The 54,505-nt window shown below is 68.1% G+C and carries 56 protein-coding genes and 1 riboswitch; of the genes, 37 read left to right on the top strand and 19 right to left on the bottom strand.

Features of this window, described 5'->3' with window-relative positions; all coding sequences use genetic code 11:
* Positions 1-187: 187 nt before the first annotated feature.
* The 4 genes from lptB to V2S85_RS19175 all read left to right on the top strand — a co-directional run bounded on the left by lptB (position 188) and on the right by V2S85_RS19175 (position 4,963).
* Positions 188-985 carry an LPS export ABC transporter ATP-binding protein gene (gene lptB, locus V2S85_RS19190; protein ID WP_330704427.1) on the top strand — a complete coding sequence of 266 codons (798 nt, stop codon included), beginning with the start codon at positions 188-190 and terminating at the stop codon, positions 983-985.
* A 26-nt stretch (positions 986-1,011) separates the two neighbouring features.
* Complete coding sequence (gene rpoN / locus V2S85_RS19185) at positions 1,012-2,535, top strand: RNA polymerase factor sigma-54 (RefSeq protein WP_330704426.1); 1,524 nt, start codon at positions 1,012-1,014, stop codon at positions 2,533-2,535.
* 348 nt (positions 2,536-2,883) lie between these two features.
* The gene (locus V2S85_RS19180) at positions 2,884-3,399 is read left to right on the top strand and encodes a TonB family protein (RefSeq protein WP_330704425.1); all 516 of its coding nucleotides are present in this window, start codon (positions 2,884-2,886) and stop codon (positions 3,397-3,399) included.
* Positions 3,400-3,676: 277 nt separating this feature from the next.
* A complete protein-coding gene (locus V2S85_RS19175; protein ID WP_330704424.1) occupies positions 3,677-4,963 on the top strand; it encodes a glycosyltransferase in 1,287 nt (428 codons plus the stop codon).
* Positions 4,964-5,080: 117 nt separating this feature from the next.
* Here the strand turns inward: V2S85_RS19175 and V2S85_RS19170 are convergent, their stop codons facing one another.
* On the bottom strand, positions 5,081-5,707 hold the full coding sequence (locus V2S85_RS19170) for an SOS response-associated peptidase family protein (protein WP_330704423.1): 627 nt from the start codon (positions 5,705-5,707) through the stop codon (positions 5,081-5,083).
* Positions 5,708-5,866: 159 nt separating this feature from the next.
* Positions 5,867-5,977, top strand: a riboswitch (TPP riboswitch).
* 64 nt (positions 5,978-6,041) lie between these two features.
* Between V2S85_RS19170 and thiC the strand changes: the two genes are divergently transcribed.
* On the top strand, positions 6,042-7,901 hold the full coding sequence (thiC, locus tag V2S85_RS19165) for a phosphomethylpyrimidine synthase ThiC (RefSeq protein WP_330704422.1): 1,860 nt from the start codon (positions 6,042-6,044) through the stop codon (positions 7,899-7,901).
* 161 nt (positions 7,902-8,062) lie between these two features.
* Here thiC and V2S85_RS19160 read toward each other — a convergent pair whose 3' ends face one another.
* The gene (locus V2S85_RS19160; RefSeq protein WP_330704421.1) at positions 8,063-8,371 is read right to left on the bottom strand and encodes an alkylphosphonate utilization protein; all 309 of its coding nucleotides are present in this window, start codon (positions 8,369-8,371) and stop codon (positions 8,063-8,065) included.
* Positions 8,372-8,490: 119 nt separating this feature from the next.
* Here V2S85_RS19160 and V2S85_RS19155 point away from each other — a divergent pair, with 119 nt between their 5' ends.
* The 10 genes from V2S85_RS19155 (at position 8,491) to V2S85_RS19110 (ending at position 15,026) form a co-directional block, all read left to right on the top strand.
* On the top strand, positions 8,491-8,775 hold the full coding sequence (locus tag V2S85_RS19155) for a hypothetical protein (protein WP_330704420.1): 285 nt from the start codon (positions 8,491-8,493) through the stop codon (positions 8,773-8,775).
* Entirely contained in the window at positions 8,772-9,515 is a 744-nt protein-coding gene (locus tag V2S85_RS19150) for a DUF72 domain-containing protein (RefSeq protein WP_330704419.1), read from the top strand. The genes V2S85_RS19155 and V2S85_RS19150 overlap by 4 nt, the downstream gene beginning before the upstream one ends.
* A 99-nt stretch (positions 9,516-9,614) precedes the next feature.
* The gene (thrC, locus tag V2S85_RS19145; RefSeq protein ID WP_330704418.1) at positions 9,615-11,018 is read left to right on the top strand and encodes a threonine synthase; all 1,404 of its coding nucleotides are present in this window, start codon (positions 9,615-9,617) and stop codon (positions 11,016-11,018) included.
* Positions 11,018-11,929 carry a class I SAM-dependent methyltransferase gene (locus V2S85_RS19140; protein WP_330704417.1) on the top strand — a complete coding sequence of 304 codons (912 nt, stop codon included), beginning with the start codon at positions 11,018-11,020 and terminating at the stop codon, positions 11,927-11,929. Before thrC ends, V2S85_RS19140 begins: the two co-directional genes overlap by 1 nt.
* A gap of 134 nt (positions 11,930-12,063) precedes the next feature.
* On the top strand, positions 12,064-12,435 hold the full coding sequence (locus tag V2S85_RS19135) for a dihydroneopterin aldolase (RefSeq protein ID WP_330704416.1): 372 nt from the start codon (positions 12,064-12,066) through the stop codon (positions 12,433-12,435).
* Positions 12,432-12,791 carry a Rossmann fold domain-containing protein gene (locus V2S85_RS19130; RefSeq protein WP_330704415.1) on the top strand — a complete coding sequence of 120 codons (360 nt, stop codon included), beginning with the start codon at positions 12,432-12,434 and terminating at the stop codon, positions 12,789-12,791. Before V2S85_RS19135 ends, V2S85_RS19130 begins: the two co-directional genes overlap by 4 nt.
* Complete coding sequence (gene moaA / locus V2S85_RS19125) at positions 12,788-13,807, top strand: GTP 3',8-cyclase MoaA (RefSeq protein ID WP_330704414.1); 1,020 nt, start codon at positions 12,788-12,790, stop codon at positions 13,805-13,807. The genes V2S85_RS19130 and moaA overlap by 4 nt, the downstream gene beginning before the upstream one ends.
* Position 13,808: 1 nt before the next feature.
* Positions 13,809-14,069, top strand: a complete 261-nt coding sequence (locus V2S85_RS19120) for a MoaD/ThiS family protein (RefSeq protein WP_330704413.1) — start codon at positions 13,809-13,811, stop codon at positions 14,067-14,069.
* A 1-nt stretch (position 14,070) separates the two neighbouring features.
* Positions 14,071-14,514 carry a molybdenum cofactor biosynthesis protein MoaE gene (locus tag V2S85_RS19115; RefSeq protein ID WP_330704412.1) on the top strand — a complete coding sequence of 148 codons (444 nt, stop codon included), beginning with the start codon at positions 14,071-14,073 and terminating at the stop codon, positions 14,512-14,514.
* An 80-nt stretch (positions 14,515-14,594) separates the two neighbouring features.
* Entirely contained in the window at positions 14,595-15,026 is a 432-nt protein-coding gene (locus V2S85_RS19110; protein WP_330704411.1) for a hypothetical protein, read from the top strand.
* 109 nt (positions 15,027-15,135) lie between these two features.
* On the opposite strand, the gene V2S85_RS19105 is transcribed toward V2S85_RS19110, so the two are convergent.
* Positions 15,136-15,663: a hypothetical protein gene (locus tag V2S85_RS19105; protein ID WP_330704410.1), complete on the bottom strand. Its 528-nt coding sequence runs from the start codon at positions 15,661-15,663 to the stop codon at positions 15,136-15,138.
* 253 nt (positions 15,664-15,916) lie between these two features.
* Between V2S85_RS19105 and rplU the strand changes: the two genes are divergently transcribed.
* The 4 genes from rplU to V2S85_RS19085 all read left to right on the top strand — a co-directional run bounded on the left by rplU (position 15,917) and on the right by V2S85_RS19085 (position 18,131).
* Entirely contained in the window at positions 15,917-16,213 is a 297-nt protein-coding gene (rplU, locus tag V2S85_RS19100; RefSeq protein ID WP_330704409.1) for a 50S ribosomal protein L21, read from the top strand.
* Between the two features lie 24 nt (positions 16,214-16,237).
* A complete protein-coding gene (rpmA, locus tag V2S85_RS19095; protein ID WP_008828936.1) occupies positions 16,238-16,507 on the top strand; it encodes a 50S ribosomal protein L27 in 270 nt (89 codons plus the stop codon).
* A gap of 294 nt (positions 16,508-16,801) precedes the next feature.
* A complete protein-coding gene (locus V2S85_RS19090; protein WP_330704408.1) occupies positions 16,802-17,362 on the top strand; it encodes a GNAT family N-acetyltransferase in 561 nt (186 codons plus the stop codon).
* Positions 17,363-17,582: 220 nt separating this feature from the next.
* Positions 17,583-18,131 carry a GNAT family N-acetyltransferase gene (locus tag V2S85_RS19085; RefSeq protein WP_330704407.1) on the top strand — a complete coding sequence of 183 codons (549 nt, stop codon included), beginning with the start codon at positions 17,583-17,585 and terminating at the stop codon, positions 18,129-18,131.
* 10 nt (positions 18,132-18,141) lie between these two features.
* Here V2S85_RS19085 and V2S85_RS19080 read toward each other — a convergent pair whose 3' ends face one another.
* On the bottom strand, positions 18,142-18,891 hold the full coding sequence (locus V2S85_RS19080) for a folate-binding protein (RefSeq protein WP_330704406.1): 750 nt from the start codon (positions 18,889-18,891) through the stop codon (positions 18,142-18,144).
* Positions 18,892-18,931: 40 nt separating this feature from the next.
* Positions 18,932-19,846: a LysR family transcriptional regulator gene (locus V2S85_RS19075; RefSeq protein ID WP_330704405.1), complete on the bottom strand. Its 915-nt coding sequence runs from the start codon at positions 19,844-19,846 to the stop codon at positions 18,932-18,934.
* Positions 19,847-19,966: 120 nt separating this feature from the next.
* On the opposite strand from V2S85_RS19075, the gene V2S85_RS19070 reads away from it, so the two are divergent.
* The 5 genes from V2S85_RS19070 to V2S85_RS19050 all read left to right on the top strand — a co-directional run bounded on the left by V2S85_RS19070 (position 19,967) and on the right by V2S85_RS19050 (position 23,993).
* Positions 19,967-20,665, top strand: a complete 699-nt coding sequence (locus tag V2S85_RS19070) for a pirin family protein (RefSeq protein ID WP_330704404.1) — start codon at positions 19,967-19,969, stop codon at positions 20,663-20,665.
* 83 nt (positions 20,666-20,748) lie between these two features.
* Positions 20,749-21,327 carry a nitroreductase family protein gene (locus V2S85_RS19065; RefSeq protein WP_330704403.1) on the top strand — a complete coding sequence of 193 codons (579 nt, stop codon included), beginning with the start codon at positions 20,749-20,751 and terminating at the stop codon, positions 21,325-21,327.
* An 88-nt stretch (positions 21,328-21,415) separates the two neighbouring features.
* On the top strand, positions 21,416-21,748 hold the full coding sequence (locus V2S85_RS19060) for a hypothetical protein (protein ID WP_330704402.1): 333 nt from the start codon (positions 21,416-21,418) through the stop codon (positions 21,746-21,748).
* A gap of 41 nt (positions 21,749-21,789) precedes the next feature.
* Entirely contained in the window at positions 21,790-22,578 is a 789-nt protein-coding gene (locus V2S85_RS19055; protein ID WP_330704401.1) for an HPP family protein, read from the top strand.
* 89 nt (positions 22,579-22,667) lie between these two features.
* On the top strand, positions 22,668-23,993 hold the full coding sequence (locus tag V2S85_RS19050; protein ID WP_330704400.1) for a dihydroorotase: 1,326 nt from the start codon (positions 22,668-22,670) through the stop codon (positions 23,991-23,993).
* A 40-nt stretch (positions 23,994-24,033) separates the two neighbouring features.
* Here V2S85_RS19050 and rarD read toward each other — a convergent pair whose 3' ends face one another.
* On the bottom strand, positions 24,034-24,951 hold the full coding sequence (rarD, locus tag V2S85_RS19045) for an EamA family transporter RarD (RefSeq protein WP_330704399.1): 918 nt from the start codon (positions 24,949-24,951) through the stop codon (positions 24,034-24,036).
* A 231-nt stretch (positions 24,952-25,182) separates the two neighbouring features.
* Here rarD and V2S85_RS19040 point away from each other — a divergent pair, with 231 nt between their 5' ends.
* Positions 25,183-25,635: a glycine zipper 2TM domain-containing protein gene (locus V2S85_RS19040; RefSeq protein ID WP_330704398.1), complete on the top strand. Its 453-nt coding sequence runs from the start codon at positions 25,183-25,185 to the stop codon at positions 25,633-25,635.
* 259 nt (positions 25,636-25,894) lie between these two features.
* Positions 25,895-26,623, top strand: a complete 729-nt coding sequence (locus V2S85_RS19035; protein ID WP_330704397.1) for a hypothetical protein — start codon at positions 25,895-25,897, stop codon at positions 26,621-26,623.
* 27 nt (positions 26,624-26,650) lie between these two features.
* Here V2S85_RS19035 and V2S85_RS19030 read toward each other — a convergent pair whose 3' ends face one another.
* Both V2S85_RS19030 and V2S85_RS19025 read right to left on the bottom strand, forming a co-directional pair.
* Entirely contained in the window at positions 26,651-28,096 is a 1,446-nt protein-coding gene (locus tag V2S85_RS19030) for a succinylglutamate-semialdehyde dehydrogenase (protein ID WP_330704396.1), read from the bottom strand.
* Positions 28,097-28,325: 229 nt separating this feature from the next.
* Positions 28,326-29,702: a protein adenylyltransferase SelO gene (locus V2S85_RS19025; protein WP_330704395.1), complete on the bottom strand. Its 1,377-nt coding sequence runs from the start codon at positions 29,700-29,702 to the stop codon at positions 28,326-28,328.
* Between the two features lie 67 nt (positions 29,703-29,769).
* On the opposite strand from V2S85_RS19025, the gene V2S85_RS19020 reads away from it, so the two are divergent.
* From V2S85_RS19020 to V2S85_RS19000, 5 genes are all read left to right on the top strand, one after another.
* Positions 29,770-30,636, top strand: coding sequence for an alpha/beta hydrolase (locus tag V2S85_RS19020; protein ID WP_330704394.1), 867 nt, complete (start codon positions 29,770-29,772; stop codon positions 30,634-30,636).
* Positions 30,637-30,640: 4 nt separating this feature from the next.
* The gene (locus V2S85_RS19015; protein ID WP_330704393.1) at positions 30,641-31,768 is read left to right on the top strand and encodes a glycosyltransferase; all 1,128 of its coding nucleotides are present in this window, start codon (positions 30,641-30,643) and stop codon (positions 31,766-31,768) included.
* A 146-nt stretch (positions 31,769-31,914) separates the two neighbouring features.
* Complete coding sequence (locus tag V2S85_RS19010; RefSeq protein WP_330704392.1) at positions 31,915-32,688, top strand: tetratricopeptide repeat protein; 774 nt, start codon at positions 31,915-31,917, stop codon at positions 32,686-32,688.
* A 53-nt stretch (positions 32,689-32,741) separates the two neighbouring features.
* A complete protein-coding gene (locus V2S85_RS19005) occupies positions 32,742-34,103 on the top strand; it encodes a PQQ-binding-like beta-propeller repeat protein (protein ID WP_330704391.1) in 1,362 nt (453 codons plus the stop codon).
* Positions 34,104-34,264: 161 nt separating this feature from the next.
* Positions 34,265-35,584, top strand: coding sequence for a methyltransferase family protein (locus V2S85_RS19000; RefSeq protein ID WP_330704390.1), 1,320 nt, complete (start codon positions 34,265-34,267; stop codon positions 35,582-35,584).
* 179 nt (positions 35,585-35,763) lie between these two features.
* Here V2S85_RS19000 and V2S85_RS18995 read toward each other — a convergent pair whose 3' ends face one another.
* Positions 35,764-37,137 (bottom strand): glutamate--cysteine ligase, encoded by a 1,374-nt coding sequence (locus tag V2S85_RS18995; RefSeq protein ID WP_330704389.1) that lies wholly within the window; start codon positions 37,135-37,137, stop codon positions 35,764-35,766.
* A gap of 69 nt (positions 37,138-37,206) precedes the next feature.
* Positions 37,207-37,953 carry a 16S rRNA (uracil(1498)-N(3))-methyltransferase gene (locus V2S85_RS18990; RefSeq protein WP_330704388.1) on the bottom strand — a complete coding sequence of 249 codons (747 nt, stop codon included), beginning with the start codon at positions 37,951-37,953 and terminating at the stop codon, positions 37,207-37,209.
* A 130-nt stretch (positions 37,954-38,083) separates the two neighbouring features.
* Between V2S85_RS18990 and ubiA the strand changes: the two genes are divergently transcribed.
* Positions 38,084-38,998, top strand: coding sequence for a 4-hydroxybenzoate octaprenyltransferase (gene ubiA, locus V2S85_RS18985; RefSeq protein WP_008828920.1), 915 nt, complete (start codon positions 38,084-38,086; stop codon positions 38,996-38,998).
* A 4-nt stretch (positions 38,999-39,002) separates the two neighbouring features.
* On the opposite strand, the gene V2S85_RS18980 is transcribed toward ubiA, so the two are convergent.
* A complete protein-coding gene (locus tag V2S85_RS18980) occupies positions 39,003-39,374 on the bottom strand; it encodes a VOC family protein (RefSeq protein WP_036525922.1) in 372 nt (123 codons plus the stop codon).
* Positions 39,375-39,487: 113 nt separating this feature from the next.
* Here V2S85_RS18980 and soxR point away from each other — a divergent pair, with 113 nt between their 5' ends.
* Complete coding sequence (gene soxR / locus V2S85_RS18975; protein ID WP_370424440.1) at positions 39,488-39,910, top strand: redox-sensitive transcriptional activator SoxR; 423 nt, start codon at positions 39,488-39,490, stop codon at positions 39,908-39,910.
* Here soxR and V2S85_RS18970 read toward each other — a convergent pair.
* The 6 genes from V2S85_RS18970 to V2S85_RS18945 form a co-directional block, all read right to left on the bottom strand.
* Complete coding sequence (locus V2S85_RS18970; protein WP_285016848.1) at positions 39,907-40,188, bottom strand: BrnA antitoxin family protein; 282 nt, start codon at positions 40,186-40,188, stop codon at positions 39,907-39,909. The two genes, soxR and V2S85_RS18970, sit on opposite strands and share 4 nt — an antisense overlap.
* Complete coding sequence (locus tag V2S85_RS18965) at positions 40,151-40,423, bottom strand: BrnT family toxin (protein ID WP_419198218.1); 273 nt, start codon at positions 40,421-40,423, stop codon at positions 40,151-40,153. The genes V2S85_RS18970 and V2S85_RS18965 overlap by 38 nt, the downstream gene beginning before the upstream one ends.
* 95 nt (positions 40,424-40,518) lie before the next feature.
* The gene (gene smc / locus V2S85_RS18960) at positions 40,519-43,959 is read right to left on the bottom strand and encodes a chromosome segregation protein SMC (protein ID WP_330704386.1); all 3,441 of its coding nucleotides are present in this window, start codon (positions 43,957-43,959) and stop codon (positions 40,519-40,521) included.
* A 27-nt stretch (positions 43,960-43,986) separates the two neighbouring features.
* The gene (locus V2S85_RS18955; protein ID WP_330704385.1) at positions 43,987-44,739 is read right to left on the bottom strand and encodes a thioredoxin domain-containing protein; all 753 of its coding nucleotides are present in this window, start codon (positions 44,737-44,739) and stop codon (positions 43,987-43,989) included.
* 205 nt (positions 44,740-44,944) lie between these two features.
* Complete coding sequence (locus tag V2S85_RS18950) at positions 44,945-45,682, bottom strand: DsbA family protein (protein ID WP_330704384.1); 738 nt, start codon at positions 45,680-45,682, stop codon at positions 44,945-44,947.
* Positions 45,682-46,266, bottom strand: coding sequence for a DUF721 domain-containing protein (locus V2S85_RS18945; protein ID WP_330704383.1), 585 nt, complete (start codon positions 46,264-46,266; stop codon positions 45,682-45,684). The genes V2S85_RS18950 and V2S85_RS18945 overlap by 1 nt, the downstream gene beginning before the upstream one ends.
* Positions 46,267-46,295: 29 nt before the next feature.
* On the opposite strand from V2S85_RS18945, the gene V2S85_RS18940 reads away from it, so the two are divergent.
* Genes V2S85_RS18940 through V2S85_RS18925 form a run of 4 tightly spaced genes read left to right on the top strand, consistent with a single transcriptional unit; the run spans position 46,296 to position 50,074 of the window.
* A complete protein-coding gene (locus V2S85_RS18940; RefSeq protein WP_330704382.1) occupies positions 46,296-47,363 on the top strand; it encodes an A/G-specific adenine glycosylase in 1,068 nt (355 codons plus the stop codon).
* A complete protein-coding gene (locus V2S85_RS18935; protein ID WP_330704381.1) occupies positions 47,360-48,670 on the top strand; it encodes a serine hydrolase domain-containing protein in 1,311 nt (436 codons plus the stop codon). Before V2S85_RS18940 ends, V2S85_RS18935 begins: the two co-directional genes overlap by 4 nt.
* 1 nt (position 48,671) lies before the next feature.
* Positions 48,672-49,568, top strand: coding sequence for an NAD(+) diphosphatase (gene nudC, locus V2S85_RS18930; RefSeq protein WP_330704380.1), 897 nt, complete (start codon positions 48,672-48,674; stop codon positions 49,566-49,568).
* Entirely contained in the window at positions 49,568-50,074 is a 507-nt protein-coding gene (locus V2S85_RS18925; protein WP_330704379.1) for an STM3941 family protein, read from the top strand. The genes nudC and V2S85_RS18925 overlap by 1 nt, the downstream gene beginning before the upstream one ends.
* Before the next feature lie 331 nt (positions 50,075-50,405).
* Here V2S85_RS18925 and V2S85_RS18920 read toward each other — a convergent pair whose 3' ends face one another.
* Together V2S85_RS18920 and V2S85_RS18915 are read right to left on the bottom strand one after the other, a co-directional pair.
* Positions 50,406-51,914 (bottom strand): Ppx/GppA family phosphatase, encoded by a 1,509-nt coding sequence (locus V2S85_RS18920; RefSeq protein ID WP_330704378.1) that lies wholly within the window; start codon positions 51,912-51,914, stop codon positions 50,406-50,408.
* A gap of 231 nt (positions 51,915-52,145) precedes the next feature.
* Positions 52,146-54,317 carry an RNA degradosome polyphosphate kinase gene (locus V2S85_RS18915; RefSeq protein ID WP_008831082.1) on the bottom strand — a complete coding sequence of 724 codons (2,172 nt, stop codon included), beginning with the start codon at positions 54,315-54,317 and terminating at the stop codon, positions 52,146-52,148.
* Between the last annotated feature and the right edge of the window lie 188 nt (positions 54,318-54,505).

Raw genomic sequence — 54,505 nt, 5'->3', positions numbered from 1 at the left:
CTCGACCCTGTCTGTAGCGACTACATCATCGAAAGACGTTCATGACAAGTTCAGTTTCATTTTCCGCAAGTGCGAAGGCGATCGGCCGATCCCTCGGCGCGAGTCATGCACGAATCCTGCCAATTGCATCGACTAGGCGAAAATGCCGTCTTGCGGCGTCATGCCCGCCTGCGGTAAGCCCCGCGCGATGACTGTCGACCAAACGCAGGACCACGGCACCGAACACGGGCCTACCGCCACCGATTCCGCGCTTCTGGCGCAGAACGGCGGGCTGGAGGTCATCTCGATCGCCAAGAGCTACGACAAGCGCGCGGTGCTCACCGACATCTCGCTGTCGGTCGCCAAGGGCGAGGTGCTGGGCCTGCTGGGCCCCAACGGCGCCGGCAAGACGACGTGCTTCTATTCGATCATGGGGCTGGTGCGGCCGGACTCCGGACGCATCCTGATGGACGGCGTCGATGTCACGCGCCTGCCGATGTACCGCCGCGCGATCCTGGGCCTGGGCTACCTGCCGCAGGAGACCTCGATCTTTCGCGGCATGACGGTGGAGCAGAACATCGGCGCGGTGCTCGAACTGAACGAGCCCGACCGGGACGTGCGCCAGGCCGAGCTGGACCGCCTGCTTGACGAATTCGGCCTGACGCGGCTGCGCTCGAGCCCGGCGATGGCGCTTTCAGGCGGTGAGCGCCGTCGCTGCGAAATCGCCCGCGCGCTCGCCGCCAAACCTTCGATCATGCTGCTGGACGAGCCCTTCGCGGGGATCGACCCGCTGTCGATCTCGGACATCCGCGACCTCGTGCGCGATCTCAAGACGCGCGGCATCGGCGTGCTCATCACCGATCACAACGTGCGCGAGACGCTGGATATCGTCGATCGCGCCTGCATCATCTACGGCGGCCAGGTGCTCTTCGCGGGCAGCCCCGAGGCGCTGGTGGCGGACGAGAACGTGCGGCGGCTCTACCTGGGCGAAGGTTTCACGCTGTGAGGCCTTGCCTCTCGGACCTCTGATCCATGGCGCTGGGGCCGCGCCTCGATCTACGGCAGAGCCAGTCGCTGGTGATGACGCCGCAGCTGCAGCAGGCGATCAAGCTGCTGGCGCTGTCGAACCTCGAGATCGAGACTTTCATCGGTGAGGCGCTCGACGCCAATCCGCTGCTCGACGCCACTTCGGCGCCGGGGACGACGGGCGCTGCCGTCGAGACGGTGGAGGCCCCCGCCGATGCGCGCAGCACCGCGCTGGAAACCTCGGGCGTCGATCGCCTGATCGGCGAGGGCCGGGCCGCCGACGACCGCCCGCTCGACATCGATGCCGGCGCGCTGGACCGTGACCGGGACACCGGCGACGGTACGCTTCGCGACGAGGCCGGGTGGGGCGCGGACTTGCGGCTGAGCGGGCCGGGCGGCGGCGAGGAAGGCCCAGGGATCGACGACCGCGCGGCGCCCGGCGGCACCTTGTCCGAGCATCTCGAGGCGCAGGTCGGCGCGGCGGCGCGCGATACGTTCACCGAAGGCGTGGCGCGCTACATCATCGGCCAGCTCGACGAGGCCGGCTACCTGCCTGTCGGCTTGTCCGAACTGGCCGGGGATCTCGGCGTCGAGATGGCCGGGATGGAGGCGGGACTGGCGCTCGTGCAGTCGCTCGACCCCACCGGCGTGGGGGCGCGCAGCCTGTCCGAATGCATCGCCCTGCAGGCGCGTGAGGCGGATCGCTACGATCCGCTGATGGCCAGGATGATCGACAACCTCGATCTCCTCGCCAAAGGCGAACTGCCGCGCCTGAAGCGCATCTGCGGGGTCGACGACGAGGACTTCGCCGACATGCTGGCGGAACTGCGCGGCTACGATCCCAAGCCCGGCCTGCGCTATGGCGGCGAGCCGAGCGGCGCGGTGACGCCCGATATCCTGGTGACGCCGCGTGCGGATGGCGGCTGGGACATCGCGCTGAACCAGGCGACGCTGCCGCGGCTGATCGTCAATCGCGGCTACTACGTCGAACTCAAGGGCGAGTGCGGGGACAAGGCCGCGCGCGCCTGGTTGTCGGACAAGCTGGCCGATGCCAACTGGCTCATCAAGGCGCTCGACCAGCGGCAGAAGACGATCCTCAAGGTCGCTGCCGAACTCGTGAAGCAGCAGAGCGGCTTTTTCCGGGGCGGCGTTTCGCACTTGCGGCCGCTCACGCTGCGGGCGGTGGCGGAGGCGATCGGCATGCACGAATCGACCGTCAGCCGCGTCACCTCGAACAAGTTCCTCAATTGCCCGCGCGGCACGTATGAGCTGAAGTACTTCTTCAGTTCCGGCGTCGCCTCGGCCGACGGAGAGGGCGGGGCCTCGGCCGAGGCCGTCAAAGCCGCGATCCGCCAGCTCATCGATGCCGAGGATGCCAAGGCGATCCTCTCCGACGACGCGCTGGTGGACCTGCTCAAGAGCAAGGGTTTCGAACTCGCGCGGCGCACCGTGGCGAAGTATCGCGAGGCGATCGGGCTGGGCAGTTCGGTGCAGCGGCGAAGGCAGAAGGCACTCGCGGCGGCGCGCTGAATGGTGCGGTGCACTATAAGCTAAGCATGGTGATACTATCCATGCTAAGTTAAACGCTTGGTATACTTGGCGAAAATCTGTTTCCAAGTAAAACGGTTATGATATCGTCGTCTCCGTGACCGGTGCCGTTTCTGCGGTAAGTCGCAGGCAAACGGGCCCGCACATAGGAGAAGCCCATGTCTTACGCCGACGGGAGTTCCGGAAGTAAACGCAAGGCCCTGACGGGCGGGGTGGTCGTGCTGATCCAGGGCGGCCTTGCGCTGGCGCTGGTGAACGGCCTGGCCGTCAACTTCTTCGAAAAGGAAAAGCCCCCGCGCCTCGCCAGCGAGTTCTTCCCCCACCGCGCCGGTGACGCCCGACCCGGTCGATCCGCCCAAGGCGCAGCCCGAGCAGCCGCTGGTGCGCGATACCCCGATCACCGCGCCCAAGCCGAAGATCGATTTCGAACCGCGCGCGCCCATCACCGGCGTCACGGTCGATCCGCTGCCCGCCGCCGGCAGTTCCGACCTCGCGCTCGACTTCGGATTGCCGACCACGAAGCCGGCCGATCCGCCGGCCCGCTTCGCGCCGAAGTCGGCGAAGCCGCGCGGCAATGTCGCGGGCTGGGTCACCACTGACGACTATCCGACCGCAGACGTGCGCGCCGGCCATACCGGGACGGTACGCTTCCGCCTCGCCATCGATGCGGGCGGGCGGGTCACCGGCTGCACCGTCACCCAGTCCAGCGGCTTCCCGGGGCTCGACGAAGCGACCTGCCGTAACGTCACCAGGCGGGCGCGCTTCGATGCCGCGAGCGATGCCATGGGCGAGAAGGCGACAGGCTCCTACGACGGGACGATCCGCTGGGTGATCCCCAACGACTGACGATACGCGACAAGCCTTTGGCGGTCTTCGGGCCGCCCGGTCGGAGTATGGCCCGTTCCGCCATCCACCAGGGCCTGCTCCGGCCGTCAGGATGAAAAGTCGCCGTTCGCGCTCCCTCCCCCGGGGCGCACTGAACCCTTCCGGCCGCGATCCCCAATTCGCGTTCGGGAGGGTTTCTTTCGGTTTGCACTTAGGCCCCGCGCTGCAGACGATTTACCATGCCGGCCTAGGTTCGGGCTCGAGAAGGCCGCATCCGGCGGCCGGTCGGGGCCAGGCGATGATACCCAGGAGCTTTCACTTCATCTGGATCGGGGACGAGGACAAGCGCCCCGACAATTGCATCGAAAGCTGGCGCCGCGCGCACCCCGACTGGGAGCTGCGCCTCTGGGGCAATGCCGAACTGGAGGCGGGCGGCTGGATCAACGCGCATCACATGGCCGAGATGCGGGCGCGCGAACTCAACGGCGTCGCCGACATGATGCGCTGGGAAATCCTCCACAAGCACGGCGGGCTGGTGTTCGACGCGGATTCGGTCTGCACCCGCCCGCTCGACGCATGGCTGCTCGATTGCGAGGCCTTCGCCTGCTGGGAAAGCGAGATCGCGCGGCCCGGCCTGATCGCGGCGGGCTATTTCGGCTGCGCGGCGGGGAACACGTTCGTGCAGCGGATCATCGAGGACATCGCCGCCTCGCCCACCGTGGTCGATGCGATGGCCTGGCAGACGGTGGGGCCGCAGCGGCTGACCGACTGCTACCGCAAGTTCGCCTATAGCCCGCTGCGCATCTACCCCAGCCACTATTTCATCCCGCGCCACTTTACCGGTGTGACGTATGAGGGCGGCGATCCGGTCTATGCCCACCAGCTCTGGGGCTCGACCCTCAGCGCTTACGAGACGATGCATGCGGTGGACATTTCCGCCGTCGCCGCACCGGCACCCGATCCCTCGCCGCTGGAGCGCATCCATGCGCCGTACTTCCTCCAGCGCGTGCCGGTGAGCACCGAACTGGCGGGGCTCGGGCGGTTGGAGGTGCTCGCCAGCCTCTGCGCCGAGCAGCGCGTGCTGCATCTGGGCTGCGCGGACTGGCCGATCACCGACCCGGCGACCTCGCTCCACGTCGCGCTGGAGCCGCACTGCGCGGCGCTCGACGGTCTCGATCCGCACGGCGAGGCGCTGGCGGCGCTGCGTCCGCACGTCTCGGGCGCGCTGTTCACCGATATCGCGCAAGTGACCGGCAGCTACGACCTGGTGCTGGTGCCCGAAGTGCTGGAGCATGTCCCCGACGTGGCGGGTTTCCTGGCCGAGGTGGAGGCGATCGATGCGCCGCTGTTCCTGATCTCGGTGCCCGATGCCTACCAGTGCCGCCAGCGCCACTTCGACTTCGAGGCGGAGACCGAGACGTTCCTCGAAGGCGTCCATCCGGATCACAATCACTGGTATTCGCCCTATACTTTCGCGAACACCTTGCGGAAGTACAGCGGACTGCAACTGGAGCGGCTGTGGTTCTTCAACCGCATCTCGCTGCTGGCCCTGTTGAGCAAGCCGGAACCTTTCGGCGCGAGCTGAGTTATGAAGCTGTGTACCCCGGTCAAGGGCGGTCCTCAGGGGCCGCCCTTCCTCGTTTCAGGCCCCCGTTTGTTCAACTGGCGCCTGTTCAACTGGCGCCTGTTCACTGGCGTCCGTTCAGCCGGGCTCCCGCACCAGCATCAGTGACGAGGAATAGGGCGCTACCAGTCCCTTCGCCCGGTCCCAGCCGCCGCGCAGCCACACGTCCTGCACCGCAGGGTCGGGCGGCAGGATCACCGGCATCGTCTCGCGCCCCTCGGCTTTCAGCGCCGCATTGGCCTCGCAGGCGAGGAGCGCGAAGGAGGGGATCTCACTGTCTTTCCACACTGCTGCCATGGCGAAGACCGGCTGGTCGGCGCAGGCGAACCAGCACTGGCGGCGCTTGCCGTCGGTGGGAGAGGGGCGGCCCCATTCCATGAAGGCGGTGGCGGGGATCAGGCAGCGGAACTCGCTGTTGCGCAAGTTGCCGATCCAGAACGGACTGTCGAGGTTGCGCACCGTCAGGATGCCGCGCTGCTCGTGGACGGAGGGCGGCGGCGGCACGCCCCATAGGCGCGGGATCATCCGGCGCGGAGTGCGATATTGTGGCCTCGGCCCGGCGATCGCTTCTCGGCCAGCAGTGATGACCGGCGCGAACTGGCCGGGCGCGACGTGGCCGCCGTCCCACGGGTCATTGCCGGATTCGGCCCCGAAGGAGCGCGCGACATGCGGCGCGGGCGCGTCGAGGCGATAGAGCATCGGCATGGGCGGTGCCTTAGCTGACGATCCTGCCGAATTGAACGATTCGTCATTGCGAGCGCAGCGAAGCAATCCAGGGCAGTCTTGAGCCGCCCTGGATTGCTTCGCTGCGCTCGCAATGACGAAGTGTTGGTCTGGACCTCTTCTCAATCGCCGGTTATCACTGCGCCGTCCCCGGGGAGCCAGCAAGTGGCTGAGAGTTGTGGGTATGCTCCACAAGACCCGTCGAACCTGAACCCGTTAGTACGGGCGGAGGAAGTGGAGCGTCGGGTTTTGAGCATGTTTCAACGCCCGCAATGCGTCTCTTTTTTCGTCCCATGGAGAAAAAGAGAGGCAATCCATGGCAGACATCAATTCCAAGCTCGAGATCGGCGTGACCACCGGCCCCATTCGCGGATCGAGGAAGATCCACGTCGGCCCGCTGGGCGTGGCGATGCGCGAAATCCACCTCGAACCCGGCAGCGGCGAGGCCCCGGTGCGGGTCTACGACACCTCCGGCCCCTACACCGACCCGAACGTTGTGATCGACATTTCGGCGGGCCTCGCCCCCAAGCGGCGCGAATGGATCACGGCGCGCGGCGACGTGGAGGATTACGCCGCGCGCGAGGTGAAGCCCGAGGACAACGGCCTCAAGGGGCCTGACCGATCGGCAGGGGTTCCGGCCTTTCCCAATGTCGTCAGGCGGCCCTTGCGCGCGAAGGCGGGCATGAACGTCAGCCAGATGCACTATGCCCGGCGCGGCATCATCACGCCGGAGATGGAATATGTGGCGGAGCGCGAGAACCTTGGCCGCGCGATGCTCAAGGAATACGTGCGCGATGGGCAGGACTGGGGGGCGTCCATCCCCGATTACGTGACGCCCGAATTCGTGCGCGAGGAAGTCGCGCGCGGCCGCGCCATCATTCCCTCCAACATCAATCACCCCGAAAGCGAGCCGATGGCGATCGGGCGCAACTTCCTGGTCAAGATCAACGCCAACATCGGCAACTCGGCCGTCGCGTCGGACGTGGCGAACGAGGTCGACAAGATGGTCTGGTCGATCCGCTGGGGCGCCGACACCGTCATGGACCTCTCCACCGGGCGCAACATCCACGACACGCGCGAATGGATCATCCGCAACAGCCCCGTGCCCATCGGCACCGTGCCCATCTACCAGGCGCTCGAGAAGGTCGGCGGCATTGCCGAGGAGCTGACCTGGGAAGTCTTCCGCGACACCCTGATCGAACAGGCCGAGCAGGGCGTCGATTACTTCACCATCCACGCCGGAGTTCGCCTGCCCTTCGTGCCGCTGGCGGCGAAGCGCGTCACCGGCATCGTCAGCCGCGGCGGCTCGATCATGGCCAAGTGGTGCCTGGCGCATCACAAGGAATCGTTCCTCTACGAACGCTTCGACGAAATCACCGAGATCATGAAGGCCTACGACGTCGCCTACTCGCTGGGTGACGGCCTGCGCCCCGGCTCGATCGCGGATGCCAACGACGAGGCGCAGTTCGCCGAACTCTACACGCTGGGCGAACTCACCAAGCGCGCCTGGGAGCAGGACGTGCAGGTCATGATCGAGGGGCCGGGCCATGTGCCGATGCACAAGGTCAAGGAGAACATGGAAAAGCAGCTGGCCGCCTGCGGCGAGGCGCCGTTCTATACCCTCGGCCCGCTCGTCACCGATATCGCCCCGGGCTACGACCACATCACCAGCGGCATCGGTGCGGCGATGATCGGCTGGTACGGCACCGCGATGCTCTGCTACGTGACGCCCAAGGAGCACCTGGGCCTGCCCGACCGCGACGACGTGAAGGTCGGCGTGGTCACTTACAAGCTGGCCGCCCATGCCGCCGATCTGGCGAAGGGCCACCCGGCAGCCAAGGTCCGCGACGATGCGCTGTCCCGTGCGCGCTTCGAGTTCCGCTGGCGCGACCAGTTCAACCTGTCGCTCGATCCCGACACGGCGGAGCAATACCACGACCAGACGCTGCCGGCCGAGGGCGCCAAGTCCGCGCATTTCTGCTCGATGTGCGGGCCCAAGTTCTGCTCGATGAAGATCAGCCAGGAAGTGCGCGAGTTCGCCGCGAAGCAGAACCAGCCGGTCGAAACCTTCGTCGCCGCGGCAGAGGCCGAGGCGGGCATGGCCGAGATGAGCAAGGTGTTCCGCGAAACCGGCAGCGAACTCTACATGGGTTCAGGCGGGCGCGAGCACGACTGAGCCTGCGGGCGGGCTGGGCTTGGCGATGGGGCTTCGACAAGCTCAGCCTGAGCGGGTTTGGGAGGGTTTCACACCAACCCCGCTCATCCTGAGCTTGTCGAAGGATCATCCTCAGCCTGTCGAAGGGTCAGGCACCGCCTGCCGAAGCCCGTCGGCCCGGCTCACCGCTTGCGCACGAACTCCGCGCGCAGGACCAGGCCCTTGATGCCGGGATAGCGGCAATCGATCTCCTGCGCGTCGCCGGTCAGGCGAATCGCGGGGATCACCGTTCCGCGCTTTAGCGTCTGGCCGGCGCCCTTCACGTCCAGATCCTTGATAAGCGTCACCGAATCGCCGTCCGCCAGCAGGTTGCCGACTGCATCACGCACTTCCACGGCATCGGCCGCCGCGCGCTTGGCCGCCAGTTGCGAGGCGGGCAGCCATTCGCCGCTCTCCTCGTCGTAGACGTAGTCCTCGTCGTCGCCTGCCATCGCAATTCTCCTGATAGGCCGCGTCCTTGGCAGCGCGGCGTGCGTTTGACCAGCAGGATGCCGCACTTCGCAGCATCGCAGGCGGGTGCTACGGTGCCCGTTCCCAAGGAGGGCCACGCATGCGCAACCCGACGACCGACTGGATGAGCCTTGCCCACGACAGCTACTGGCTCTGGGCGGAATCGCTCATGGTCATGGGCATGCGCACCACCGACATGATGACCGGCCGGGGCAGCGATCGCGAGAATGCGCTGATGGTCTCCGAAAAGGTGAAGGCCGCCGCCGAGGTGGGGATGATGCTGGCGACCTCCGGCGCCTCGCCGAAGAGCGCGGGCAAGGCCGTGCGCCACTATCGCCGCAAGGTCACCGCCAACCGCAAGCGCCTCGCGAGGAAAAAGTCGTGAGCGCCCGCATCGGCATCGGCGGCTGGACGTACGAGCCCTGGCGCGGCCTGTTCTATCCCGAGGGCCTCGTCCAGTCGCGCGAACTGGCCTATGTCGGCGAGCACCTCACCGGGACCGAGATCAACGCCACCTTCTATCGCGGCCAGAGCGCCGCCAGTTTCGCCAAGTGGCGCGACGCGGTGCCGGAGGGGTTCCGCTTCGCGCTCAAGGGCAGTCGTTACTGCACCAACCGCAAGAACCTCGCCGAAGCGGGAGAGAGCGTCGAAAAGTTCATGGCGCAGGGCCTCGTCGAACTCGGCGACAGGCTGGGCCCGATCAACTGGCAACTCGCCGCCACCAAGCGCTTCGACGCCGCCGAGATCGCCGCCTTCCTGGCCCTGTTGCCGGCGCGGCACGAGGGCCTGCCGCTGCGCCATGCGCTGGAGGCGCGGCACGAGAGTTTCGACGATCCGGCCTTCTTCGACCTGTGCCGCAAGGCAGGGGTCGCCGTGGTTCTCGCCGATTCCCCCAAGTATGCGGTGCTCGACGCGCCCGACTGCGCGCCGTTCGTCTACGTCCGCCTCCAGGCCGCTCAGGCGGATCTGGAACAGGGCTATCCCGATGCGGAACTGGACGCATGGGCCGGCCGGGTGCGTGGCTGGACCGGTGAGGGGCGCGAGGTTTTCGCCTTCTTCATCAACGGCGCCAAGGAGCGCGCACCGGCTGCGGCGATGGAACTGATCCGGCGGGTGAAGGGCTGAGGCGAGGGCGCCGACAGTCGCGACCGGAGCATTTCTTTCGTGTTTCACCCGCAGCACGGTCTTTTCATTTCGCGCCTTCACCGCTAACCGCGCTTTCCCATGGACTATATCAGCACTCGCGGCAGCGCGCCCGCGCTCGACTTCGAAGGCGCGACGCTTGCCGGCCTCGCATCGGACGGTGGCCTCTACGTGCCGCGCGAATGGCCGCGCTTCTCGGCGGACGAGATCGCGACCTGGGCGGGCCTGCCTTATGCCGAGCTGGCCGCCAAGGTCATGGCGCCGTTCGTCAAGGGCAGCCTTACCGAGGAGCGCCTGCTGGAGCTGACCACAGAGGCTTACGGCCGCTTCGCGCACGAAGGCGTGACGCCGCTCAAGCAGCTCGATTCGCAGCAGTGGCTGCTCGAACTGTTCCACGGCCCCACGCTGGCGTTCAAGGACGTGGCGCTGCAACTGCTCGGCCTGCTGTTCGAGGAATTCCTCGGCCGTTCGGACCGCAACCTGACGATCGTGGGCGCGACTTCGGGCGATACCGGTTCCGCCGCGATCGACGCGGTGGCGGGGCGCGCCAAGGTGGACATCTTCATGCTCCACCCCAAGGGCCGCGTCTCCGACGTGCAGCGCCGCCAGATGACCACGGTGTTGGCCCCCAACGTGCACAACCTCGCGCTGGAGAACGCCAACTTCGACGATGCGCAGGCGATCGTGAAGCGGGTCTTCAACGACAAGGGCATGACCGACCGCTTCGCCATCGGCGCGGTGAACTCGATCAACTGGGCGCGCCTGATGGCGCAGGTGGTCTACTACTTCGCGGCCGGGCTGCAGCTGGGCGCGCCGCATCGCAAGGTGGCGTTCTCGGTGCCGACCGGCAACTTCGGCGACGTCTTCGCGGGCTATGTCGCGGCGCAGATGGGCCTGCCGGTCGAGAGGCTGATCGTCGCCACCAACGTCAACGACATCCTCCACCGCGCGCTGGCCGAGGGCGATTACTCGCAAGGGACCGTCACGCCCACCGCCGCGCCGTCGATGGACATCCAGGTGTCCTCGAACTTCGAGCGCCTGCTGTTCGACCTCGGCGGCCGCGACGGCAAGGCCCTGGCCGAGCAGATGGCCGGCTTCGAATCGACGAAGGCCATGCAACTGACCAACGCCCAGCGTGAGGGCGCCTCGGCGCTGTTCTTCTCGGCGCGCGCCGATGCGGACGAAATGGCCTCGACCATCCGCTGGGCCTACGAGGCGACCGGCGAGCTGATCGACCCGCACACCGCCTGCGGCCTGTTCGCCGCGCGTACCGCCGGCATCGACGCGGGCGTCCCGGTCGTCACCCTGGCGACCGCGCACCCCGCCAAGTTCCCCGAGGCGGTCGAGCGCGCCACCGGCCAGCGCCCCAGCTTGCCCGCGCGCGTCGGCGACCTGTTCGAGCGCGAGGAAAAGTACGAAACGCTGCCCGGTACGTTCGAGGCGGTGACCGAATTCGTGGCGGCGCACGCTGCCCCGAAAGCCTGATGGCTGAACTGGTCACCCAGCCGCTGGTCCTCGCCGGAGAGGGCTGGGCGGATTACGGCCTCGTCGATTCGGGCCACGGCCGCAAGCTGGAGCGCTACGGCGACTACCGCTTCGTTCGCCCCGAACCGCAGGCGATGTGGACCCCGCGTTCCGAACACTGGGACGCGCACGGCGAATTCGTGCCCGGCTCGGACGAGGACGGCGGGGGCAGGTGGCAGTTCGACAAGGTCGTGCCGCGCGACGGCTGGCCGCTGGCGTGGAACGAGGTGTCGTTCACCGCGCAGTGCACGCCGTTCCGCCATCTCGGCTTCTTCCCGGACATGGCGCCGGTGTGGGACTGGATGCGCGGGATGCTGGCCGGGCGCACCGACGCGAGCACGATGAACCTGTTCGGCTATACCGGTGTCGGTACTCTTGCGCTCTCCGCGCACGGCCCGGTGACGCATGTGGACGCCTCGAAGAAGTCCGTCGCGCAGGCGCGCGAGAATGCGGCGCTGGCAGGCCTGCAGGACCGCCCGGTGCGCTGGATGATAGACGACGCGGCCAAGTTCGCCGCGCGCGAGGTCCGGCGTGAGAAGCGCTACGACGGCATCATCCTCGATCCACCCAAGTTCGGGCGCGGCCCCACCGGCGAGACGTGGCGTCTGGAGGAGCACCTTCCGGGCCTCCTCGCCGATTGCCGCAAGCTGCTCGATGCCGACAGCCGGTTCCTGTTCCTGACGGTCTATGCCGTGCGCATGTCCTCGCTGGCGCTGGCCGGGCTGATGGACGAACTGTTCGCAGGGCTTCCGGGCAAGATCGAGCACGGTGACCTGTCGGTGCGCGAGGACGCCCTTCGACCGGCTCAGGGTGAGCGGGAGGGACGGTTGCTGCCCACTGCGATCTTTGCGCGCTGGTCCAATCCCGAGTAGCCCCAACCACCTTCGTCATTGCGAGCGTAGCGAAGCAATCCAGCGCGGTTTGTGCTGGCCTGGATTGCTTCGCTACGCTCGCAATGACGAAATGTTTTCGTCGGGAGCGATGATATTCTAAAGGCGCCTCCATCATGGCCGATTCGCTGATCCTTGAAGTCGCCGATTTCGAACGCGATGTCCTCACGGGCATCTATTCGGAGGAAACCGGCAAGCCGCAGCCGCTGCGTTTCACCATCGCGGTGAAGCTGAAGCCTGCCGACCACTACGCCCCCGACACCCCGCTGTCGGCGAGCAAGAACTACATGGACCTCAAGTTCGCGGCATCCGACGCGCTGCCGCAGGGTGTCCATTTCAAGCTGATCGAGGCCGTGGCCGACCACGTCTGCGAGACGCTGTTCCTGCAGGACGAGCGGGTCGAGGCGGTGACCGTCAAGATCGTCAAGCTCGCGCTCACCGAGGCGAACGAGCAGATCGGCATGACCCTCACGCGGGAACGGCGTTGAACGAACTGCTCCACCTCGGGCCGCTGTCGGACGACGCGCTCGAGGCGGCGGCCGACTTCCATGCCCGCCTGCTGCCGGGGATCGAGGCGACGCTGTCGGGCGGCGCCGATCCGCTGACGCTGGTGTTCCTGCCCGCCCCTTGCGACTTGCGCCACGAACACCGCGCCTGGCGCCTCGCCGCCGTGCAGGGGCTGGCGCGCCGCTTTGCACCTTCGCGGGTGAACGCCGTCGAGAGCGACGAGCGCGAGGCCGTGACCGCGGCGCAGCGCTGGCTCGACGGCGCGGGCGGGGTCACCGGGCAATTGCTCCCGCTGGATGGCAACGGGGCCGGCGGAGTGCTATATCCGGCCGCATGAGCACGCCGCCGCCCCTCATCGACCAGTTCCAGCGCAGGATCACGTACCTGCGCCTGTCGGTGACCGACCGCTGCGACTTGCGCTGTGCCTATTGCATGCCGGAACGCATGGCCTTCCTGCCCAAGAAGGACGTGCTGACGCTCGACGAGATGCACGACCTTGCCCTCGGCTTCATCGCGCGGGGCATAACCAAGCTGCGGCTCACCGGCGGCGAACCGCTGGTGCGGCGCGACATGATCGAGCTGGTCCATGCCCTCGGCCGCCGGATCGGCGCGGATGACGGCGGGGGCAGTCTCGAGGAACTGACCCTCACGACCAACGGTACCCGGCTCGCCGAATTCGCGGACGACTTGCGCGCGGCGGGGGTGCGGCGGATCAACGTCTCGCTCGATACGCTCGACCGCGAGGCCTTTGCGCGGCTGACCCGGCGCGATTCGCTGCCGCAGGTGCTGGAAGGGCTGGCGGCCGCCAAGGCCGCGGGCCTCCGGGTGAAGCTCAACACGGTGGCGCTCAAGGGCATCAACGAGCACGAGATCGCCGATATCGTCGCCTGGGCGCACGCGCAGGGTTTCGAGGCGACGCTTATCGAGGTCATGCCGCTGGGCGAAGTGGAGGAAGACCGCTTCGACCACTACCTGCCGCTCGTCGGCGTGCAGGAGGATCTGGCGAAACGCTGGACGCTGACCCCCAGTGGCCACCGTACCGGCGGCCCGGCGCGCTACTGGGACGTGGCCGAGACCGGCGGCAGGCTGGGCCTCATCACCCCGCTCACCAACAACTTCTGCGAGGGCTGCAACCGCATCCGCGTCACCGCGACCGGGCAGCTCTACGCGTGCCTGGGCGGAAGCGAGCAGGTGGACTTGCGCGCGGCGCTGCGCTCGGCCGATCCGCAAGGGGCCTTGTCGGCGGCGCTCGACACGGCGATGCGGATCAAGCCCGCGCGCCACGCCTTCGCCATCGGCGCGCGCGGCGAAGCACCCGCACTGGCGCGCCACATGTCGATGACCGGGGGCTGACTTGCAGGCAAAGCTGGTGTTTCTCGGCCGTCTGGAAGAGATGGCGGGACGGCCGTTTCAGGACATCGCAGCCAGCGCGCCGCTGGATTGGACCGATGTGATCGGCTGGCTCGGCGATTGCTGTTCGACCGCACTCCTCGACGCCGTGCGCGGAGAGAAGGTCAGGGTCGCCATCAACGGGGCGCTCGTCGCCGACAAGGAAGGGCTCATCCTTTCCGATGGCGACGAGCTGGCCTTCCTGCCGCCCGTCTCGGGTGGCTGAGATGTCCGACGTTCGCCTGCTCACCGCGCCCTTCGATCCGGCGGCGGAGCTGAGCGCCTTCACCGCCGCGCATCCGCAGGCGGGCGGGATCGTCAGTTTCCTCGGCCAGGTCCGCGAAGGCGGAGGCTGCGAGGCGCTGGAACTCAGGCACTACGAACCGCTGACCCTGCCGGCAATGCGCGATCTGGCGGCGCGGGTGCGCGATCGCTGGACGCTCGGCGGCTTGCTGGTGATCCACCGCAGCGGCGTGATGCTCCCGGCCGAGCCCATCGTGCTCGTCGCGGCGGCAGCCCGGCACCGGCGCGACGCTTTCGCGGCGGCCGACTTCGCGATGGACCACCTCAAGAGCGAATCGTGGTTCTGGAAACGCGAGAAGCAGGGCGGCGAATGGCGCTGGATCGAACCGCGCGAGCAGGATTTCGAGGATATCGCCCGCTGGGCATGAATTGCGTGGACGTTTGACGCGCATCAACGAATCGCCGCGCAAAGGCGCGCATATGCCGATCACCCAAGGAGATCAGCATCATGTCCAGGCATCTTACCCGGCAGCAGCTTCAGGGTCTGGCCCTCGTCCTCGCCAATGGCACGGCCGTTCCCGTCCAGACCAGAGTGGACCGCAGCTTCGGCCTGCCGACCGGGCTCTACGTGGCGACGGTGGCGCTCTACCTCGCATTCATCGGGGTGATGGCCTCGGTGTTCATGAACCCGGAACTGGCGATCCCGATGGTCGTGTTCGCCGGCTTCGTGCTCATGGCCTTCGGGCTGGCGGGATACTGGACGCGGATGCAGCCCCGCAACGAGGCCGCGGCGCCCCGCTGGAGCCGGTTCGTCGCCGAGGGCATCGACACTTTGAACGGAAGGCTCACGGCCAACCAGGCGGCCGTCCAGGTTCTCACACTACCCGTGCTGATCCTGTGCTGGGGTCTGGCGATCGCCGCGATCGTGGCCTTCACCTGAGCCGTAGCCGCCTGGGCCGGGGGGCTTCTACAGGCGGATACACTCGGAACGTTCGGGAAGTCCCATCCTCCGGCCCGCCTCGGCGCGGTTGGGGATGGGACTTTTCGCGTCAGCCGCGCAGGCGCGCGGTGAGGCCGGCGAGCACCTTGTCCTGCGCATCCAGCAGCGCGGCGACTTGCGTGCGGGCATCGCCGATCGCCGCGGAGGCTGGCGATTCCTCGACCGGTGCCTTGTCGCGCGCGTCGGCATAGAGCACGTCAAGTTCGGCGAGCGCCGCCATCGCCGACGAACGGCTCGATTCCAGCCGGGCCAGCGCGACGCTGGCCGTGCTCCACGAATCGCTGCCGGTGGCGCCGGCAGAGCCGACCGCGCGCTCGGCGGCGGGGCGGTTGGACTGGAAACGGCCGTCGGCCTCCTGCGCCACCTTCACCAGCCCGGCAAGGCGAGTGACGAGGTCGGCGCTGGCCGGCGGCAGGGCGGGCAGCGGCGCCTGCGCCTCTCCCTGGGCGGCAGCGGCCGAGCCGCTTGGGCGCTCGACGTCGCGGATCGCGAGCGAGGGGTAAGTCCCCCCCGCCGAACAGGCGGCGATGCCGATGGGAAGCAACAGGGCGAGCAAGCGGGCTTTCGCGCGGGTCATTGCGGTGCCATAGCACGCACGCACCGGAGCGGGAGGGCCTTTCGTACCGTCAGTGCAGACTGTCATCCGGACGCCATCTGCGGTTGACACGAATCGGCCCATCTACTAACGGCACGCTTCTTTCCGGCACCTCGCATCACGCGGGGCGGTCGGCACGTCGCCCGAAAAGTTCCATGGCCCTCCGGGGTCTGAGCGGCCGGGGCAGGTTTGTTTCGGCTCGTTTCGGGCATTTTTGAGATTAGGTAAGGGCACCATGTTCGCAGTTGTGCGCACGGGCGGCAAGCAATACCGGGTTGCCGCCGGAGACAAGATCGCGGTCGAGAAGCTGGCTGGTGAAGCCGGTGACAAGATCACCCTGGGTGACATCCTGCTCGCAGGCAAGGACGGCGAAGTCGCGGACATCGCGAACGTGACCGTCGCCGCCGAGATCATCGCCCAGGCGAAGAGCGAGAAGGTCGTGGTGTTCAAGAAGCGCCGCCGCCACAACTACCGTCGCAAGGCCGGCCACCGCCAGCAGCTCACGCTGCTGCGCATCGTGTCCGTCGGCTGAACCCAGAATTCGGAGTAACCAGCAATGGCACATAAGAAAGCAGGCGGTTCGTCGCGTAACGGTCGCGACTCCGCGGGTCGCCGTCTCGGCGTCAAGAAGTTCGGCGGTCAGGAAGTGATCGGCGGCAACATCATCGTCCGTCAGCGCGGCACCCGCGTGTACCCGGGCGTCAACGTCGGCCTTGGCAAGGACCACACCCTGTTCGCTCTCGCGGAAGGCCGCGTGCGCTTCCACGACGGCAAGCAGGGCCGCAAGTACGTCTCGGTAGACGTCATGGCGGAAGCCGCCGAGTAATCGGATGGTCTGTCATAGGGCCATCCTGACGGGATGGCCCCGCCGATCCGCTTGAGGATCGGCAGATCGAGGGAGAGGGCCACGGCTCGTCTCCCTTTTTTCGTTTCTCCCTCCACCGTGTCCGGGAACCGGGACGACGCCCTTGGGTTGCACCGCTTCGGTGCAGCCGCAAAGGCGTCCGCCCACCCTCGGGAGCCCATGATTACAGCCTTGTAACCGGGGCTGGGATCGTACCCGTAATAGGGTTGTCACGCCTGCCGACTACGCGCGCGGTGGGGGATGGAGAGTACGAAGATGTTCATTCGCAGCGAAAGGCTGTTCCTGCGCCCCGCGTGGCCAGAGGACCGTGACGAATTCCTGGCCCGGATCGGCCACGAGGGCGTCGTGCGCAACCTCGCCCGCGTGCCCTGGCCCTATACGGAGCAGGATGCCCGTGCGTTCGTGGAAAAGCCGCAGGACCATCGCCTGCCCAGCTTGCTGGTCACCTTGCCCGGTGCCGGCGGCGCCCGCATCATCGGTGGCTGCGGGTTGTCGCTGCTCGATGGAGAGATCAACCTCGGCTACTGGATCACCCCGCAGGAGCACGATCGCGGCTATGCCACCGAGGCGGCGCGCACGGTGTTGAGCCTTGCCCGTGCACTGGGGCACGGGCGGGTCGTCGCGCATCACTATGTCGACAACGCCGCCTCTGGCCGGGTGCTCGAAAAGGTCGGCTTTCGCCGCACCGGGCGCGTGGCGGAGCGGTTCAGCGTCGGGCGCGGCCACGCCAGTCCCTCGCGTGAGCACGAGGTGGTGTTCGAGACGCCGGCCGATTGCGGCGGGGACGATTCGATGAACCGCCGGCGAGCGGCCTGATTGGCTCCGGATCGGCAGTTTCGGCCGTTAACCTTGCGGATGGGGTTCAGAAAGGGCGCTAGGGAGTAAGCCTTAGCGCCCTGCTTATGTGCGGTTAACCGGCAACTGCGAGGATTTCATCGTTTGTTGCGAAAGGTTCACACCAAACTTCGTGCATCGGCGGGCAATTTGTGTGCATGATCCGATTCGCGATAAAATAAAAATGACGGAGAACCACAGTATGTTCGTCCGCACGGAGAGACTGTTCCTGAGACCGGCCTGGCCGGAGGACTTCGACGATGTCGTCGAGGCACTGGCTGACGATGACGTCCAGCGCGGCGTCGGTATCGCACCGTTGCCGCGCACGCGCGACGACTTGCGCGTCTATCTCGACCGGCCGCGCGATCCGCGCCTGCCGCACTTCTTCATGTATCTGCGCGCGCCGGGCGGTGCGCAACTGGTCGGAAGTATAGGGCTGGGCCGGCTCGATGAGGAGGTCGAGGTCGGCTACTGGATCGCCGCAAGGCACCGGGGTCGCGGCTTCGCGCGCGAGGCGCTGAGCGCCGTGGTGCGCCAGGCGCGCTCGCTGGGTCACATGCGCGTGGTGGCCAGCCACTTCGCCGACAGCATCGGCACGCATGAAGTGCTCGAAAGCGTAGGCTTCCGCGACACCGGCCAAGTGCGTTCGCGCTACAGCGCCTCGCGGGCGATGGAATACGCGGTGCGCATCTACGTCGCGGAACTGGAACGGCGCTGCAGTCCGCGCGTGGAGATGGCAGGGGCCGCCTGAGGGGAAGCCCTCAGGCCTTCTCCACCAGCCACGCCGGGACGAGATCGGCGGCGATGTCGTCCACGCGCAGATAGTCCACCGCCAGCCCCAGTTCGGGGTAGGCGGCGCGGCGGCGCTTTTCGTCCGAGCGGTCCAGCGGCACCACCACCAGCCGGCGGTTGACCTTCTGGCGCCAGTTCATGCGCGCGGTGTTCTCCTGCCCGACGTAGCAGCCCTTGGTGAAGCTCACGCCGTTCAGTTCGACCGCGTTGCATTCGAGCCAGAGCGTCTCGCCGTCGCCCAGTTCGGCGCGGCCTTCGGGGACGCCGAGGGCCAGGCGGTGGCTGCGCCAGGCCGCATCGGCGCCGGTCTCGGCATCTTCGGGATCGGTCGCATCGATCGCGGCGATCCAGCGTTCGCCCAGTGCATGGAGGCGCGGGTCGGCCGGGGCGCCGTCGCCGGTATGCGGGCGCCAGTGGACCGCGACGCGGTCGTCGCGGGCGATGTCGATGGCCTTGCGCAGGCGGTACATCGACAGCCGCTTGACCAGTGCATCGGCGACCTGCGCCTCGCAGTCGATCAGCAGCCCGTGGCCGGTCGGCCAGACGAGGAAGTCGAACAGGGCCTTGCCCTGTGGTGTCAGCAGCGCGGTCCAGACGGGCAGCGCCCCGGCGACGTCGGAAGTGACCAGCCCCTGCAGGAAGCCGGCGACGTCTTCGGTCGAATCGGGGCGAGGGGAAAGCCGGATCACGGCACGGTCGAACAGGCGGGTTGCGGTCATGCGCGTTAAGTGGGGCAGGGTGGGTATGACGGCAAGAGCTTCAGGAGTTCGCCGGGCATTTCGCCAGCCGCTCGCGCAGTTCGTCGAGCACCCAGCAGGCGGCCGGACCGGGGGGGCTGTCCTTGCGCCAGAGGGCGACCAGCCCGTAGTCCAGCGTCGGCCGTTCGGGCAGTTTCAGTTCGACCAGCGCACCCGAAGCGAGGTCGTCCTTCACCACATGGCGCGGCATCGAGCCCCAGCCGATCCCTTCCTTGAGCAGCGCATGCTTGGCGCCGAGATCCGCCAGCCGCCACGAGCGCGGGCTGAATACCGAGAAGTCGCTGCCCTCGGTCAGCGGCGAGCGGTCGGTCAGCACCAGTTGCAGGTGCTTGCGCGTCTCTCCCGGTACGATTCTTGCGGCCTGGCCCAGCGGATGGCCGGGCGCGGCGACAGGGACCATCTCCACCGATCCGATCATCTCGCGTTCCAGTTCGGGCAAGTCCTTGATGTCCGGGCCGGCGATGCCGAACGTCGCGCGCCCGTCCAGCACCAGCGCCGCCACCGCGCCGAGCGCCTCGACATGGAGACGCAGTGGCACCGTGGGAAAACGGGCCTGGAAATCGCGCAGCAGCCGCGCCAGCACGTTGCCGGGCACCATCACGTCGATCGCCAGCGACAGCTCCGCCTCCAACCCCTGCCTCAGGCTGCGTACCTTGGCGAGCAGGGCGTCGACGTCGTCCGAGATCGCATGGACTTCGGATAACAGTGCGCGGCCTGCCTCGGTCAGCTGCGGCTTGCGCGATCCCTCGCGGTCGAACAGGCGGACGTCGAGCTGGGTTTCCAATTGCGCGATGGCGTAGCTGACCACCGAGATCGCCCGTCCGAGACGGCGCGCGGCGGCATTGAAGCTGCCTTCCTCGACCACCGCAAGGAAGCAGCGCAGGTGATCCAGACTGGGCGGGACGATATCTACCATTCAACTTTCCTGAACAACTCGCCCGAGTTTATCACAATTTCGCGATAGGGGCGCAAGGCCTAGATGGGTCTTCGACACGGTCACCGGCTGACCGGCAAGCCATACCAAGGAGTACCCACCATGATCGAACTGCGCCCCTTCGACAGCATCGGCTCCGCCAACCACGGCTGGCTGGATGCGCACCATCACTTCTCGTTCGCCGACTATCACGATCCGGCACGCACCAACTGGGGCCGCCTGCGCGTGTGGAACGACGACACGATCGCCGCGAAGACCGGCTTTCCGCCGCATCCGCACCGCGACATGGAAATCGTCACTTATGTCCGCAAGGGCGCGATCACCCACCGCGACAACCTGGGCAACGTTGGCCGTACCGAAGCGGGCGACGTCCAGGTGATGAGCGCGGGCACCGGTATCACGCACTCGGAATACAACCTCGAGGACGAGGACACCACGCTGTTCCAGATCTGGATCATGCCCGACCGTCGCGGCGAGCAGCCCAGCTGGGGTGCGCGTCCCTTCCCCAAGGAGGACCGCGCCGGACAGTTCGTGACCCTGGCGAGCGGCATCGCCGGTGACGACGACGTGCTGCGCATCAATGCCGAGGCCCGCGTGCTGGGGGCCACGGTGAAGGCGGGCGACACGGTGACTTACGCCACCGACGCCGGCCGCCACAGCTACCTCGTCCCCGCCACCGGCCGCATCCGGATCGGCGACGTGGAGGCCAATGCCCGCGACGGCGTCGCCATCACCGGGCTCGATGAGTTTTCCGTGACGGCTCTTGAGGATGCCGAACTGGTGCTCGTCGACGCGGCCTGACATAGGGCAGGAGGGCGACTCGCGAGAGGCGCCCTCCTGCTTGCGCATTCTCCCAAAAACCTGAGCAGTTAAGGACAGTTTCGATGACCGGACGTATCGCCAATCCCAAGATCGAGAAGCTTATCGTCGACCGCTGGAGCCCGCGCGCCTTCGATGGCAGCGCAATCCCGCAGGAAGACCTCGACGCGATCCTCGAAGCCGGCGGCTGGGCCCCTTCGGCCTACAACGTGCAGCCCTGGACGTTCCTTTACGCGAAGAAGGGCGATGCCAACTGGGATCTGCTGCTGTCGCAGCTCATCGATTTCAACCAGGGCTGGGCCAAGGAAGCCTCGGCGCTCGTCTTCGTCGTTTCCGACAAGTTCATGCGTTCGGACAAGGGCAATACGGACAACCACAGCCACAGCTTCGACGCCGGTGCCGCCTGGGCGCTGGCCGCGATCCAGGCGCAGGCGCTGGGCTATCACACCCACGGCATGACCGGCCTGAAGTTCGGCGAGGCCGAAGCCGCGCTCGGCATTCCGGACGACTATCGCCTCGAAGCCGCCTTCGCGCTCGGCAAGCAGGGCGACAAGGCCTCGCTGCCGGAATTCCTGCAGGAGCGCGAAGTCGCCAGCAACCGCAAGCCGCTGGCCGAGATCGCCCGCGCCGGCAAGTTCGCCTGATCCGGGATTGGCCCACCCCTTCTCTCGTGGGAGAGGGGTGGGCCTTCCCGCCATGAATCCGCCTTGATTGCATGGCCTTGTTGCGTCCATGCCCCTCGCCGACCTCCCTGCGCAGCCGCCTGCCATCGAGGCGCCCGCCTTCGACCTTGCGCAACTGGCGCAGGACGGCGGGCCCGACTTGCGCGTGGTGAAGCCGCGCTGTCCGGTCGGCCGGGCGGGAGAAATCGTCGTCTGCGCGCAGAACCCCGAAAAGGAACGCCTGCGCCCGTTGCCCGACATGTACGAGACCGAAGAGGGCCTGCCGCGCGCCGAGGTGGGGCTGGGCGAGAATTCCTCGCTGGGGGTCGAGCTGGAATCGGCGACGCTGGGCGGGGGCCAGGTCAGCAACCGGGCGATGGTGCGCTACAAGCTGAAGTTCTGAAAAGCTGGGCTTTCCGGTGGTGAGGCAAGGCTCGTCTCGCCATGTTCGCATTCCTGCGCCATAGACCCCGAAGATTTTACACCGGATGGTGGTTCAATGCCATCTCATCGCGCGCCAGCGCCGATGTCGGCAAGAAGCGGAACAAGACGACGGTGTTGCAGGCAGTTCGGGAAAACTGGCGCATTCATGCCCTGGGGCATCTGGGGTGGGCGCGGGGCGCGATCGGCGCGGCGCTCGGCATCGCCCTTGCCGGGATCGTCACCTGGTATGCGCTGCATCTCTATCCAGGCGACCATGCGCGGATGCTGCCCTTCCTCGTCGCGCCGCTGGGCGCCTCGGCGGTGCTGGTGTTCTGCGTGCCCGCGAGTCCGCTGGCGCAGCCCTGGGCGGTGATCGGCGGAGACCTGCTGTCGGGCGGCGTCGGCCTCCTCGTCGGCCATCTGCTCGGCGATCCGTGGCTGTCCGCCTTCGTCGCGGTGGGGCTGGCCATCGCGGTCATGGCCCTGACGCGAAGCCTGCACCCGCCGGGCGGGGCGAGCGCGCTGCTGTTCGCACTGGGCGCCACCGGCGAAGTGCCATGGGACTGGACGTGGCTGCTGCCGATCAGCGCCAACGTGCTGCTGTTGTGCGGCTTCGGCTGGCTCTACAACAACCTCACCGGCCATTCCTGGCCGCACCGCCCGCCCAAGGTGCCGCATGCCGCCGCGCCCGCCTATACCCGCGAGGACATCGTCGCCGTGCTGGAGGACTGGAACGAGGTGCTCGACGTCGACGTCGATGATCTCGACGCTTTCGTGCAGGCGCTGCTGCGCAAGGGCAGGGCGGACTGAGAGCGCTTGCCTGAGAGACGCTTGAAAGCACCGCGCGAGGCGCCTAGGTCGGCGTGATCCGTGAAGTCCCCCAAGGAAAGGCCGTCCCGATGAGCGCACCCGCACCCGAACTCGTGCTTTCCGGCGGCACCGTCCATACGCCGAGCGGCCCGGTCGTCGCCGACGTGGCGGTGCGTGACGGCAGGATCGTGGGCGTCGGTTCCTACCCCGATGCGGCGCGGCGGATCGACTGCACCGGGCTCGACGTGCTGCCCGGCGTCATCGACAGCCAGGTCCACTTCCGCGAGCCGGGGCTGGAGCACAAGGAAGACCTCGAGACCGGCAGCCGCGCGGCGGTGATGGGCGGCATCACCGCGGTCTTCGAGATGCCCAACACCAACCCCAACACCGACACCGAAGATCGCGTGCTCGACAAGCTGCGCCGCGCGCGCCACCGCATGTTCTGCGATCACGCGTTCTATGTCGGTGCCACTGCCGACAACGCGGTGGAACTCGCCGAGCTGGAGCGCATCCCGGGCACCGCAGGCGTCAAGATCTTCATGGGCGCCTCGACCGGCAGCCTGCTGGTGGCCGAGGACGAGCAGCTTGCCCGCGTGCTGGCGCATGGCCGCCGCCGCGTCGCCATCCATGCCGAGGACGAGGCGCGAATGAACGCGCGCAAGGATCTGCGGGTCGAGGGCGATCCCTCCAGCCATCCGGTCTGGCGCGACGACGAGAGCGCGATGCTGGCGACCAGGCGCATCCTGCGGCTTGCCCGCGAGGCGCGCCGCCCGATCCACATCCTGCACATCACCACCCCGGCCGAACTGGAGTTGATCGCCCAGCACCGCGACGTGGCGACCTGCGAGGTGACGCCGCAGCACCTGACGCTGGCGGCCGAGGAAGCCTATCCTGCGATCGGCACGTTCGCGCAGATGAACCCGCCGATCCGCTCGGCCGCGCACCGCGACGGGCTGTGGCACTGGCTGCGTGCGGGCGTGCCCGACGTGATCGGCTCCGACCACGCGCCGCACACGCGCGAGGAAAAGGCCAAGACATATCCGGCCAGCCCCTCGGGCATGCCGGGCGTGCAGACGCTGCTGCCGCTGATGCTGGACCACGTCGCCAAGGGCCGGCTGACGCTGGAACGGCTGATCGACATGACCTCCAGCGGGGTGCAGCGCGTGTTCGGCCTCGTCGGCAAGGGGCGCATCGCGGTGGGCTACGACGCCGACTTCACCGTGGTCGATCGCAAGGGCACTTTCACCGTGACCGAGGAATGGGGTGAGAGCCGCTGCGGGTGGACGCCGTTCGCCGGCATGGAACTGGAAGGCCGCGTCGTCGGCACCATCGTGCGCGGCCATGCGGCGATGTGGGAAGGCGAACTCGCCAACCAGGCGCAGGGCGAGGCGCTGCGGTTCGCCGGGGCTCTGTAAGGCTGCCGCAGTCGTCCCGGAACGCGTCCGGGACGACGCCTCATCGGGCTGCGCGCCGCGACACGATATCCCAGCAGAACACTGCGATCGCGGTCCAGATGAAGCCGAAGCAGACGAAGTGCACCGGTTTGATCGGCTCGTCGAACACGAAGACGCTTATCAGGAACAGGACCGTGGGCGTCAGGAACTGCACGAAGCCCAGGATCGAAAACGGCAGCTTGCGCGCTGCGGAAGCGAACAGCATCAGCGGGATCGCCGTCAGCGGGCCGGTGCACAGCAGCAGCAGGCTGATGCCCGGTGCCGATCCCATCACCAGGCCTTCGGGGCGCTGCAGCTGCCAGCCCATGAGGCCCAGCGCCGGCACGAACAGCACGATCGTCTCGATGGTCAGCCCCGGCAGCGGGTCTACCGGCGCCAGCTTGCGGGTCAGTCCGTAGGCGGCGAACGTCAGCGCCAGCGCCATGCTCAGCCACAGCGTGTCGAGCGCCCCCTTCGCCAGCAGCGCCACCCCGATCGCGGCGAGAGCCACCGCGATCCACTGCCGCCCGGTCAGCTTCTCCTTCAGGAAGATCGTCGCCGCCAGCACGTTCACCAGCGGGTTGATGTAATAGCCCAGGCTGGCGGCAAGGACGTGGCCGTGCATCACCGCGAGAATGTAGATCAGCCAGTTGGCGCCGATCAGGAACCCGCTCAGCGTCAGCGCGCCGAGCAGCCGCCTGTCGGTCAGCGCCGCGCGCAGTGCAGCGCCCTGGCGCAGCGCGGCGACCGCCACGAGGCAGATCGGCAGCGTGCACATCAGCCGCCAGCCCACCACCTCGAACGGGGATACCGCGTGGAGCAGCGCGAAGTAGAGCGGGAACAGGCTCCAGATGCCGTAGGCCCCGATCGCCGGCAGCAGGCCGGGCAGAATGACGGAGCCGGAAGAATTCGGGCGTTGCTGCAAGGCGGTATCGGACATTTCTGAACGTCTCTCCCGGCGACCGGGGGGGCAGGTCGCCTGAGGTGGCCCTTATAGGGGTGCCTTATCGAGGGCAATCGCTCGCCCCGTCGCCCCTGCGAACTCGCTTTATCGCATATCCGAATTCTGACAGGCGCGTTGCGGGTTGTTCAGGATAAGTCGCCTAAAGATGAATGCGTCAGGCGGATCGACTCGGATGGCCGGTTCGCTTCCTGGAAGAGGAGAGTTGAGATGAACGCATTCTTCAAGGCCTCGGCCATCGCCGCCGCTGCCGCCAGCCTTGCCACCGCGCTGCCTGCTTCGGCTGCCGTCGGCACGTACGCTCCCGCCGCCACCAGCGGCTTCACCGCGCCCGGCGAGCAGGCTTCCGACTATGGCCGCGACCGCTATCGCTATTCGCGTGAGGATTATCGCCGGGGCTACGGCAACCGCGATCGCTACGATCGCCGGGATCGGTATGACCGCCGCGACTATCGCCCCAGTTCGTGGCGCGGCAACGACGGCCGTTACTACTGCCGTCGCAGCAATGGCACCACCGGCCTCCTGATCGGCGGCGCAGCGGGCGCCCTGTTGGGCCGCGGCATCGACGGTGGCCGCGACCGTACCGCCGGCACTCTGATCGGCGGTGTCGCCGGCGCCCTGCTGGGCCGTGAGGTCGATCGCGGCGGATCGCGCTGCCGCTAAGCTTCGAAAAGACAGTTTTCCCCGCATGTACGGCGACTTGCGGGGGAACCGCCCGGTTTCGGGCGGGAGGGCGTCCGCATCTCGCGGGCGCCCTCGTTGCCGTAAGCGAAGCGGTCGTAAGAGGAGGGGCCGCGACCATCCCGAAATGGGACGAGGGGATTCGACCCTCTGGCACCTTCGTGCGTTTTCGCGTTTTCCTAACGACATTGCCGCTAGGGCTGGCCACGGTGCCGGACAGGGCCGACGAAGGAACACGACGATGAAGACTGCCGCCAGCCCCGCTTTGCTGAAGATCGCCGCGCTGACGATGGCATCCAGCCTGATGCTCGCGGGCTGCGGTTCGAGCGACAAGCAGCCCGACCCGGCCGACACCGACCCGGCACTGAACGGCGCCCTGGGCGATCAGATCATGGTCGATCCCGAGATGGCCGGAGAGCAGGGCGCGGCGGTATCGGCCGACGGGCGGCAGGTCACGGTACCGCCGCAGGATCGCACCCCCGAAGCCATCGCCGCCGCCAAGAAGCAGGCGGTGCAGCTCGTCGGCGGTGCACTCAAGCCCGCACCCAGCCCGGCGCAGGGCGGCGCCGCCGCGCTGGCGCAGAGCGCCGCCACCGCCGCGCAAGTCGCCGCCGAGGCCAAGGTCGCCAAGGCGGACTGCTCGGCCAGGGTGCAGTATTCGAATACCTGGGCGGCCAAGCTGCCGGCCGAACTGCCGGTCTATCCGCGCGGTGCGGTGCAGGAAGCGGCGGGGATCGACGGGCAGGGCTGTGCGCTGCGCGTGGTCAACTTCGCCACCCCGGTCAGCGTCAACGACATCGTCAGCTTCTACTACACCAAGGCGCTGGCTGCGGGTTACGGCGCCGAATACAAGGTCGATGGCGGCGACAGCGTGCTGGGCGGGCGCAAGGGCGGCAAGGCCTACGTGGTCTATGCGCGCAAGCTGGACAACGGACTGACCGAAGTGGACCTGGTCGCCAGCGGGAAGTGATGCCGTCCCGCCCTTGCGGGCGGGCGGCTACCGCAACCCTACCCCGATCACCGCGCGCGGCTGTTCCATCTCTCCCGAGGCGACCGGATAGGCGCAGTAGTCCGCCGCGTAGAACCCGGTCGGGCGGTGGTTGCCCGAAAGCCCGACGCCGCCCATCGGCGCCGCGTGGCTCGGCCCGATGGTCGGCCGGTTCCAGTTGACGATCCCGGCGCGCACGTTGGCCCAGAAGCGGTTGTATTCCTGCGGGCTGCCGCCCACCAGCGACGCCGCGAGGCCGTAGCGCGAGGCGTTGGCCTCGGCGATCGCCTGGTCGAAGTCGGACACCCGGATCACCTGCAGCACCGGTCCGAACAGTTCGACGTCCGGCCGCTCGCGCATCGCCGTCACGTCGATGATGGCGGGGCTGAGGAACGGCAGCGTGTCGTCGGGTCGGACGAGGTGCTTGATCGCGCGGCCGCCGTGACTGAGCAGGTAGAGGAAGCTTTCGGTCAGCCCGTCGGCGGCGGCGTTGTCGATGACCGGGCCCATGAACGGGGCCGGCTCGTCGAACGGGGCGCCGACGATCAGGCGGTCGGCCAGCGCCTTCACTTCGGCCATCAGCGCGTCGTACATCGTGTCCCTGACGATCAGCCGGCGCGCGGCGGTGCAGCGCTGGCCGCTGGTGGCGAAGGCGGACTGCACGACGATCGCCGCCGCGTCGGTCAGCTTCGGGGTGTCCCACACGACCATCGCGTTGTTGCCGCCCATCTCCAGCGCCACCATGCGGTCGGGCCGACCGGCAAGGCGGCGGTTGATCGCGATGCCGTTCGTCGCCGAGCCGGTGAACAGCACGCCGTCGATACCCTCGTGCGCGACATAGGCGGCGCCTTCGGCCGGGCCGCCCGGGGCGAACTGCATCACCGCTACTGGAATCCCGGCGCGATGGAAGCAGCGCGCCAGCATCTCGCCGGTGGCGGGCGCGCGCTCGCTCGGCTTGAAGATCACCGCGTTGCCGGCGATCAGCGCCGGCACGATATGGGCGTTGGCGAGGTGGGCGGGATAGTTGAACGGACTGAGCACCACCAGCACGCCATGCGGCTTGTGGCGCACCGCCATGACCCCCTGCAGCGCCGAATCGAGCTTTCGCTGCGCGGTCCGCTCGGCATAGGCGCGGATCGAGACTTCGACCTTGCCGATCACCGAATCGACTTCGGCGCGGGCTTCCCACAAGGGCTTGCCGACTTCGCGGGCGATCGTGGTGGCGAGGGCCTCCGCGTCCTTGCGCACTTCGTTGGCGAATCGGCGCAGCAGTTCCATGCGCGTGGACAGCGGCTGCGCGGCCCACGTCGGCCAGGCACGGCGGGCGCGGGCCACGGTCTCGTCGACGTCGGCCACGGGGCCGCGCCAGACCTCCGCGCCCGTGGCGGGCTCGTAGGAGACGATCTGCGTCCTGGTATCGGGCCGGGTTTCGGCCCTTTCGAGTTGTCCGCTCACGAAATCACTTGGTCCCGGGCCGTTACGGCTAACAACCCGTTAGCTGATAGGGTTCGACATTTCATCTCAATGGCACAGGTATTCCTACCGGGGTGCTAAGAGCGTGTTCGAAAAATGCCCATCCGGGCATTTTAGAGCGGCACCGGCCCACACCCCCACCCGACCTCCCACTAGTGCATCCTTGATGGGAGGTCGGGTGGGGGTGTGGGCCGGTGCCGCTAAACCCGGTTCAGCCAAGATGCCGCCCCAGGTCGCGGATCGCCTCCACCTTGGCGTGCAGTTCGCTCCAGTCGTCGTGTTGGTCGATGGCCGCCCAGATGCGCTCGACCTCGTCGATGAGCACGCCGGGCGGGGCGTCCTGCCGCCAGAACGCATCGTCGGCGGCCACCGTGGGGGCATGGAGACGCAGCAGCGTGCCGAAGTCGTCTTCGCCCGCATTGCGGGCCGCGCGGTGGAGGAAAAAGAACTGCTCGGGCGCGAGGCCGGTCTCCACCATGGCGCGCTCGGCCGCCTGAATCAGCGCGGCGTCCTGTTCCGGCCCCCGCGATTCGACGCCGAGCCGGGCGGTGAAACGGCGGCCCATCGCCTGCTGGTAAAGCGGCCCGAACCGGTCGAGCGCGGCGACCAGCGGCGCGGTTTCGACCAGCATGCTGAGCGCCTGCGCCAGCTGCGCGCAGTTCCACAGCAGCGCCTCGGGCTGGCGTCCGAAGGCGTAGAGCCCCGAATGGTCGAAGTAGGCGGCGGTGAAACGCGGATCCCAGCGTGGCAGCCAGCGCCAGGGGCCGTAGTCGAAGCTCTCGCCCGAAATGTTCATGTTGTCGGTGTTGAGCACGCCGTGGACGAATCCGGCGACCATCCACGACGCGGCAAGGTCGGCCAGCCGCTCGACGACCTGGTGCAGCAGGATCACCGCCGGTTCCTCGCGCCCTGGCGCGCCGGGCGGCGGCGGGCTGCCGGGATAGGTTTCGAGGCAATAGGCGACGAGGGCCTCAAGGTGCGCCTTCTCCTCCAGCGCGTAGAGCCGCTGGAAGCTGCCGATGCGGATGTGCCCGTGCGAGAGGCGCACCAGCACCGCCGAGCGGGTGGGGCTGGGTTCGTCGCCGCGCCACAGTTCCTCTCCGGTCTCGACGACCGAGAAGGTCTTGCTGGTATCGACGCCCAGCGCCTCCAGCATCTCGGTGGCGAGAATCTCGCGCACGGCGCCCTTCAGGGTCAGCCGGCCGTCGCCGTCGCGGCTCCACGGCGTCTGCCCGGAGCCCTTGGTGCCGAGATCGAGCAATCGCCCGCCGGCATCGCGCATCTGCGCGAAGAGGAAACCACGGCCATCGCCGAGATCGGGGTTGTAGGTGCGGAACTGGTGGCCGTGATAGCGCAGCGCCAGCGGCTGCGGCAGGTTGCCGGGCAGGGGGGCGAACTGGCCGAAATGCTGGACCCAGCGCGTTTCGTCGAAACCGTCGAGGCCGACGGCGGCGGCCCAGCGCCGGTTGTGCCAGCGCAACTGGTGACGGGGGAACGCGGCCGGGGCGACGGGATCGCCGATCCATTCGGCGATGGTCTCTATGCGGGGATCGGGAAGATACGGGGCGGGTTGCGGTTCACTGGGCATCCGGCGATAAGTGGGGACCGTCCGGCAACCGATCAAGCCGGAGGTTGATGGAGGTTGCCGTTCCGGCATGAAGGTTTTCGAAGATCGCTTCTGGTCGAGCCGTGACGGTCTCAAGCTTCATTTCCGCGATTATCCCGCTCCCGAGGGCGGGGAATCGCGTGTGCCGGTGCTGTGTCTGCACGGGCTGACCCGCAATGCGCGCGATTTCGACGTGCTGGCGCCGCGCCTGGCGCGGGAGCGCCGCGTGATCTGTCCCGACCTGCGCGGCCGGGGCGACAGCGAATATGCCCGCGATTCGAAGACCTACACGCCCGTTCGCTACGGCGATGACGTCCTCGCGCTGATCGAGCAGGAAGGGCTGGAGCGCTTCGTGATCGTCGGCACTTCGCTCGGCGGGCTGATGGCGATGGGGCTGGCGGCGCTGATCCCGGACAAGATCGCCGGGGCCGTGGTCAACGACGTCGGCCCGCGGCTGGAGCCGGCGGGGCTGGAGCGGATCAAGGGCTATGTCGGGCAGGGCCGCAGCTGGCCCACCTGGGTTCACGCCGCGCGCGGGCTGGAGGACTTGCAGGGTTCCGCCTTTCCGGGCCAGCCGCTTGATTTCTGGATCGGCATGGCCAAGCGGCTGATGACGGTCGGCGGCAATGGCCGCGTCGTCTTCGACTACGACATGAAGATCGCCGAGCCGTTCCTCGCCTTCGATCCCAATGCCCAGCCGGACTTGTGGGGGGCGTGGGCAGCCCTGGCGGCGGTGCCGGTGCTGGTGGTGCGCGGTGGCCTCTCGGACCTGCTTTCCGCCGCGACGCTGGCCGAGATGCTGCGCCGCGCGCCGCTGGCCGAAGGGCTGACGCTGGAAGGGATCGGCCATGCGCCGAGCCTCGACGAGCCCGAATCGGTGGCCGCGATCGAGCGGTTGCTGGCGCGCACGGCCTGATCGCTTGCGCCTGCTCCACCTCCATTCGAGCTTCGCGGCCGGCGGCAAGGAACTGCGCGCGGCCCGGCTGATGAGCGTGTTCGGCCCCGGCATCGCGCATTCTGTGGTCTCGGCGCAGCCGGGCGCCTACGGGGCGAGAGTGGCGCTGGGCCCGGATGTGCGCGTCGATTTTCCCGAGGACTTTCCCGGCCTCCAGGGCCGCCCGACGCCCGCGCGGCTGTGGCGCATCGCCCGGGCCATGCGCGGGTTCGACCTTGTCCTCACGTATAACTGGGGGGCGATGGACGCGGTGCTGGCGCATCGGCTCTATCACCGCGTGCTCGGCCTGGCGCCGCTGGTCCATCACGAGGACGGCTTCAACGAGGACGAGGCCGGCGGGCTGAAGCCTTCGCGCAACCTGTTCCGCCGCATCGCCCTGCGCGGGGCGAGCGCGCTGGTGGTGCCCTCGCAGCGGCTGGAGGCGATCGCGCTGGGCGCGTGGCACCAGCCGCGCGCGAAAGTGCGGCTCATCATCAACGGCATCCGCACCGAAGCCTATCGCGATCCGCCGCCGCCCGATGCGATTCCCGGCCTGCCCAAGCCGGAAGGCGCGAAGTGGATCGGCACCCTGGCGGGCCTGCGCGCGGTGAAGCAGCTGCCCCGGCTGGTGCGCGCCTTCGCCGGCCTGCCGGAAGAATGGCGACTGGTGATCCTGGGCGAGGGGCCCGAACGCGCGGTGATCGAGGCGCAGGCGCGCGCCTGCGGGGTCGCCGACCGGGTGCATCTGCCGGGCTTCGTGTCCGACCCCTCCCGCGCGGTGGGCCTGTTCGATCTCTTCGCCTTGTCCTCCGACAGCGAGCAGTTTCCGATCTCGGTGGTGGAGGCGATGGCGGCGGGTCTGGCGGTCGCTTCTCCGGCGGTGGGGGACGTCATGGCGATGGTATCGGTGGAAAACCGCAGTTTCGTAACGCCTGCCGGGGATGAGGCGGCACTGGCCCGGGCGCTGGCCGAACTCGCCGGAAACCCTGCGCTGCGCGCCGCGATCGGCGCCGCCAACCAGGCCTGGGCCGAGGCGCAATACGATGAAAACGCGATGGTTCGCAGCTATGCCTCGACTTATGGCGGAGCAATGGGCCTGACGCGGTTTCCCTGAGGCTCGCGGCCATGACGCGGCCATTCAGCCGTGCTTCACGCCGGGACATGCACCGCTCTTGTTACAGACATCCCCGTTGAAAAGCCCTGCCCATCCGCTAAACAGCCCGGCAACATTCCCGTTTTTCCGCTAGAAAGCGCTCGATCTTGGCCCTGCCCCCCGACACTTCTTCCGCCGCCGCCCGCAACGCTGCCCAGCAGGACGTCTTCCTGCGCGAGGTGGACGATGCCGTGCGCCAGGATCAGCTCGAAGGCTTCATGAGCCGCTACGGCAAGCCGCTGATCGCGGTGATCGTCATCGCCCTGCTCGCCTTCGCGGGCTGGATCTACTGGGATCACCGCCAGACCAAGGCGCGCGAGGAGCGGTCCGAGGCCTATGTCCAGGCGCTCGACGCGCTGCAGTCGGAAAACCTCGATGCCGCCAAGGGCAAGCTCGCGCCGGTCGCCGCGGCGGGTTCGTCCGACGCCACCGTGGTCTCGGCACGCCTGATGCTGGCGGGCATCGCGCTGCGCCAGAACCGCAAGGCCGACGCGCTGAAGCTCTACGGAGAGATCGCCGCCGACGGCAAGGCGCCGCAGGCGCTGCGTGATCTCGCCTCGGTGCGCGCGGTCGCCGCCGACTTCGACGCGATGAAGCCCGAAGACGTGGTCAGCCGCCTCAAGCCGATGGCCGCGCCGGGCAACCCCTGGTTCGGCGTCGCCGGCGAACTGGTCGGCATGGCCTATCTCAAGCAGGGCAAGGACGACCAGGCCGGCCCGCTGTTCGCCGCCATCGCCAAGGACGAAGGCGTCGAGGACGGGTTGCGCAGCCGCGCCCGCCAGCTTGCCGCGGTGCTCGGCGTCGATGCCGTGGACGACGTGGTGGACGACAAGGGCGAACCGCTCGGCAAGGCCAAGGCCGCACCCGCTTCCGCACAATGACGACAACGCCAGAAGATTTTCCGGTTATCGCGCCGGCTCGTGAGGATCATCGCATGAACGCAGCATCGACACAGACTTCCCTGCGTGCCCGGAAGGTCGTGCCGCTGATCGCCCTCGCGCTCGTCGCCGGCCTGTCCGGCTGCAAGATGTTCGGCGGCGGCAAGGGCCCCGCCAAGACCCCGACCGTGGGCAACCGCGTGCCGATCCTGTCGCGCATCGAAAGCGGCGCCAAGATCGACGCCACGCTCGGCGCCGTGTCCGTGATCCTGCCCCCGGCGGAGATCAACGCGACCTGGGCGCAGGGCGGCAACACCCCCAACAAGGCCTATGGTCACCTCGCGCTGGCGGACAATCCGACCAAGGCCTGGACCGTGCAGGTCGCCGGCTCCACCAACCGTGCCCGCCTTGCGGCGGCGCCGGTTATCGGCGGCGGCAAGCTGTTCGTCATCGACACCGAAGGCACCCTCCACGCGTTCGACGCGCAGAGCGGCGCCAAGCTGTGGACCAAAAGCTTCTCGGTCTCCGGCAGCAACGCCAAGTCGGTGTTCGGCGGCGGCGTCAGCTTCGACGGCGACAAGCTCTACGTCACCACCGGTCTCGGCGAAGTCGCGGCGGTCAACGCGGCGGATGGCAACGTGCTGTGGACCAAGAAGCCGGCCGGCCCGCTGCGCGGTGCCCCGACCGTCGGGTTCAACCAGGTCTTCGTGATGACCCAGGACAACCAGATCGTCGTGCTCAACGCGGCGGACGGCTCGACGGTCTGGCAGGAATCGGCTTCGCTGACCCAGTCGGGCGTGTTCGGCGTCGCCTCGCCCGCGCTCGGGCAGGGCACGGTGATTGCCGGTTATTCCTCGGGCGAGCTGGTCGCCTATCGTTACGAGAACGGCCGCCAGGTCTGGTCGGACGCGCTCTCGCGCACGTCGATCTCGACCGAGGTGGGCAGCCTCACCGACGTCGATGCCGATCCGATCATCGATCGCGGCCGTGTCTATGCACTCGGCCAGGGCGGGCGCATGGCCGCCTACGAACTGGTAACCGGCCAGCGCATCTGGGAACTCAACCTCGCAGGCATCTCGACGCCGTCGGTCGCGGGCGACTGGGTGTTCACGCTGGACGACCACGCCGAGGCGCTGGCCATCGCGCGCAGCACCGGCAAGGTCCGCTGGCTGACCGAACTGGCGCGTTACAAGAACGCCAAGAAGCGCAAGAACCCGATCTTCTGGGTTGGCCCGGTACTGGCCGGCAACAAGCTGTGGATCGGCAATTCCCGCGGGCTTATCGCCACGCTTGATCCGGGCACGGGCACGATGACGCCGTTCACCGAACTCAGCGATCCGGTGTCGCTGGCGCCAGTGGTGGCCAACCAGACGCTCTATGTGCTGGACGATTCGGGGCGCATCACCGCGTTCCGTTGACGGTGCCCGTGAGGAGGGGGAGGCGAACTCCCCTCGCTCCTCACCCGCGAGCAAAGCAAAGCGACCCAGGGCGGCTTGATGCTGCCCTGGGTCGCTTCGTTTCGGCGTGAGAGCATGCACGGTTTGCCGCCCCTTAACCAATTGCCGCTAGGCCGGCGGCCATGAACACCGCTTCGACCCGCCGCCCCGCCAGCGACATTTCCGCCGGCGTCGGCCTCTCCGGCCTGGTGGCGCTCGCCGCGTGGATCCTGGTCTGCCGTAACTGGGGCACCATCGCCGAGACGTTCGCGTTGCCAGGCCCCCGTGCGCCGATGAGCGGTGCTTATGCCTCGGTTGCCACGCTGTTCTTCACCGGCGGCGCCATGACCGCATGGTCGCTGCTGGTCGACAAAGTCCACCGCCGTCCCTCCACCGGCATCGACTGGTCGCGCCGCCGGCCGCTGTCCGAAACGCTCGACATCTCGATCACCAAGCTGACCGGGCTGTGGATGACCTGGGCGGGCATCGCCTGCTTCTACTTCATTTGCCGCTGGTATTGGGATGGCCAGTACCTGTTCGCCATGGACGTGCTGAGCGTCGCCGCCGGGCCGCTGTTCGTGCTTTCGGTGCCCTACGTGCTGTGGCTCGACCGGGTCATGGTCGAGCCGCGCGACGCCTCCTGGCACTTCGGCGCGATGCTGATCGGCCGTGAGCCATGGTCCGCCGAAGAGGTGAAGAAGCACTGGCGCGCCTGGGCGATCAAGGGCTTCTTCGGCGCCTTCATGATCTCGATCCTGCCCGGCGGCTTCGCCAACATCGTCAACGCCGACTTCGGTGCGATCGCCCGTAACCCCGTCGATCTCGGCTCGATGACGATCGAAGGGCTGTTCCTGATCGATGTGCAGATCGGCACCGTCGGCTACCTGTTCACCTTCCGCCCGCTCGACGCCCACATCCGCAGCGGTAACCCGTTCCTGGCAGGCTGGGTCGCGGCGCTGATCTGCTACCCGCCTTTCGTGTGGGGCACGATGGGCAATGCCAATGTCCTTGGCTACGAAGTCAACACCGGCGGCTGGGCGCACTGGATGGCGGCCTACAACGTGCTGCTGTGGGGCTGGGCGGCGATGATGGTGGTGCTGACCGCGATCTACGCCTGGGCGACCTTCGCGTTCGGCCTGCGCTTCTCCAACCTGACCTATCGCGGCGTGCTGACCAACGGCCCCTACCGCTTCACCCGCCACCCGGCGTACCTGTCGAAAAACCTGTTCTGGTGGACCTCGACGCTGCCGTTCCTCGTGACGAACGGATCATGGACCGACGCGATCCGCAACACCGTACTGCTGGGCGTGGTGAGCGGCATCTATTATTGGCGCGCTCGGACTGAGGAAGCGCACCTGCTGGCGGAAGATCCCAAGTACCGGGAATATTACGACTGGATGGGGGAGAATGCCTTCATCACCCGGAGTCTGGGGAAGATCGGGCAGAAGTTGAAGTTCAAGTAAGTCCTGGGGCCATCGCCCCAGACCCCCGAACTGTCGTCGCCGCGCGCGCAGCAGCCTTGGCCAAGATGGCGCCGCAGGCTTTATCTGTCTCCCGCCTCACCGTCCTGGATGACGATGCTGCGCGCGTGACCTCGACGGTATACGGGGTGCAGGGGTGGTAAACCCCTGCGTTTCACCCCTTAAAACGTCTTCAGCGCATAGACCTTGGAAAGATCCCCGCCCCACTCGCCATTATACAGGTCGAGCAGGCGCTGCGCCGGAACCTTGCCGGTCTTCACGATCTCGGCCAGCGGTTCGAGATAGCCCGTCTCGTTGTCGCCCGCCGAGTTCAGGTGGCCACGCGCGGCAAGACCCGAGCGCGCGATATCGACCACTTCGCCCGCGATGTCGCGCAGAGTGCCGCCGCCGGGGAGGGGTGCGTCGAGGCCGAGCTTCGGCGCGGCCGAGCGCAGGGCTTCGCGGCCTTCCATGTCCCAGTCCTTGACCAGATCCCAGGCCGCGTCGAGCGCGCTCTGGTCGTAGAGCAGGCCCACCCACAGCGCGGGCAGAGCGCAGATGCGGCCCCACGGTCCGCCGTCGGCGCCGCGCATTTCGAGGAAGGACTTCAGGCGCACTTCGGGGAAGGCGGTGGAGAGGTGGTCCTGCCAGTCCGACAGGCGCGGCTTCTCGCCGGGGAGCACTGAAAGCTCGCCCTTGAGGAAGTCGCGGAAGGAGAGGCCGGCGGCGTCGATGTACTTGCCGTCGCGGAACACGAAGTACATCGGCACGTCCAGCATGTACTCGACATAGCGTTCGTAGCCGAAGCCGTCCTCGAACACGAAGGGCAGCATGCCGGTGCGGTGCGGATCGGTGTCCGACCAGATATGGCTGCGGTACGAAAGGTAGCCGTTGGGCTTGCCCTCGGTGAAGGGCGAGTTCGCGAACAGCGCGGTCGCCAGCGGCTGCAATGCCAGCGAGGTGCGGAACTTCTGCACCATGTCGGCTTCGCTGGAATAGTCGAGGTTCACCTGGATGGTGCAGGTGCGCAGCATCATGTCGAGGCCCATCGAGCCGACGCGCGGCATGTGGTTCAGCATGATGCCGTAGCGCCCCTTGGGCATGATCGGCAGCTCTTCGCGGGTCTTGTCCGGCCACATGCCGAGGCCGAGGTAGGCCTTGCCCAGCTTTTCGCCGACCTGCTTCACTTCGGAAAGGTGGCGCCCGGTCTCGGCGCAGGTCTGGTGCAGGTTTTCGAGCGGCGCGCCCGACAGTTCCAGCTGGCCTGCGGGTTCGAGGCTGACGTTGCCGTCCGCGCCCTTGAGTGCGATGACGTTTCCGCCTTCCTCGATCGGCGTCCAGCCGAACTGGGTCAGTTCGCCCAGCAGGTCGCGGATGCCGCCCTTTTCGGTGTACGAAGGCGCGTGGTGGTCGGCGGTGTCGTAGACGAATTTCTCGTGCTCGGTGCCGATGCGCCACGCCTCGCGCGGCTTTTCGCCCGCGGCCATCGGCTCGGCGAGTTGGGACAGGTTTTCGATAACCGGATCTTCGCGATCCGAAACCTCACGAGTGCTCATGGGCGCGGAATTAGTGTGCCCTTCGGCGCCGCGCCAGAACTTTTTGTACCGGTCAGTCTAACATTCCTGTCATGTCCAATCTCCGGACACCGCCATCCATAGCCCGATGGCGGAAATGCAGGCGGTTTCGGCCCGCAGGATGCGCGGGCCCAGCGTGATCGCGCGGGCCTGGGGATGGGCGCGGACCAGCTCCCGCTCGGTATCGTCGAAGCCGCCCTCAGGGCCGACGAGCAGCGCGGCCGGGCCTTTGTGCGCGGCGAAGGCGGCTGCCGCAGGGGCGCCGCCCTGTTCATCGGCGAAGAACAGGGCGCGGTCCTCGGGCCAGTCGCGCAATAGCGCTTCGAGCCGGGCCGGTTCCTCGACGCGGGGCAGGGCGGTGCGGGCGCATTGCTCGGCCGCCTCGGTGACGATGGTGGCAGCGCGTTCGGGGTTGAGCTTGTCGGCCACGCAGCGCCGGGTGACGACCGGCTGCACGGCGGCGACCCCCAGTTCGGTGGCCTTTTCCAGCACGAGGTCGAAGTTCGGCTTCTTGAGCAGCGCGGCGCAGAGCACGAAGTCCGGCACGTCCTCACGCTCGCGCAGCTTCATGCGGACCGAGAGCACGACGTCGCGCTTTCCGGCGGAAACCACCTCGCAGGCCCATTCGCCGGTGGCATCGTCGCAGGCGATCACCGCGTCGCCCGCGCCGACTCGCATGACCTTGCCGAGATAGTGCGCCTGCTGGCCTTCCAGCGCGATCTGCCCACCTTCGACGAGCGGTCCGGGGACGAACAGACGCGGCGCGGAGCGGGGCGGCCAGGCGGGGGTTGCGGGCATCTTCAACGGGTTCCTCGGGCTGAAGCGCCCTTTTCGCGCCTCGGCGGAGAGGATGCAACGGTGGGCAAGCTGTGTTCACCAGACACGTTCGGGCATGACAGGACGCGCGCGATGCACTACTCATCGCGCGATGCTCGAACCTTCGCTCGTCCCTGACAGCCAGCATCGCGGGCTCGTGTCGATGCTGCCGCAGCCGTTTCGCGACTTCGCGATGCTGGCGCGATTCGACCGGCCGATCGGCTGGTGGCTGCTGTTCTGGCCCTGCGTCTGGGGCGTTCTACTGGCAGGTGGCGAAAGCCGTTGGAGCCTGATCGCCTGGCTGCTGCTCGGCTCGATCGCGATGCGCGGCGCGGGCTGTGTGCTCAACGACATCGTCGATGCCGACCTCGACCGCCGCGTCGCCCGCACCGCGCAGCGCCCGGTCGCGAGCGGCCGCGTCAGCAAGGGCGCGGCCTGGACCTGGCTGCTGATGCTATGCGCCGTCGGGCTGGTCGTGCTGTTCCAGCTGCGCCCGCCCGCCCAGCTGGTCGCGCTCGGCAGCGTCGGCCTTGTCGCCGCCTATCCGTTCATGAAGCGCATTACGTGGTGGCCGCAGGCGTGGCTGGGCATGGTCTTCACCTGGGGGGCGCTGGTCGGCTGGATCGAGATCCGCAGCGATCATCTGGAGGCGCTGGCGGCGCTCTACCTCGGTTCGATCGTGTGGTGCATCGGCTACGACACGATCTACGCGATCCAGGACATCGAGGACGACGCGATCGTCGGCATCCGTTCCTCCGCCCGGCGCCTCGGCGCGCGGGTGAAGGGCGGCGTCGGCGGCTTCTACGCCCTCGCGCTGGCGCTGTGGGCGCTGGCGTTCTGGGCGATGCGGCCGGACTGGGTGGCGCTCGTCGCGCTGGTGCCGATGGCGCTGCATCTGGGCTTCCAGGTCATGACGCTGGACCCGGCGGACGGCGAGAACGCGCTCGCCCGCTTCCGCTCCAACCGCGATGCCGGGCTGGTGATGGCGCTGGCGTGCTGGGTGGTCGGCAATGCGGGCGTGATCTGATTGCCTACGCGTAGCTGACCAGCTCGAACTCGATCCCGTCCCAGTCGAAGAAGTAGAACCGGCGGCCCGGGTCGTAATCGGCGTGGTTGAAGGGTTCGAGGCCTGCGGCAAGCACCACCTGTTCCGCCGCGTCGAGATCGTCGACCACAAGCCCCACGTGGTTCAGCGGCGCACCCTTGCCGTAGCGCCCGCGTTCCCGGCGGTCGGTATAGACGGCGATGTAACTGAAATCCCCGCCGACGTGGATCGTCTCGCCGCCGTTGATGGCAGGCCCGCGCCAGCGTTCGTGCCAGCCGAGCAAGTCCTGCAGCAAGGCGGACGAACGCTCGATGTCGCTGACGGTGAGGTTGGCATGTTCGAGGCGGCCCTGGGCCATTCTAATTTCTCCTGCGTCACCGGCGAATCAACCGGCTTGGCAAAAGTGCAACCTCAACCTTACTTGAGATCAAGCGCTTTCGGAAGGATATCGATCTGGTCGCGGACCGCTTCATCACCATCGGCGAACTGGCGCGGCGCACCGGCGTCGCGGTATCGGCTTTGCGTTTCTACGAGGAGAAGGGGCTGCTGCAGGCGCTGCGCACCCCGGGCAACCAGCGCCGGTTTCTGCGCTCCGACATTCGCCGCGTCAGCTTCATCCTGATCGCGCAGAAGCTGGGCCTCGCGCTGGCCGAGATCGAGCGCGAACTGGCCGACCTTCCGCAAGGCCGCACGCCGACATTGGCCGACTGGGAGCGCATCAGCCGCTCGATGCGCACATCGATCGACGAGAAGATCGCACTGCTCGAACTGACCCGGCGCAAGCTGGACGAATGCATCGGCTGCGGCTGCCTCAGTCTGACGAAATGCCGTCTCTACAACGCCGATGACGTCGCGGGCGCGCAAGGGCCGGGGCCGCGCTTCGTGCTGGGCTAGATCCCGAGCGCCTTGCGCAGTTCGGCATTGATGCGCGACTGCCAGCCCTTGCCGGTGGCGCGGAACGCCTCGACCACATCGGGATCGAGGCGTAGCGTGACCTGCTTCTTGGGATTGGCGGCGAGTGGGCGGCCGATCGACTTGAGCGAGCCCGAGGCCGGGCGGATCAGCTGGTCGCCCTTGTAGATGGCGGCCATGCGGAACATTTCCTCGGTCCATTCGACGTCGTCGTCGTCCGGGTCAATCCAGGGTTCGGAAGCGGGCTTGGTGTTCTCCATGATGCGCATGCCTTATCGTGATGATCCGACGGTTGCCGTCGCGCGGTGTCCAGACCAGCGATACGCGGCGACCATGGAGAAACCCGAAGACGCGATAGCGGGTCTCGCCGTAGTCCTTGCGATCGTCCAGAACCTGAATATGCGTATCTGCAAAGACCCTATGCGCATCGGCAATGTCGATTCCGCGTTCAGCCAGAATCTTCCGGCGCTTCGCCTCGTCATATTCAATCCGCAATGACCGCATCTCCAGCGTCTGCGGACGGTGATCGTTGGATCGGCTACGATGGGCCAGTTAAATTAAAGTAACTACAAAAACCCCGCCGGTCAACCTCACACCGCCGCCGCCAGCAGTTCCTCCGCGCCGCCGAGGTCCACGCTGACGAGACGGGAGATGCCCTTTTCCACCATCGTCACGCCGAACAGACGGTGCATGCGGCTCATCGTCACCGCATTGTGAGTGACGACGAGGTAGCGGGTGTCGGTTTCCTTCGTCATCGCCTCGAGCAGGTCGCAGAAACGCTCGATATTGGCGTCGTCGAGCGGGGCATCGACTTCGTCCAGCACGCAGATCGGCGCTGGATTGGTCAGGAACAGGCCGAAAATCAGCGCCACCGCCGTCAGGGCCTGCTCGCCGCCCGAAAGCAGGGTGAGCGACTGCAGGCGTTTGCCTGGCGGCTGGGCGTAGATTTCGAGACCGGCCTCCAGCGGATCGTCCGAATCGACGAGCGCGAGGTGCGCCTGGCCGCCCTGGAACAACTGCTGGAACAGGCGGCGAAAATGGCCGTCCACCGCCTCGAAGGCGGCGCGCAGGCGTTCGCGGCCCTCGCGGTTGAGGTTGCCGATGGAGCCACGCAGGCGGTTTACGGCTTCGGTCAGTTCGGCCTTCTCGCTGACCGAGAGGCCCAGCTGCGCTTCGGCTTCGGCGAGTTCGTCGGCGGCGACGAGATTGACCGGGCCGATGCGCTCGCGCTCGGCGACAAGGCGGTCCATGCCGCTGCCTTCGGCCTCGGCGCCGCCCACTTCGGCGGGGGCGAAGGCGAAGCGCTCGGGCAGGACCGGCGGCGGGCACTGGAAGCGCTCGCCCGAGAGGCGGTTCATTTCGGTGCGGCGCTGCTCCTCGTGCTCGGCGCGCGCGGAGGCTCCGGCGCGGCTTTCGCGCGCGGCGGCAAGGGTTTCCTGCGCGGCGGAGAGGGCGGTGTCGGCGCGTTTCGCGGCTTCGGTGGCGGCGTTCACGGCAGCTTCGGCCTTGGCGAGTTCATCGCCGAGGCGCATGCGGATCGCCTCGCCCTGTTCGATCTGGGCCATCAGCGAGGGGGGCTTGGCGGCCATGATCGCGCGTTCGGTCTCGATCTCTTCCAACCGTCCGGCCATCTGCGCGAGGCGGTTCGCGGCATCGCCCGAGCGGGCCTGCCAGCCGCGAATGTCGGCGCGCTGGGTGGTGGTGCGTTCGCGCGCGACGGCGAGCGCCTGGTCGTGGCCCGCGAGCGCCGCCATCGCGTGCTGCAAGGCGGAGCGCGCCTCGCCGTTGCGGGCTTGCGCGGCCTGCAGTTCGGCGCGGCCGGTGGCGGGATCGGGCAGGGCAGCGCGTTTCGCCTCGGCGGCGGTGACTTCGGCGTCCACGCCCGCGCGCTGGTCGGCGGTTTCGGCGAGCGTCGCGTCGAGTTCGGCGCGGCGGGCCTGCTGGCGGCCGCGGGCATCCTCGGCCTGATCGACGGCGCGCAAGGCGCTGCGCTCGGCCTCGGCCGCCGAGGCGATGGCGCGTTCGGCGGCGATCACGCGGGAGGAGAGGTCGGCCAATTCCTGCTGCACGGCGGCCTGCTTCGCCTCGGCGGTGGTGACCGCTTCTCGCAAGGGGGGGAGCTTGGCATCCAGCTCGGCGAAGCGGTTCTCCGCTTCCAGCCTTGCGGCTTCGGCGGCACCTTCGCCGCGCGCGACGAAGCCGTCCCAGCGGCGCAGCACGCCCGCGCGGGTGACCAGCCATTCGCCGGGCTTGAGCGCGCGCGCATCGTCCGCCTCGACCACATGCACCAGCGCGAGGCGGGCCGCGAGTTCGGGCGGGCACTGCGCGACATGCGCGGCGAGGCTGTCGGAGACCGGGGCGGGGGTCTCGGCACCGGTCCAGAAGCGGCCGTCGGTGTTCGGCACGGCGCCCAGCGGGGCCTTGGCGTCGCGGCCGAGGACGGCGGCGACGGCGCGTTCGTAGCCGGGCGCGGCGCGCACCGCGTCGATGGCGACGGGCAGGCCATGCGCGGCCTTGGCGCCCTTCGCGCGTGCCTCGCGGTCACGAACGAGGGCGGCGTGCTCGCGTTCGATGCCCGTCAGGTCCGCACGCGCGCCTGCCAGCGCTGAGGCGGCGGCGTCGCGGTCGGCCTGTAGCGCGGTCTTGCGCGCCTGCATGTCCTCCAGCCCCTCGCGCGAGCGGGCGAGGGCGGCGCTGGCCTCCTCTGCCTTGGCGCGGGCGGCGGCGATGGCGGTTTCGAGATCGCCGAGGTCGGGCAGGGCGGCGACTTGCGCCTCGATCCGGGCGACGTCCTGCGCCACGCGGGCCTGCCGCGCCTTCGCCTGCGTCAGTTCGGCTTCGGCGATGCGCCATTCGGCCTCGACGCCCGCTTGCTTGGCGGTCGCCTGCGCGAGATCGAGTTCGGCGGCGCGGCTGGCCTGTTCGGCGCCATCGACCATGTTGGCGAAGCGCGGGCGCTGCGCTTCATCGGCGGCGAGCTGCTTTTCGCCCTCGGACAACTCGCGCTCCAGCCGGGCTAGGGCTTCGGCGGCGTCGCGGGTGAGGCGGTCGGCGTCATGGCGGTCTTCTTCCAGCCGGGTGCGCTGGCGGTCGAGGTCGGCGAGGCGCTGCTCGGCGGCTTCGAGCTGGCTGGTCAGCGTCGCCATGCGGTGGCCTTGCGCATTGGCATCGTCGCGGCGGTCGGCGAGTTCGTCGCGGGCCTCCGCCAGCGTCTCGGCGGCGGCGGCCTGCTGGCTTTGGGCTTCCACTGCGAGCGCCTGCGCCACGGCGACGCGCTCCTCGGACGCCTGCGCTTCCTTGCGAGCAGCATCGGCGGCGGCAGCGGCCTCGCGCCAGCGGGCGAAGACGACGCGGGCTTCGGCGAGGCGGATCTGGTCGGTCAGGGCCTTGTAGCGCTCTGCCGCTTTCGCTTGGCGCCGGAGCGTGCCGACCTGCTTGTCGAGGCCCGCCATGATGTCGTCGAGGCGGGCGAGGTTGGCCTCGGTGGCGCGCAGGCGCTGCTCCGCGTCCTTGCGGCGGACATGGAGGCCCGCGATGCCCGCGGCCTCCTCCAGCATGGCGCGGCGCTCGGCGGGCTTGGCGGCGATGACGGCGGCGATGCGGCCTTGCGATACCAGTGCCGGGCTGTGCGCACCGGTGGCGGCATCGGCGAAGATCAGCGCCACGTCCTTGGCGCGCACGTCCCGCCCGTTGATGCGGTAGGCGCTGCCCGCGCCGCGCTCGATACGGCGCACGACTTCGAGCTCGTCGCGCACGCCTTCGGCGTTCGGCGCGGTTTCCGCCTTGAGCACGACTTCGGCGAAGGCGCGGGGCGGGCGCTTGTCCGTGCCCGCGAAGATCACGTCCTCCATCCCGCCGCCGCGCATCGACTTGGGCGAGCTTTCGCCCATGACCCAGCGGATCGCTTCGAGCAGGTTGGACTTGCCGCAGCCGTTGGGGCCGACCACGCCGGTCAGCCCCGGATCGATGCGCAGTTCCGCCGGCTCGACGAAGCTCTTGAATCCGCTGAGCTTTAGCCGGTGGATGCGCATCGAGGGGCTGTCAGGCGATCACGCCGGTCAGCGCGCGCCTGCTTCCTTGAGCTTGGGCTCCAGCTTGTCCCACTCCATCGAACCGACGTTGTTGCCGTTGATGATGAAGGTGGGGGTGCCCGAGACGTTGAACTGCTCGGTCGCCTTCTGGGTGCCGTCGGCGAGGGCGCGGGCCTTGGCGGTGTCGGCAAGGCAGGCTGCGCCCTGGTCGCGGGCGATCCCGCGCGATGCGAAGAACTCGCTCATCCCCGCCACTTCCGCGAAGGCGGCGAGCTGCTTGTCCTTGGGCAGGGCGTCAATCGCGGCGAGCTGGCTCTTGTCGGCGGCCTGCAGCTTTTCGAACATCGCCGGCTGCCAGGCCCAGAACTGCTCGCTGAGCGGAATCACCGCCTCGGTGGAACCGCAAGTGGCGAGCAGCGAGGCGGGCACGTCGAGCGCGTTCAGCATGAAGTAGCGCAGCTCGTAGCTGACGCGGCCGCTGGCGACGTAGTCGTCGCGCAGGGCGCCGAAGCTCTGCTGCGCGAACAGGGCGCAGTGCGAGCAGCTGAGCGCGCCGTATTCGACCAGCTTGATCGGGGCATTGGGGTTGCCCATGCGATAGCCGCCCTCGGCGGTCTTCTCGATCGTGTCGGCCCACTGCTTGCCGGCGGGCGGGGCGATCTTCGCGATCGGCGCGCCAGCGGTCGGGGCCTCGTCCTTCTTGCCGCAGGCGGCGAGGCCGAGCGCGAGCGGGGCGACCACCAGGCCGAGGGCGATCGAGCGGAAACGGGTGCGGGTCATCGGGAGGCGAATCCTTCGTGTGGATTTGTTACAGGGCTAGCCCATGGAGCGGGGAAAACGAAGCGTGGACGGCGGTATTCCACAAGTGTGGTGAGTTGTCGCGGGTACCCACCCCCAGCCCCTCCCGCTTGCGGGAGGGGAGTGCAGACGGTTTGGCTTTTTCTCCCCTCCCGCAAGCGGGAGGGGCTGGGGGTGGGTTCCTGGATCAGATATTCCCGGCGCGCTGCTGTGCCTGCTTGTCGGTGATCGCCTTGGATACCGAGGCCCAGTCATGCCCGTCGAGCAGTTCGCCGTTGAGGGTGAAGCTGGGCGTCCCCGTCAGGCCGAGCGCCTGCACGTCGGTCTGCTGGCCCTTGATCCGGTCCAGCGCGGCCGCGTCGGACAGGCACTGGTCGGTCTGCACGCGGCTGAGGCCCCAGGCGGCGGTCTGGTCGTAGAACCCCAGGTCGCTGGAGATCGCGCGCATGCGGGCGGGGAAGTCGCCCTGGTACCAGCGCTGCTGCTGCTCGCGGTTGGTGGCCTCGGCCTTGGCCAGCCACTTGTCCTGCGCGGCGAAGAAGGCGTTGTGGCGCACGAAGAAGCGCTTCGGGTCGCCGCAGTTGGTCAGCATGGCGACGGTGAGGTCGATCGGGTTGCGCAGAAAATTGGTGACGGTGACCGAGATCTGGCCCTTGGGCACCATCGTCAGGCGCAGCACCGGGTCCGCCTCCTTCACGAAGTGGGCGCAGTGCGGGCAGGTGTAGCTGACGTATTCGACCAGCTTGAGCGGCGCTTCGGGGTTGCCGAGGCGGTGGCTGCCGTTGGCGGTGACGGCGGTGGTCGCCCCCCAGTTCGTGGAAGTGGCGGGCAGGCCCTTCCTGGGCGCCGCGCCCTTGGGGGCGGCGGCAACGCTGAGCACGGCACAGGCGGCGAGCGCCACGGCGCGAACGGCGGTCTTCGTCATCACGTATCTTCCTGGTTTTCGGACGAGTTCGATTGCGCGCCCATGCTGCGCGCCAGCGATTCCAGCACCGCGCGAAGCTCCGGGTCGCCGATGTCGCGCAGCGATTCCCCAAGCTCGAACGGCACCGGCTTGAGCGAAGGCGGCGCGGACGGGCGGGGCTGAGTGGAGGGCGGTGCCTTAACCTCGCCTTGCCGAAGTTTCACCTTGGCCACCGCGTTGTAGCCGAAGAAGCGGTTCACCCGCTCGACGATCTCGGGGATCACATGCTGGATCATCGGCGCATGCGCCGGCACGACCACCAGTTGCAGGATGCCCCCGCTCTTTTCCCCGGGCGGGAAGCGGATCGATTCCGGCGAGCAGATGCGCGCGTGGCGGGGGCCGACGATCTCGGGCCAGCGCGACACCACGCTCGACTGCACGAAGCCGAAGCGCCGGAAGGCGGTGCGCCCCACTTCGGGCATGAGGTCCGAGATCTGGCGCGCCGGGCCGCCGCGCGCGCGCTCGAACTGGCGCGGGGCGCCGGAGCCCTTCTTCGAGGCCGGGGGCGTGGGTCCGCCCGGTTGTTTGCCGCTATTCCGTTCCATTGCCGGCGATCCAATGCCATAGCACTGGCATGGACGCCAGTTCGGATACTGCAATCGCGACGCTGCTGCTCGACTGGTACGACGCCCACGCGCGCGACCTGCCGTGGCGCGCCCGGCCCGGCAGCCCGGCCCCCGATCCCTACCGCGTGTGGCTGTCCGAGGTGATGCTGCAGCAGACCACGGTGGCGGCGGTGAAGGACTATTTCGCCGCCTTCACCGCGCGCTGGCCGACGGTGGCGGCGCTGGCGGCGGCCGAGGACGGCGAAGTCATGGCCGCCTGGGCGGGGCTGGGCTATTACGCCCGTGCCCGCAACCTGCTCGCCTGCGCGCGCGAGGTGGCGGCGCGCGGTGCCTTTCCCGACACCGAGGACGCCTTGCGTGCGCTGCCGGGGCTGGGAGCCTATACCGCCGCCGCCGTCGCCGCGATCGCCTTCGGGCGGCGGGCGGTGGTGGTCGATGCCAATGTCGAGCGTGTCGTCTCGCGCCTCTTCGCGATCGAGGAGCCGCTGCCCGGATCGCGCCCCGCGATCCGCGAGAAGGCGGACGCGATCACGCCCGATGCGCGCGCCGGAGACTTTGCGCAGGCGATGATGGACCTTGGCGCGACTGTCTGCACCTCGCGCAATCCGCGCTGCCTGCTGTGCCCGATCGCCGCGCCCTGCCTTGCGCGGCGCAGCGGCGATCCCGGACGGCTACCGGTCAAGGCCGCGAAGAAGGCCAGGGCGGTGCGGCAGGGCCGCGCCTTCTGGATCGAGCGCGATGAGTCGGCGGTCTGGCTGGTGCGGCGCCCCGGCAGCGGCATGCTCGGCGGCATGCGCGCGCTGCCTGACGACGGCTGGGCGGCGCGGGCCGACGGCAGCGGCGAAGGGCCGCTCGCCGGGCCATGGGAAAGCGCGGGCAAGGTCGGCCACGTCTTCACTCACTTCGCGCTGGAGCTGAACCTCTCGGTCTATCTCGGCGATGAGGTCGAGGCGCTGGAAGCGCTGGGGGCGGGAGAAGGCGAATGGTGGCCGCTCGACCGGCTCGACGAGGCGGGGCTGCCGACATTGTTCGCCAAGGCCGCGCGGCTTGCTCTGGCGGAAAGGGAGGACGCATGATCGAAGCTCTGTATTCCGGGCTTGACCGGCGCATGATCCTGCGGATGGCCGCCATGGCAGGGCTCGGTATCGGCGGGGGCGCAATGCTGCCCCGGCTGGCGCACGCGGCGCAGCAGCCCGAACTGGCGCCGAATGTGCGCGCCGTCATCGAGCGGTGGGTGGGGCCGGGCAGGTTCCCCGGCATGGTCGCCTCGCTCGGCCTGCCGGGCCGCGATCCGGAGTTCGTCGCGCGCGGCTGCGAAGGGTTCACCGATGCCGATCCGGTGACGCCAGACAGTCTCTTCCGCATCTATTCGATGACCAAGCCGGTCACCGCGATGGCGGCGATGCAACTGGTCGCCGAGGGCAGGCTGGGCCTTGACCAGCCGGTGTCCGAGGTGCTCCCCGCCTATGCGCACATGATGGTGCAGGACCGCTATGACGGCTCGATCACCGCGCTGCACAAGGCGCCGCGCCCGATCACCATGCGCCACCTCATGACGCATACCTCGGGGCTGGGCTATACGATCGTGCAGCAGGGGCCGATCGCGAAGCTGATGCGCGAAAAGGGACTGGTGCCCGGCCAGATCAGCCGCATCACCGCGCCCGGATTGGACTGGGGCAAGCCGGTGGCGGGGCTGGAGCAGTTCGCCGACCGGCTGGCCGAGGTGCCGCTGGTCGCCGATCCGGGGACGCAGTGGCACTATTCGATGGGGCTCGACCTGATGGGCCGGGTGATCGAGGTGGTGACCGGCCGCCCCTTCGACGCCTACCTGCACGAGACGATCTTCGCCCCCGCCGGCATGACCAGCACCTGGTTCCAGGTGCCGGCGGCGGAGGCGCACCGGCTGACCACCAACTATGCCGCCGTCGCCGGCGTGCTGGCGCCGATCGACGAGGGGGCGACCTCGATCTACCTGGACCGCCCGGCTTTCCCGTTCGGCGGCGCCGGCCTCGTCAGCACCCCGCGCGACTACGATCGCTTCCTGCGCATGCTGGCGCAGAAGGGCGAGATCGGCGGCGTGCGCGTGCTGGTCGAAAGCGCGGTGCTTACCGGCACTTCCAACCTGCTGCCGCCGGGCGTGACGATGCCCGCCGGTTTCGGCGGCCCGGCGGGCTTCGGCGCGGGCGGCCGCGTCGGGCAGGGCGCCGAGGCCGGGGTCTACGGCTGGTCGGGCGCGGCGGGGACGGTCGCCATGGTCGACATGGTCCACGCCCTGCGCTCGCAATTGTTCGTGCAGTTCATGCCGCCCAACGCCTTTGACCTGCTGCCTGAATTCCAGAAGGCCCTGAAAGCCGACGTGACGGCGATCCTGGAGAAACACTGACGTGCTGCGTACCATACCCAAGCCCCCCATCGCATTCGGCGGCTCTCCCATCGATCGTGCCGATCACATACGCGGCAATCCCGATGCCATCGCGGCGCTGATCGGCCCTGCTGCCCGCCTGCTGCGGCTGGACGGGCTCGATCCGGTGATGGGGCCCGAAGGCGGGCTGGAGTGGGGCAGTCTGGCCGAAGTGGCGCCGGATGCGGAGCTGGTGTTCCTCGGCCTCGACGGGACGCGCGGCTGCTTCGCCCAGGTGCTGCCGGGCATTCCCGCCGCCGGTGCGCCCAGCTGGAATGCGATGAACGCGCTGGAGCCGGGCGAACTCGCGGCCTACGGCGGCGCCCGCGCGCTGGTGAGCTGGCATTCGCGGCACCGCTTCTGCGCGGTCTGCGGGGCGCCGACGGTGCTCGCCAAGGGCGGCTGGCAGCGCAGTTGCACCGGCTGCGGGGCGGAGCACTTCCCGCGCGTCGATCCGGTCACGATCATGACCGTGGAGCACGACGGGCGCCTGCTGCTGGGCCGCCAGCCGCGCTTTCCGGCGGGGCGCTACTCCGCGCTCGCGGGCTTCGTCGAGCCGGGCGAGACGATCGAGGAAGCCGTCGCGCGCGAGACGTTCGAGGAAGCGGGCGTGCGGGTGCGCGACGTCACATATGTGGCCAGCCAGCCCTGGCCGTTCCCCTCCTCGCTGATGATCGGCTGCCATGCCTTTGCAGACGATCCGGCGATCACCATCGACGAGACCGAGCTGGAGGACGTGCGCTGGTTCACCCGCGACGAGGTGGTCGATGCGCTGGAGGCCGTCGCGGTGGGCGAAGCGGGCCGGGCCTTCGGCGCGCCGCCCAGGCATGCAGTGGCCCATGTCCTGCTGCAGTGGTGGGTGGATCGCGGGGAGGGATGATGCCCGACGAATTCCTGGCCTTTCCCTCCCGCTGGCGCATCGCGTTGATCCTGCTGGGGTCGCTGGGTTTCGTGGCCATCGCGGCGTGGATGGTGGGCGCGTTCGGTACGCCGCCGGCGTCCGACCGCTATGCGCCGGCCGTCGTCGCGGCGATCGGCTGGGCGGGCATCGCGTTCTTCGGCCTGTGCGCGGCGGTCGCGGTCAGGCGCCTGTTTGCCCGCGGCGTCGAACTGCGCATCGATGGCCGGGGCATCCACTGGACGCGCTGGTCCGACGAGACGATTCCCTGGCGCGAGATCACCGACGTGACCGTCTGGCGTTACCGGGGGCAGAGGACGATCATCCTCCACTTGCGCAATCCCTCGCTCTATCCCGGACGCGGCGTGCTGGGCATGACCGCGCGGGCCAATCGCAGCCTGACCGGCGGCGATATCGGCATCTCGCTCAACGCGATGGATCGCAGCTTCGACGAGGCGATGGCGGCGATCGAACGGCTGCGCGACTAGGGCGTAAACTCATAGATGGCACCATGGAGGTTTGAGGCAAAATGGCTCAGCGCAAGGAGGCAGGGCGAAGGGATATGTCGATATCTCAAGGCCTGCCGACGTAGCGCTGGGCCATTTTGGTCAAATCCTCCGGACGCCCGAATGGCTTCCATCTCGCACCGAAGCGACCTTGGACGGGCAACCAGCCCGTCCGGCGGCCACTTCGGCCCGAGTTGTTCGCCATTCGGGCGCCTCGATGGTGCCATTTATGAGTTTACGCCCTAGGAGCCTGTCTAGAGAATGCCCGCCGGGGTATTTTCTTTGCGGGCCGGAGACCGTCACGAATGGCGGTTCATCCCTCGATAGCCGCCCCGTCACTGTCCTGCACGCGGCAGTCGAGGCCGAGCCAGTCGGCCAGCGCCTTCAAATCCTTGCCGTTGCCCGCACCGTAGAGCGGACGGGCTTCGTCCCGGATCGTCAGCACCAGCGTGCCGGCTTCCACCGCCAGCGAACTCGCTTCCAGCCCGCCCGCGACACCGCCGGTCAGGCGGCGGCACAGGCGCACGGCCAGGCCCCAGCCGATCGCGCGGCGCAAGTCCTCGTCGCTGGCGAGCTTGGTGAACTGCGCCGGCACCTGCGTCTCGCCGGAATTGGCGAAGACGGTCATCGCCATCATCCCGCGCCCGCGCATGTCGAGGCCGATCCAGCGCTTGCGCAGCGCCCATGTCAGCGCTTCCTCGGTGCGCATGTTGGGCTCGGTGCGCATGGCCGCAAGGGCGAGCAGGCTGGCGGCCTTGCGCAAGTGCGCGTCGGCTTGCGCCTGGGTGCAGGCCGGCGCCGTCCAGTTCGCGATGCGCACCGCGTCGTCGGCACTGACGCGGGCGGTCTGCGCGAAGTCGGTGACGCTCGCCAGCATCGGGCTTTCCGCCTGCACTTCTGCGGGCAACTGCATGTGCAGCAGTCCCTCGCGCAGGCCCCAGGAGGAGAAGATCAGCCGCGAGGGGTGCATCTGCCCCACCATCTGCGCCATCAGCGCCGCCGCATCCGGCAGTGTGGCGAGGCGCGAGGCGGAGATGCGAGGGTCGGGGTTTTCCAGCTTGCCCTTGGCGAAATGGCGCGCGAGGTGCATCGCCTCCGACGGGGCGAGTTCGAAGCCGTGGGGATCGTCCACCGGCCAGTCGAGCACGCGCATCGCCTGCAGTGCCAGCGCGCGCCACGATCCGCCGACGATGTAGAGCGGCATGCCGCGTCCGCCGTGGTGGCCGTCCACCCCCCAGCCGCGTGCGGAAAGGCCGTCGCGCACGGCTGCGGCGAACTTCTGCTGGCCGCCCGCGCGCAAGTCCGGCAGGCGCAGGGTGCCGAAGGGGAGGGTGATGCCGCCGGGGGCAATTCCTCCCGGAGCGGCGGCGTCGATTTCCACCAGTTCGAGGCTGCCGCCGCCAAGGTCCGCCGCGATGCCGCGTGCGCCGGGGAAGGCGGCGATGACGCCGGTGGCGCTGGCGCGGGCTTCCTCCTCCCCGGAAAGCAGGCGGGGGGACAGGCCGAAGCCGCGCACCGCGCTCAGGAATTCAGGGCCGTTGGAGGCATCGCGCGCGGCGGCGGTGGCGACGCATTCGACGTCTTCGACCTTCAGGAACCGCAGCAGCGTGGCGAATCGGGCGAGGGCTGCCAGCGCGGTGCGCATCGACTTCTCGCCGATCGCGCCGGTACGGCCCAGATCCTTGCCGAGCCGGGCGTTGACCTTCTCGTTCAGGACCACGACCGGCGCGCGCGGCGGCCCGTTGTAGACGACGAGGCGCACCGTGTTCGACCCGATGTCGATGATGGCGCGCTTGGCGCTGGACTGGCTGATGCCGATCATTCTGGTCAATACGTACCACAAGGGGGGATGGTTGCGACCCGCTCTTTAGAGCGGCGCACGCCCGAGGTGAAGTGTGCGGGGGCATAGTTGTCCCCTCTCTCGTCGTCTTCGCGCGGGAAAAGGCGAACCTTTCGATCGTCATTGCGAGCGCAGCGAAGCAATCCAGGACAGCTTTACACCGCCCTGGATTGCTTCGCCGTGCTCGCAATGACGAAGGGGCTGGGCATCGTGTCAGATGTTGCCACGCCTCAGCGACAGCTTGGGCACCTTGCGTCCGCTGTCCAGCGCCGCGCCGCGCCCGGAAAGCGACGGATTGGTCATGAAATAGCGGTGGAGATTGAAGGGGTTCTCCACTTCGCCGACGCGGTCGTAGGAACCGTCCGGCGCCAGATCCCACGACTGTTCGGAGTCCAGCAGGTTCGCCAGCATGACCTGGTCGAGTACCTGGTCGTGCACCGTCTTGTTGCGGATCGGCAGCAGTACTTCGACGCGGCGGTCGAGGTTGCGGCTCATGCCGTCGGCCGAGGTGATGAACAGTTTGGCGCGGCGGTTTGGCAGGTAGGCGCCGTTGGCGAAAGCCCAGATACGCGCGTGTTCGAGGAAGCGGCCGATGATCGACTTGACCGCGATGTTCTCCGACAGGCCCGGCACGCCCGGACGCAGGCAGCAGATGCCGCGCACGACGAGGTCGATGTCCACGCCCGCCCGGCTGGCGGCATAGAGGCGGTCGATCAGGTCGGGGTCGGTCAGCGAGTTCAGCTTGGCCCAGATCGCCGCGGGCTTGCCGGCTTCGGCATTGGCGATCTCGGCATCGATGCAGTCGTTGAGGGTCGAGCGTAGCGAGATCGGGGAGATCGAGAGCATTTCGAGGCTCTTGGGCTCGACGTAGCCGGTGATGAAGTTGAACAGGCGCACCACGTCGCGTCCCGCCGCCGGTTCGGCGGTGAAGTACGACAGGTCGGTATACACGCGCGCGGTGATCGGGTGGTAGTTGCCGGTGCCGAAGTGGCAGTAGGTCCGGTACGAACCGTTCTCGCGCCGCACCACCGCCGAGACCTTGGCATGGGTCTTCCAGTCGACGAAGCCGTAGATCACCTGGACGCCCGCGCGTTCGAGCTGGCTGGCCCAGAGGAGGTTCTGCTCCTCGTCGAAACGGGCTTTCAGTTCGACCACGGCGGTCACCGACTTGCCCTGCTCGGCGGCCTGGATCAGCGCCGAGATGATCGCCGACTGCTTGCCCGCGCGGTAGAGCGTCTGCTTGATCGCCACCACGTCCGGGTCGAGCGCGGCCTGGCGCAGGAAGTCGATGACGACCTCGAAGCTCTCGTAAGGATGCTGGACGACGATGTCCTTCTCGCGGATCGCCGCGAAGATGTCGCCGTCATGTTCCAGGATGCGCTCGGGGTAGCGCGGGGTGTAGGGCTCGAACTTCAGCTCGGGCCGGTCCTCGTCGCAGATCGCCGACAGGCCCGAGAAGCCGATGATGCCGTCGGTCTTCATGATGAGGGCCTTGTCGAGGCCCAGCTGCGTGCGCAGGATTTCCTCGGCGGCCGGGTCGAACTTGCCCTGCAGCTGCAGCACGATGACGAGGCCGCGGCGGCGGCGCTGGATCGCGGTGCGGAAGTAGCGCACGAGGTCCTCGGCGTCTTCCTCGACCTCGAGGTCGCTGTCGCGCAGAATGCGGAACACGCCGTGGCCATTGAAGCGGAAGCCGGGGAACAGCTCCTCGGTGTTGCGGCAGATCAGGTCCTCGATCGAGATCCAGGATGCCTCGGCGCCCGGAATGCGCACGAAGCGCGGCAGCGGCGAGGGGATCAGCACCATCTCCATCACCGACGCCTCGTCCGCCTCGCGCGTCAGCGAGAACAGTACGCCGATGCCCTGGTTGGCGACGAAGGGGAAGGGGTGCGCCGGGTCGATCGCCTGCGGGGTGATCACCGGCATGACCTGCTCGATGAAGTATTCGCGCAGCCACTTCTCGCGCTCGCGGTCGAGCTTGTCATCCTCGCCGACGACGGTGATGCCTGCTTCGCCGAGCTGGGTCTTGAGGGTGGACCAGGTTTCCTGCTGGATTCGCTCCAGCTCCATCACCTTTTCGTGCGTGACCGCGATTGCCTGCGACGGGGTGAGGCCGTCCATCGAGATTTCCTCGATCTGGCGGCGCACCTGCGCGTGGAAGCCGGCGACGCGCACCATCAGGAACTCGTCGATGTTGTTGCCCGAGATCGACAGGAAGCGCAGCCGCTCCAGCAGCGGATAGTTCGGGTTGCAGGCCTCGGCCAGCACGCGCTCGTTGAAGGCGAGCCAGCTCAGTTCGCGGTTGAAGTACCGCGAAGGCAGGGTGGCGAGGTCTTCGGTTTCCTCCACGTCCTGCGCGGGTTCGTTGGCGGTCAGCATGTCCATGGTATTCACGAGAAGCCCTTTCGCACGCAAGAATGACACAAGTGCGACGGTTGGGGGAAGGGCTAGCACTACTTTGGCAGAAGTTTGAAATGCGTGACTGATAGGCTCCCACCGCAATGAGGGCATTGGTCTGGCGGAGGTCTTGATATTCGGTCAATGATGGCCTGTCGGATGGCGGGCATGCTCGG

The sequence above is a fragment of the Novosphingobium resinovorum genome (assembly GCF_036352595.1).
Classification (GTDB): Bacteria; Pseudomonadota; Alphaproteobacteria; order Sphingomonadales; family Sphingomonadaceae; genus Novosphingobium; species Novosphingobium resinovorum_B.
This window is presented reverse-complemented; position numbering and strand designations above follow the sequence as displayed.

Bases quoted from the DNA above. Each gene is read 5' to 3' on its own strand.
- lptB (WP_330704427.1), top strand. From the start codon at position 188: ATGACTGTCGACCAAACGCAGGACCACGGCACCGAACACGGGCCTACC.
- rpoN (WP_330704426.1), top strand. From the start codon at position 1,012: ATGGCGCTGGGGCCGCGCCTCGATCTACGGCAGAGCCAGTCGCTGGTG.
- V2S85_RS19175 (WP_330704424.1), top strand. From the start codon at position 3,677: ATGATACCCAGGAGCTTTCACTTCATCTGGATCGGGGACGAGGACAAG.
- V2S85_RS19170 (WP_330704423.1), bottom strand. From the start codon at position 5,707: ATGCCGATGCTCTATCGCCTCGACGCGCCCGCGCCGCATGTCGCGCGC.
- thiC (WP_330704422.1), top strand. From the start codon at position 6,042: ATGGCAGACATCAATTCCAAGCTCGAGATCGGCGTGACCACCGGCCCC.
- V2S85_RS19160 (WP_330704421.1), bottom strand. From the start codon at position 8,371: ATGGCAGGCGACGACGAGGACTACGTCTACGACGAGGAGAGCGGCGAA.
- V2S85_RS19155 (WP_330704420.1), top strand. From the start codon at position 8,491: ATGCGCAACCCGACGACCGACTGGATGAGCCTTGCCCACGACAGCTAC.
- thrC (WP_330704418.1), top strand. From the start codon at position 9,615: ATGGACTATATCAGCACTCGCGGCAGCGCGCCCGCGCTCGACTTCGAA.
- V2S85_RS19140 (WP_330704417.1), top strand. From the start codon at position 11,018: ATGGCTGAACTGGTCACCCAGCCGCTGGTCCTCGCCGGAGAGGGCTGG.
- V2S85_RS19135 (WP_330704416.1), top strand. From the start codon at position 12,064: ATGGCCGATTCGCTGATCCTTGAAGTCGCCGATTTCGAACGCGATGTC.
- moaA (WP_330704414.1), top strand. From the start codon at position 12,788: ATGAGCACGCCGCCGCCCCTCATCGACCAGTTCCAGCGCAGGATCACG.
- V2S85_RS19115 (WP_330704412.1), top strand. From the start codon at position 14,071: ATGTCCGACGTTCGCCTGCTCACCGCGCCCTTCGATCCGGCGGCGGAG.
- V2S85_RS19110 (WP_330704411.1), top strand. From the start codon at position 14,595: ATGTCCAGGCATCTTACCCGGCAGCAGCTTCAGGGTCTGGCCCTCGTC.
- V2S85_RS19105 (WP_330704410.1), bottom strand. From the start codon at position 15,663: ATGACCCGCGCGAAAGCCCGCTTGCTCGCCCTGTTGCTTCCCATCGGC.
- rplU (WP_330704409.1), top strand. From the start codon at position 15,917: ATGTTCGCAGTTGTGCGCACGGGCGGCAAGCAATACCGGGTTGCCGCC.
- rpmA (WP_008828936.1), top strand. From the start codon at position 16,238: ATGGCACATAAGAAAGCAGGCGGTTCGTCGCGTAACGGTCGCGACTCC.
- V2S85_RS19090 (WP_330704408.1), top strand. From the start codon at position 16,802: ATGTTCATTCGCAGCGAAAGGCTGTTCCTGCGCCCCGCGTGGCCAGAG.
- V2S85_RS19085 (WP_330704407.1), top strand. From the start codon at position 17,583: ATGTTCGTCCGCACGGAGAGACTGTTCCTGAGACCGGCCTGGCCGGAG.
- V2S85_RS19080 (WP_330704406.1), bottom strand. From the start codon at position 18,891: ATGACCGCAACCCGCCTGTTCGACCGTGCCGTGATCCGGCTTTCCCCT.
- V2S85_RS19075 (WP_330704405.1), bottom strand. From the start codon at position 19,846: ATGGTAGATATCGTCCCGCCCAGTCTGGATCACCTGCGCTGCTTCCTT.
- V2S85_RS19070 (WP_330704404.1), top strand. From the start codon at position 19,967: ATGATCGAACTGCGCCCCTTCGACAGCATCGGCTCCGCCAACCACGGC.
- V2S85_RS19065 (WP_330704403.1), top strand. From the start codon at position 20,749: ATGACCGGACGTATCGCCAATCCCAAGATCGAGAAGCTTATCGTCGAC.
- V2S85_RS19060 (WP_330704402.1), top strand. From the start codon at position 21,416: ATGCCCCTCGCCGACCTCCCTGCGCAGCCGCCTGCCATCGAGGCGCCC.
- V2S85_RS19055 (WP_330704401.1), top strand. From the start codon at position 21,790: ATGTTCGCATTCCTGCGCCATAGACCCCGAAGATTTTACACCGGATGG.
- V2S85_RS19050 (WP_330704400.1), top strand. From the start codon at position 22,668: ATGAGCGCACCCGCACCCGAACTCGTGCTTTCCGGCGGCACCGTCCAT.
- rarD (WP_330704399.1), bottom strand. From the start codon at position 24,951: ATGTCCGATACCGCCTTGCAGCAACGCCCGAATTCTTCCGGCTCCGTC.
- V2S85_RS19040 (WP_330704398.1), top strand. From the start codon at position 25,183: ATGAACGCATTCTTCAAGGCCTCGGCCATCGCCGCCGCTGCCGCCAGC.
- V2S85_RS19035 (WP_330704397.1), top strand. From the start codon at position 25,895: ATGAAGACTGCCGCCAGCCCCGCTTTGCTGAAGATCGCCGCGCTGACG.
- V2S85_RS19025 (WP_330704395.1), bottom strand. From the start codon at position 29,702: ATGCCCAGTGAACCGCAACCCGCCCCGTATCTTCCCGATCCCCGCATA.
- V2S85_RS19020 (WP_330704394.1), top strand. From the start codon at position 29,770: ATGAAGGTTTTCGAAGATCGCTTCTGGTCGAGCCGTGACGGTCTCAAG.
- V2S85_RS19005 (WP_330704391.1), top strand. From the start codon at position 32,742: ATGAACGCAGCATCGACACAGACTTCCCTGCGTGCCCGGAAGGTCGTG.
- V2S85_RS19000 (WP_330704390.1), top strand. From the start codon at position 34,265: ATGAACACCGCTTCGACCCGCCGCCCCGCCAGCGACATTTCCGCCGGC.
- V2S85_RS18995 (WP_330704389.1), bottom strand. From the start codon at position 37,137: ATGAGCACTCGTGAGGTTTCGGATCGCGAAGATCCGGTTATCGAAAAC.
- V2S85_RS18990 (WP_330704388.1), bottom strand. From the start codon at position 37,953: ATGCCCGCAACCCCCGCCTGGCCGCCCCGCTCCGCGCCGCGTCTGTTC.
- ubiA (WP_008828920.1), top strand. From the start codon at position 38,084: ATGCTCGAACCTTCGCTCGTCCCTGACAGCCAGCATCGCGGGCTCGTG.
- V2S85_RS18980 (WP_036525922.1), bottom strand. From the start codon at position 39,374: ATGGCCCAGGGCCGCCTCGAACATGCCAACCTCACCGTCAGCGACATC.
- V2S85_RS18970 (WP_285016848.1), bottom strand. From the start codon at position 40,188: ATGGAGAACACCAAGCCCGCTTCCGAACCCTGGATTGACCCGGACGAC.
- smc (WP_330704386.1), bottom strand. From the start codon at position 43,959: ATGCGCATCCACCGGCTAAAGCTCAGCGGATTCAAGAGCTTCGTCGAG.
- V2S85_RS18955 (WP_330704385.1), bottom strand. From the start codon at position 44,739: ATGACCCGCACCCGTTTCCGCTCGATCGCCCTCGGCCTGGTGGTCGCC.
- V2S85_RS18950 (WP_330704384.1), bottom strand. From the start codon at position 45,682: ATGACGAAGACCGCCGTTCGCGCCGTGGCGCTCGCCGCCTGTGCCGTG.
- V2S85_RS18945 (WP_330704383.1), bottom strand. From the start codon at position 46,266: ATGGAACGGAATAGCGGCAAACAACCGGGCGGACCCACGCCCCCGGCC.
- V2S85_RS18940 (WP_330704382.1), top strand. From the start codon at position 46,296: ATGGACGCCAGTTCGGATACTGCAATCGCGACGCTGCTGCTCGACTGG.
- V2S85_RS18935 (WP_330704381.1), top strand. From the start codon at position 47,360: ATGATCGAAGCTCTGTATTCCGGGCTTGACCGGCGCATGATCCTGCGG.
- V2S85_RS18925 (WP_330704379.1), top strand. From the start codon at position 49,568: ATGCCCGACGAATTCCTGGCCTTTCCCTCCCGCTGGCGCATCGCGTTG.
- V2S85_RS18920 (WP_330704378.1), bottom strand. From the start codon at position 51,914: ATGATCGGCATCAGCCAGTCCAGCGCCAAGCGCGCCATCATCGACATC.
- V2S85_RS18915 (WP_008831082.1), bottom strand. From the start codon at position 54,317: ATGGACATGCTGACCGCCAACGAACCCGCGCAGGACGTGGAGGAAACC.